Genomic DNA, 57,671 nt, shown 5'->3' with positions numbered 1-57,671 from the left:
GAATTCTTTGACTTGTTCCAGCGATTTGGCGACTTTAACGCCGCCGCCTTTACCACGGCCACCGGCGTGGATCTGTGCTTTTACAACCCAGACCGGGCCGCCCAAGGTTTCAGCAGCTTTGACTGCTTCTTCAACGGACATGCACGGAATACCGCGCGGAACCGTCACTCCGTATTTTCGGAGGATTTCTTTGCCTTGATACTCATGGATTTTCATGCTGGCTTCCCTTCTGATGCTGATGTGTAAAAATCGGTTGATACTGCGAAATGTGTGAATCTAGTAAGCAGAGATTGCTACGCGCCACCTGGTGCTGCTTTGGCCACCCAGCGCGGGTAAAACTGCGCCACTGCTCCGCCGTCGGTGCGCAGGGCATGGCATTTGTCGAGTTGAAACGGCTTCTGGCGCGGCACGCCTTCATTTTCGGTCGCCGCGTCGTTGGTCGACCAGACATCGTTGGCGAACGCCTGCACCGCGGCCGTGGGCAGGATCTGCGCCAGTTCGGTCAAATGGGTGCAGCCGGCGATGCCGGCCAGGCGTTGCTTGAGCTCGTGACGGAAACCCTTCATCAGGTTCAGGCCGACGAGCTGCTTTTTATAATCGGGGGCAATGGTGTCGCAATGGCCGGGATAAGGAACGGCATCGGATGCGACTTCGGCATCGACGATGTTCAGTTGCAGATCCACGGTCAGGCGCAGGTGCAGGTCATGCAGGGGAGTGCCGGCGGCGCGTGGACCCGAGGCCAGCACGGTGTCGATGGTTTTGATATCGGTGATATGGGCGTCGAGATCCCACAGCCCGTCATCGCGTGCGTACGCTTGGACGGCAATTGCGCGCGTGTGCCGGAGCGCACGTCGGTTAACTGGGGTTGACAGGGACATAAGACCGATGCCGCTCTCGCGACAGAAATTTAGTAAGCAGCCATGTGCTGATCGCACGTGTCCGCAGCTTCTACGGACAACTACCGCACCTGCGGCGCTGCAAAAACCCCAAAAGTGTAGCACATCAAGACCTCCAGTTGCGTCAGAACATATCTTTTGGAAGGAAAAATGGCCGTTTCGAGATCGTTTTTACAAGAAATTCACCAGTCTTATTTCAGTCATGGAAACATTGCATGGTGCGGCGCGGCAAGGTCTACCTGATCTGTCAATCGTCTTCCGGCGCGCCTTTCAGGGCGGTTTGCACGGCGCGCTGGGAAAATCCCCGTTGCAGCAGGAAGCGCATCTGCTTGTTGCGCTCCTGCGGATCGGCGGCCACGGTGCCGAACTTGCGGTTCCAGACGTCGACGCAGCGTTCGGTCTCGCCTTCGGCCAGGCCGGCCTTCAGTTCCTGCAGTTCCTCGCCCTTGATGCCGTGGCTTTGCAGCTCGGCGACGATGCGGCTGTTGCCGAAGCGGGCCGAGCGTCGGTGGATCAGCGCTTCGGAGAACCGCTCCTGCGACAGCCAGTTGTTCTTTTCCAGCAGGTCGAGCAGGGCTTCGACGTCGTCGCCCTCTTCCGCGTAGCGCGCCAGCTTGCGGGCCAGCTCCATGCGGCTGTGTTCGCGCATCGACAGATAGCGCAGGGCGCGGCCCTTCAGGCTAAGTTGCGGTGCTGCCATAAAAAAACCTCTGCACAATGAGAAAACCACCGGCTGAGTGAACAGCGCGGTGGTTCGGGATAAGGCGGACGCTGATTACGCGGCGTCGGCCTTGTCGCCTTTGTCTGCTTTATCAGCCTTGTCGGCCTTGTCGACCGATTTCAGCTTGACCACGGTGCTGTCGACGGCCAGCGGCGGCAGTACGCGCACGCCCAGCGATTCGCGGACCTTGTTTTCGATTTCCCACGCCAGCTCAGGGCGCTCTTGCAGGAAGATGCGGGCGTTGTCCTTGCCCTGGCCGACGCGCTCGCCGTTGTAGCTGTACCAGGAACCGGACTTCTCGACGATCTTCGCTTCCACGCCCAGATCCAGAATCTCGCCTTCACGCGAGGTGCCGGCGCCGTACAGGATGTCGAAGTGCGCTTCCTTGAACGGCGGCGCGATCTTGTTCTTGACGACCTTGACCTTGGTTTCGTTGCCGATCACCTCGTCGCCCGATTTGATCGAGCCGGTGCGGCGGATGTCCAGGCGCACGGAGGCGTAGAACTTCAGCGCGTTACCACCGGTGGTGGTTTCCGGGCTGCCGAACATGACGCCGATCTTCATGCGGATCTGGTTGATGAAGATGACCAGGGTGTTGGTGCGGTTGATCGAACCGGTCAGCTTGCGCAGCGCCTGGGACATCAGGCGGGCTTGCAGGCCCGGCAGCGAATCGCCCATGTCGCCTTCGATCTCGGCGCGTGGCGTCAGCGCGGCGACCGAGTCGATGACCACCAGGTCGACCGAACCGGAGCGCACCAGCGCGTCGCAGATTTCCAGCGCTTGTTCGCCGGTGTCCGGCTGCGAGATCAGCAGCTCGTGCAGGTTGACGCCCAGTTTCTGTGCGTAGCCGACGTCCAGCGCGTGTTCGGCGTCGATGAAGGCGCAGGTGCCGCCCAGCTTTTGCATTTCAGCAATAGTTTGCAGGGTCAGCGTGGTTTTACCCGACGACTCAGGACCGTAGATCTCCACCACGCGGCCGCGCGGCAAGCCGCCGACGCCCAGTGCGATATCCAGGCCGAGCGAACCGGTCGACACGACCTGTACGTCCTCGATCGGCGCGTTGGCGTCCATGCGCATTACGGAGCCTTTGCCGAATTGCTTCTCAATTTGGGCCAGCGCGGCAGCCAGCGCCTTGGCCTTTTCTGATGCAGGTACAACAGCTTTTTTATCGTCCATAATGTTCTTTCAACCAGTAGGTGGGTGCAAATTCGTCGGTACAGGCAGCACTGTATAAAAAAACAGTGCTTAATGCAAGCACGATTTTTAAACAATTTTGAGATTGCACAAAAACTCGCCACCTTGCGCGAAATGAAACACAATAGAATCTTCTGCAGCCGGAGTGTTGGAGTGTCTACATTATGCGAATTTTACTTGCCGAGGACGACAGCGTGCTGGCCGACGGCCTGACCCGCTCGCTGCGCCAGTCCGGCTACGCCATCGATTGCGTCAGCAACGGCCAGGAAGCCGACACCGCCCTCTCGACCCAGGAGTTCGACCTGCTGATCCTCGACCTGGGCCTGCCCAAGCTGTCCGGGCTGGAAGTGCTGCGCCGCCTGCGCGCGCGCGCCTCGCTGCTGCCGGTGCTGATCTTGACGGCGGCCGACTCGATCGAGCAGCGCGTCAACGGCCTCGACCTGGGCGCCGACGACTACATGGCCAAGCCCTTCGCGCTGTCCGAGCTGGAGGCGCGGGTGCGGGCGCTGACCCGGCGCGGCGCCGGCGGCGGCGCCACCGTGGTCAGGCACGGACCGCTGAGCTATGACCAGGTCGGCCGCAGCGCCTACATCAACGAGCAGATGCTGGACCTGTCGGCGCGCGAACTGGGCTTGCTGGAAATCCTGCTGGCGCGCAGCGGCCGGCTGGTGTCCAAGGAACAGCTGGTCGACCACCTGTGCGAATGGGGCGAGGAAGTGAGCAACAACGCCATCGAAGTCTATGTGCACCGGCTGCGCAAGAAGATCGAGATCGGCGGCATCCGCATCGCCACCGTGCGCGGCCTCGGCTACTGTCTCGAAAAATATTCGGACGCACCCAAGTGACGCCGCCGGCCGCACCGCATGTGCAGCCGGATCTGGCGAAGGATCTGGAGTATCAGCCGCCGGCGCCCGAGGCGGACGAAGGCATCCAGCACTCGCTGTTCGGCGAGATCCTGGACTGGATGCTGGCGCCGCTGCTGCTGTTGTGGCCGATGAGCATCGCGATCACCTATCTGGTGGCCAAATCCATCGCCAACCAGCCGTTCGACCATGCGCTGGAAGACAGCGTCACCGTGCTGGCGCAGCAGGTGCGCGCGGTGGACGGCAAGGTCATCAAGAGCCTGTCCGGTCCGGCCCGCGACATCCTGCGCGCCGACGACATCGACAACGTCTATTTCCAGATCCAGGGCCCGCGCGGCGAACACGTCGACGGCGACCGCGACCTGCCGCCGCCGGTGATCGACGAGGACGACAAGCCGCGCGGCAGCGTGCGCTTCCGCAACGACAGCATGCACGGCACGCCGGTGCGCGTGGCCTACGCCTACGTGCGGCTGGAGCACAACGGCGGCGACGAACCGCAACTGGCGCTGGTGCAGGTGGCCGAAACGCTGGAAAAACGCGGCCAGCTGGCCAACGCCATCATCAAGGGCGTGATCCTGCCGCAGTTCATCATCCTGCCGATCGTGCTGGCCCTGGTGTGGTTTGCGCTGTCGCGCGGGCTGTCGCCGCTGGCGCAGTTGCAGGAGCGGATACGCGCGCGCAGCTCGGACGACCTGAGCCCGATCGCCTCCAACCAGGTACCGGAGGAAATCTCGCCGCTGGTCAATTCACTGAACGACATGCTGGCGCGGCTGTCGCTGTCGATCGAGATGCAGAAGCGCTTCATCGCCGACGCCGCGCACCAGATGCGCACGCCGCTGGCGGGCATGCGCATGCAGTCCGAACTGGCGCTGCGCCAGACCGACAGCGGCGAAATCCACCGCTCGCTGGAACAGCTGGCCAAGAGCTCGGAAGCGGCCACCCGCCTGGTCAATCAATTGCTGGCCCTGGCCCGCGCCGAAAACCAGCCGCAGGCCGGCACCGCCCTGCTGCCGCTGGAATTGTCGGAGCTGGCGCGCAGCGCGGTGCAGGACTGGGTGCCGGCCTCGTTCGCGCAGCGCATCGACCTGGGCTACGAAGCGCCGGCCGAGCCGGTGCAGATCGTCGGCAACCCGACCATGCTGCGCGAGCTGCTGTCCAACCTGATCGACAACGCGCTGCGCTACACGCCGGCCGGCGGCAGCGTCACCGTGCGGGTGCGCCGCGACGAGGAGCGTGGTTACCTGGAAGTCGAGGACACCGGGCCGGGCATCGCCCAGGCCGAACGGACGCGGGTGTTCGAGCGCTTCTACCGCATCCTCGGCAACACGGCCGAGGGCAGCGGCCTGGGCCTGGCTATCGTGCGCGAAATCGCCCAGCAGCACGGCGCCGAAGTCGATATCTACAACAACCCGCGCGCGCAGCAGGCCAAGCTGCCGGGTGCGTTGTTCCGGCTGACCTTCCCGCTGCCGCCGCGCCCGCCCGAACCAGACGATGAGCAACCGTACTATGGATAACAATGGATAAACCCGCCGCCCCGCTCAGCCGCGAGCAGCACTGGCGCAAGACGCGCCGCCTGTCCGCCATCCTGCTGCTGGTCTGGCTGGCGACCGGTTTCTGCGCCGCCTGGTTCGCGCGCGAACTGGCCGGGCTGAGCGTGTTCGGCTGGCCGCTGTCGTTCTACCTGGCGGCGCAGGGCGCGTCGCTGGTCTATCTTGCCATCCTGGCCGTCTACGCCTGGCGCATGCGCAAGCTGGACCGCGCCGCCGCCACGGAGCACGGCGCATGAAGGCAAGCCGCAGCTTCTTCCAGCGCCTGCGCGGCTACTACCTGCTGTTCACGGCCGGCTTCGCCTGCTTCCTGGTCGCGCTGTCGGTGCTGGAGCAGGAAGGCATGTCGCGCACCTGGATCGGCTACCTGTTCATGTTCGCCACCATCGTGCTGTACGCGTCGATCGGCGTGCTCAGCCGCACCTCCAACGTGCTCGAATACTATGTGGCCGGGCGGCGCGTGCCGGCCATGTTCAACGGCATGGCCACCGCCGCCGACTGGATCTCCGCCGCCAGCTTCATCAGCCTGGCCGGCGGCCTGTACCTGCACGGCTTCGACGGCCTGGCCTACATCATGGGCTGGACCGGCGGCTACTGCCTGGTGGCGCTGCTGATCGCGCCCTATCTGCGCAAGTTCAGCCAGTACACCATTCCCGATTTCCTGGCCGCCCGCTACGGCGGCGGCGACGGCGATGGCCGCGGCGGCCGCGCGGTGCGCATCCTGGCGGTGGTGGCCACCATCATCGTTTCCTTCACCTACGTGGTGGCGCAGATCTACGCGGTCGGGCTGATCGCCTCGCGCTTCACCGGCGTCGATTTCTCGGTCGGCATCTTCCTCGGCCTGGCCAGTATTTTGGTGTGCTCCTTCCTCGGCGGCATGCGCGCCATCACCTGGACCCAGGTGGCGCAATACATCATCATCCTGGTGGCCTTTTTGATGCCGGCGGTCTGGCTGTCCGGCAAGCACACCGACAATCCGATACCGCAGGTGGCCTACGGCAAGCTGCTGCCCAAGCTGAGCGCGCGCGAAAGCGTGCTGCAAAACGATCCGAAAGAGGCCGAGGTGCGCGCCATCTTCCGCCAGCGCGCCGACGATTTCGACGCCCGCATCCGCACCCTGCCGGCGTCGTGGGAGGCCGGCCGCGCCGAGGTCCAGCGCGCGCTGGACCGCGTCAAGCTGCGCAACGCTTCGCTGCTGGAAATCCGCAGCGCCGAGCGGACGCTGATCGCCTATCCGAAAAGCGCCGACGAAGCCGCGCGCACCTGGACCGAGGCGCGCGCGCAGAACCTGGCCCGCGCCGAACCGATCACGCCGCACGCCACGCCCTATCCCGGCGATCCAGAAAGCTCGGACATCAAGCGCAACAACTTCCTGGCGCTGGTGTTCTGCCTGATGCTGGGCACGGCCGCGCTGCCGCACATCCTGATGCGCTCCTACACCACGCCATCGGTGCACGAGACCCGCGTGTCGGTGTTCTGGACGCTGTTCTTCATCCTGCTGATCTACCTGACCATTCCGGCGCTGGCGGTGCTGGTCAAGTACGACATCTACAGCGCGCTGGTCGGCAGCGACTATGCGCACTTGCCCAACTGGGTGTCGTACTGGGCCAATGTGGACAAGGCCAGTCCGCTGTTCAGCATCAGCGACATCAACCACGACGGCATCGTGCAGCTGGCCGAGATCACCATCGACGCCGACGTGCTGGTGCTGGCCACGCCGGAAATCGCCGGCCTGCCCTACGTGGTGTCCGGCCTGGTGGCGGCGGGCGGGCTGGCCGCCGCGCTGTCGACCGCCGACGGCCTGCTGCTGGCGATCTCCAACGCGCTGTCGCACGACATCTACTACAAGCTGGTCGACCGCAGCGCCTCGACCCAGAAGCGGGTCACCATCTCCAAGCTGCTGCTGCTGGGGGTGGCCTTCATCGCCGCCTACGCCGCCTCGCAAAAGCCGGGCGACATCCTGTCGCTGGTGGGCGCGGCCTTCTCGCTGGCGGCCTCGGCGCTGTTCCCGGCGCTGGTGCTGGGGGTGTTCTGGAAACGCGCCAACTACCAGGGCGCGGTGGCCGGCATGGCGACCGGCTTCGCGGTCTGCCTGTACTACATGCTGCACGCCAATCCCATCCTGGGCGGCAGCGCGGCCGGCCAGTGGTTCCATATCGCGCCTATCTCGGCCGGCATCTTCGGCGTGCCGGCCGGGCTGCTGACGATGCTCGCGGTCAGCCTGCTGACGCCGGCGCCGGAGCGCCAGACCGGCGCGCTGGTCGACTACATCCGGGCGCCGGAACTTTAAGATACACAGCCCATGTGGCGGATTTGATAACTTGGTGCTATTGTGCCGGCACAGCCTATTTCGAGACCGCCTATGAAACTTCGCATCATCCTGCTGCTGGCCTGCGCCATCGGCCAGTCCTTCCACGCCGTCCAGGCCGCCGACGCGCCGCCGCCCCGCCCAACGGTCGAAGATTTTTTCGGCAATCCCGAATTCAGCGACGCGCTGCTCTCGCCCAGCGGCAAATACCTGGCCGTCAAGGTCGGCTCCAAGGACAAGCGCGACCTGCTGGCGGTGGTGGAGCTGGGCACGAACACCGTCAAGGTGGTGGGCAACTTCAGCGACGCCGACATCGGCAGGTTCCAGTGGATTAACGACGAGCGCCTGGCCTTCACCGCCGCCGACCATCTGCTGGCCCAGGGCGACCAGCGCTACGCGCCCGGCCTGTACGCGATCAACCGCGACGGCACCGCCTTCCGCCAGCTGGCCATGCGTAGCGGCCTGCCCTTCGTCAGCAGCGGCTCCGGCAGCATGCAGACGCGCGAGCTGCTGCCCTGGCACACCTACATGCTGGACCAGGACGGCCCGCAGGATTCCGAATACATGTACGTGCTCAACAGCACCATCAGCGGCCCCGGCCAAGTGGACCGCATCGATCTGCAGCGCGTCAACACCCTCACCGGCCGCGTGGCCGCCACCATCGCCCGTCCCGGCGACAGCATGGGCTGGCTGCTCGACAACAAGGGCGAACCGCGCCTGACGCAAACCAGCAAGGACCGCAGCAGCGAGATCTGGTACCGCGATCCGGCCAACAACGAATGGCGCAAGCTGACCGGCTTCGACAGCTACACCGGCGGCAACGGCGCCTTCACGCCGCTGGCGTTCGGGCCGGACGGCACGCTGTACGTGATCTCCAACAGGAACAGCGACCTGGCGTCGGTGCACAGCTACGACCTCGCCACCAACAAGGTCTCCGAGCAGCCCATCGTCAAGCTGGACGGCTACGACTTCAACGGCCATCTGATCATGGACCAGCACAAGATGCTGGGCGTGCGCTACCTGACCGATGCGCGCGGTACGGTGTGGTTCGATCCGGCCATGAAGGCGATGCAGGAATCCATCGACGCCATGCTGCCCAACACCATCAACCTGCTGACACCGCCGACGCGGCCGCAGGCGCCATGGGTGCTGGTCACCTCCTTCAGCGATGTGTGGCCGTCGCGCACCTTCCTGTACAACCGCGACAGCAAGCAGCTGAATTCGGTCGGCTCCAGCTACCCGGCCATCAAGCCGACCCAGATGGCGCACAAGATCCTGGTGCACTACAAGGCGCGCGACGGGCTGGACATTCCGGCCTGGCTGACCGTGCCGCAAGGCAGCGGCAAAAACCTGCCCATGGTGGTGCTGGTGCATGGCGGCCCGTATGTACGGGGCGGCAACCTGGCGTGGGAGCCCGAGGCCCAGTTCCTCGCCTCGCGCGGCTACGCCGTGCTGGAGCCGGAATACCGTGGCAGCCGCGGCTTCGGCGCGCGCCACTATCACGCCGGCTGGAAGCAATGGGGCTTGAAGATGCAGGACGATATCGCCGACGGCGCGCGCTGGGCCATCGCCCAGGGCACCGTCGATCCCAAGCGCATCTGCATCGCCGGCGCCAGCTACGGCGGCTACGCCACCTTGATGGGCCTGATCAACGATCCGGGGCTGTTCCAATGCGGCGTCGACTGGCTGGGCGTCACCGACATCAACCTGATGCGCGACGGCCACTGGGCCTATGTGTCGGACTTTTCGGACGTCTGGCGGCAGTACGGCATGGCCGAGCTGGTGGGCGACCCGGTCAAGGACGCCGAGCAACTGAAGGCCACCTCGCCGCTGCTGCAGGCGGCGCGCATCAAGCAGCCGCTGCTGCTGGCCTACGGCGGCGCCGACATGCGCGTGCCGCTGCCGCATGGCACCAAGTTTTACAACGCGGTCAAGCAGACCAACCCCGACGTCGAATGGGTCGAATACCCGGACGAAGGCCACGGCTGGGCGCTGCCGAAAACCCGCTTCGACTTCTGGAAGCGGGTCGAGAAATTCCTCGACAAGCATATCGGACCGGGAGCCGCGCAATGAGGCCGCTGCGCCAACTGATGCTGGCCGCGCTGGCCCTGGCGGCCGCCTGCCACGCGCAGGCCGAGGCGCCGCCGGTGGCCAGCTTCTTCAACAATCCCGCCTTCAATGGCGCCATGCTGTCGCCCAACGGCCGCTACCTGGCCGCCTTTGTCGGCGCCGGCGGCCAGCGCGACGGCCTGGCCGTGGTGGACCTGTCCGACATGAGCGCGCATATGGTGGCGCAGTTCCGCGACACCGACATCGGCCGCGCGCAATGGGTCAACAACGAGCGCCTGCTGTTCAGCACGGTCGACAAGAGCGTGGCCCGGCGCGACGTGCGCTTCGGGCCCGGCCTGTTCGCGGTCGACCGCGACGGCAAGCGCTTCCGTCAGCTGGCCAGGCGCAATACCCCCTTCATCCAGAGCGGCGACAGCGGCCGCGACATGCTGCCCTGGCACACCTTCATGCTGGACCAGGCCGGCGCGCAGGACAGCGAGGAAGTCTACGTCAGCGACGCCGGCATCGAAGGCGCCGGCATCCTGGTGTCGTCCGACCTGCTGCGGCTGAACACGCGCACCAGCATCACCCATACGGTCGGGCATCCTGGCGTGGCGCGCGGCTGGCTGCTGGACCAGCACGGCCGGCCGCGCCTGGTCGAGACGCTGGACAAGAATATCGAGTCCATCCACTACCTGGACCCGGCCACCGAGCAGTGGCGCACGCTGGCCAGCTTCGACGCCTACACCGGCGGCGGCGGATTCGAGCCGCTGGCGTTCGGCCCGGACGGCACGCTGTACGTGACCAGCCGCGCCGGCCGCGACCGCAGCGCGCTGTACCGCTACGACCTGGTGCACGGCAAGCTGGCCGACAAACCGATGGTGGAGCTGGAAGGTTTCGACTTCAGCGGCCACCTGGTCATCAGCAACAACCGCCTGCTGGGCGTGCGGGTGCATGGCGACGCCGAAGGCACGGCCTGGTTCGACGCCGACATGAAGGCGCTGCAAGCGACGGTGGACACCCTCCTGCCCGGCACCATCAACCTGATCACCCCGCCCAGCCGGCCGGAAACGCCGTGGGTGCTGGTGCTGTCCTATTCGGACAAGCAGCCGCAGCGCACCATGGTGTTCAACACCGAGACCAAACGCATGAGCGAAGTCGGCAACGTGGCGCCGCAGATCAAGCCGGCCGACATGGGTAGCCGCGAGCTGGTGCACTACACCGCGCGCGACGGCCTCGACATCCCGGCCTGGCTGACCCTGCCGCCAGGCGGCAAGGACAAGAACCTGCCGATGGTGGTGCTGGTGCATGGCGGTCCGTTCATGCGCGGCGGCAGCTGGAACTGGAACGCCGACGCCCAGTTCCTGGCCACGCGCGGCTACGCGGTGCTGGAGCCGGAGTTCCGCGGCAGCGTGGGCTTCGGCGACGCCCACTTCCGCGCCGGCTGGAAGCAATGGGGCTTGAAGATGCAGGACGATGTCGCCGACGGCACGCGCTGGGCCATCGCCCAGGGCACGGCCGACGCCAAGCGCATCTGCATCGCCGGCGCCAGCTACGGCGGCTACGCCACCTTGATGGGCCTGATCAACGATCCCGATCTGTACCGCTGCGGCGTCGACTGGGTGGGCGTGACCGACATCGACCTGCTGTACGACAGCGGCTGGCGCTACGCCTCGGACCTGCCGCAGGGCTGGAAGCAGTACGGCATGCCGGCGCTGATCGGCGACCGCGTCAAGGATGCGGTGCAGTTGCAGGCCACCTCGCCGCTGCGGCAGGCGGCGCGCGTGACACAGCCGCTGCTGCTGGCCTACGGCGGCGCCGACGTACGGGTGCCGATCACGCACGGCTTGAAGTTCTACGACGCGGTCAAGGCCGGCAATCCCAACGTCGAGTGGATCGAATATCCGGAGGAAGGCCACGGCTGGGCGCTGCCGAAGAACCGCATCGATTTCTGGACCCGGGTCGAGCATTTCCTCGACAAGAATATCGGCGCGCACTGAAAGTCGCGCTATAGTCTCGTTGCAGCAAACCTGTTCAACGTCTACGGAGGAGCGCGCATGTCGTCGGGAAAAATTTTGGTCGCACAGGGAGGCGGGCCGACCGCCGTCATCAACCAGTCGCTGGCGGGGGTGGTGCTGGAGGCGCGCCGCTTCCGCGACGTCACCCGCGTGTACGGCGCGCTGCATGGCGTGCGCGGCATCATCAACGAAGACCTGGTCGACCTGACCCGCGAGACCAGCCACAACCTGGAGCTGGTGGCGGCCACGCCGTCGTCGGCGCTGGGCTCGACCCGCGACAAGCCGGACCTGGCCTATTGCGAGGAAATCTTCAAGGTCTTGCGCGCGCACGAGATCGAGCAGTTCTACTACATCGGCGGCAACGATTCGTCCGACACGGTGCGCATCGTCAGCGAGCAGGCGCAGAAAGCCGGCTATCCGCTGCGCAGCATCCACATTCCCAAGACCATAGACAACGACCTGGTCGGCAGCGACCACACGCCGGGCTTCCCGTCGGCGGCGCGCTTTGTCGCGCAAGCCTTCGCCGGCGCCAACCTGGACAACGCCGCGCTGCCGGGCGTGTACGTGGGGGTGGTGATGGGCCGCCATGCCGGCTTTTTGACCGCCGCCTCGGCGTTGGGCAAGAAGTTCCCGGACGACGGCCCGCACCTGATCTACCTGCCGGAGCGGGTGTTCTCGCTGGAACAGTTCCTGGCCGACGTCAAAGCCACGTACGCGCGTTATGGCCGCTGCGTGATCGCCGTGTCCGAGGGCATCCACGATGCGTCCGGCGAGGCGATCGCCAGCCTGCTGGCCAAGGAAGTCGAGCGCGACGCGCACGGCAACGTACAGCTGTCGGGCACCGGCGCGCTGGCCGATCTGCTGTGCGACGAGATCAAGGCCAAGCTGGGCATCAAGCGCGTGCGCGGCGATACCTTCGGCTATCTGCAACGGTCCTTCATCGGCTGCGTGTCGGACGTGGACCAGCGCGAAGCGCGCGAGGTCGGCGAGAAGGCGGTTCAGTTCGCCATGTGGGGCGGGCGCGACGGCTCGGTGGCGATCAAGCGCACCGGCTTCTACTCGGTGGACTACGAGCTGATGGCGCTGTCCGACGTGGCCGGCAAGACGCGGGTGATGGAGGACGAGTTCATCAGCGCCAGCGGCACCGACGTGACCGACGCCTTCCGCCTGTACCTGCGGCCGCTGCTGGGCTCCGGCATGCCGGACGCGTTCCGCCTGCGGCCGGCGCCGGTGGAAAAAATTCTGAAGAAATAGGAGACGACGATGGGCATATTCAAACGCGGCATGCTGCTGGCCATGCTGGCCGGCGCGGCACTGAGCGCCGCAGCGCAAAACGCCAACCAGCCGCCACCGCCGGAGCCGCGCAAGTAGGAAATTTAGCTCAGATGCTCACGCCGCGTCTGCCCGGACGGGAAAAACGAAAGGTCGAACCGTAGCGGTATCGACCTTTTTTCTTGCCTGCATCACATCATGCGCAGCCTGCATGTCCATCCATGACATGGCCGATCGATCGAACGCCAGTTCGAGCCGAACTGCCATTTCCGCCGTCAGTTCGATTTCTTCAGCAAGCAAGCCTTCCACTACCTGCAACGGCAGTCCCAACCGGTCAGCCAACTCTTCGTGACTAATTTTGTACGGTTCGACATAGGACAGAAAAAGATATTCGCCGGGGTGCATAGTGATCATGTTCGCCTCCAATACCAGTCGGATCCTGATTTTTCATGGTAGGAGCAAAGCCGTAAGCCGTCAACCGCGCCGAGGGTACTGTCATGAGTTTTCAGGCCAAAGAAATCCGGCATAAAGGTTTGCAACGTTTTTGGAATTCAGCGGGAAAAGATACGAGCGGCATTTCCGCGTCGAAGGCAAAAGTCACGCGTGCCATTCTGGTACATCTGCACACGGCGCGCAGTCTTGATGACCTTCGTGGCGGTCTTGGCGTATCAAAAAACTTCAAGCAATTAAGCGGCCACGCCTGCCGATACAGCATAGAGGTCAATGCCAACTGGCGCATTACCTTTGATTGCGCCGATCCACACAGCGGCGAGCTGACCAATATCGACTTGGAAGATCTTCACCGTCGCGGTGGCGCGAAACGTCACTAAGATTCGGTGCGGCGAGGACCACATCGCCCTCACGCTCATAGCCGCTCCTGCTGTCGGTGTCTGGCTGCTGCTTACACTATGGCGCCAGCGCCGGCAGCAGCGGCGTGATGTCGCCGTCGGACGGCAGCGGCTCCAGGTTCAGCAAGCGCATCAGCAGCGGATAGACGTCCACATTGTCGAACGCCGGCAGCACCACGCCCGGCTTGAAGGCCGGGCCGGTGGCGATGAAGATCGCCCCCATCTCCGGCGCCACGTTGTCGTAACCATGCGCGCCGCCCTTGCCCAGCGCCTTGTCGTTGAACGTCAGCATCCAACCGGTGTCGGCCAGGCAGATGAAGGCTGGCACGCGCGCGTTGTGGCCATACGCCAGCCGCGCCGGCAGCTCGCCCTTGCGCCAGCATTGCATATGGTCCTGCGGCTTGAGCAGCGCGGCGGCCAGTTGATCCTCGCGGCCGGGCATCGCTTCCATGCCGGCATATGGACCGCTGACCACCTTGCGGTAGCTGCCCTCCGGCAGCAGCCGGTCCATGCGCACCACGCGCTCGGCGCTCACCGGCGCCATGCCGTGATCGGAGACGATGACGATGTTGGCGCCCAGGTGGCGCTTGGCCAGCCCGTCAATCAACTGGCCAATGGCCTGGTCGATGCGCGCCACCGCCCGCGTGGTCTGGCCGGAGTCGGGGCCGAAGGTGTGGCCGGCGTGGTCGACGTCGTCGAGGTACAGGGTGGCGAAGCCCAGCGGCTCCACGTTCGCGCGCCCCAGCCACGACAGCAGCCGGTCGACCCGCACCACGGCCGGGTGCTTGCTGTCGAACGGCGGCGCCACCGTCGGCCGCACGCCGTGGATCGCCGCTTCCGATCCGGGCCAGAACAGGGTGCCGGAGCGGATGCCGTGCAGCTCGGCCGTCACCCATACCGGCTCGGCCTGGTCCCACCAGCGGCGGTCGGTGACGGCCGCCGGGTTGTCCATGCTGAAGCGCACGCCGGGGATCTCCGCGTCGTCCATATTGTTGTCGACCACGCCGTGATGGTCGGGCCGCAGGCCGGTCACCAGCGTGTAGTGATTCGGGAAGGTGATCGAGGGGAACGACGGCCGCATCGCCACCGCGCGCGCGCCGCCGGCGGCCAGTCGGTTCAGGTTGGGCGTAACGCCGCGTTCCAGGTAATCGGGGCGCATGCCGTCGATCGACACCAGGATCGTCAACGGCGTGGCGTGCGCCGTGGCGCAGCAGCTCACGGCCAGCAGCACCAGGCCGGCCAGTTTTTTCAACATTGGTTTCATGGTTCAGGGTCCAGGCATAAAAAAAGCGGACGACGCCGGGGCGTGGTCCGCTTTCAGGAAAGAGGCTATCGCTTAAACAACGATGGTCTGGTGTTCGTCGCCAACGCGGGCACGGATCGCGCCGATGGTGTAGACGGTCTCGCCGGCCGCTTCCAGCTGGGCGATGGCGGCGGCGGCGTTTTCTTTCGAAACGATGACGGTCATGCCGATGCCGCAGTTGAACACGCGGTGCATTTCAGCGTCGGCGACGCCGCCGTGCTGTTGCAGCCAGGTGAACAGCGGAGGCATGGTCCACGATTTGCCGTTCAGCTCGGCCACCAGGCCAGGCTGCAGCACGCGCGGGATGTTCTCGACCAGGCCGCCGCCGGTAATGTGCACCATGCCCTTGACTTCCATCGAGGCCATCAGCGCCAGCAGCGGCTTGACGTAGATGCGGGTCGGCTGCATCAGCACGTCGGCCAGCTTGCGGCCGTGGAAGTCGCCTTCCAGGTCCGGCTTGGCCACTTCGATGATCTTGCGCACCAGCGAATAACCGTTGGAGTGCACGCCCGACGAGGCCAGGCCCAGGATGACGTCGCCCGGAGCGATCTTGGTGCCGTCGATGATGGCCGATTTTTCCACCGCGCCGACCGCGAAACCGGCCAGGTCGTATTCACCGGCTGGATACATGGATGGCATTTCCGCCGTTTCGCCGCCGATCAGCGCGCAACCGGCTTGTTCGCAACCCTGGGCGATGCCCTTGATGACGTCGGTCGCGATGGCCACATCCAGCTTGCCGCAGGCGAAGTAGTCGAGGAAGAACAGCGGCTCGGCGCCCTGCACCAGGATGTCGTTGACGCTCATCGCGACCAGGTCGATGCCGACCGTGTCGTGGCGGTTCAGCTCGAACGCCAGTTTCAGCTTGGTGCCCACGCCGTCGGTACCGGAGACCAGGACCGGCTCCTTGTACTTCTTGCTGATCTCGAACATGGCGCCGAAACCGCCCAAGCCGCCCATCACGCCTTCGCGCATGGTGCGCTTGGCAAAAGGCTTGATCGCTTCGACTAAAGCGTCGCCTGCGTCGATATCGACGCCGGCGTCACGGTAGGACAGGGAAACATTAGAAGTTTGGCTCATGGTGTATTTCGCAGCGGAGGCGGTAAAATAGAAGGCGGAGACCTGTTTCGTAGTAAAAAGCTACGAAAATGCGCAAAAAGCTGCACAACAACCCGGTCAATCCGCTATTTTATCAAAATGCCCCGTCCAACAGCCGTTTTTAACCATCTAAATCACTTTCCATGCCATTTCCCCTCTCGGTAGAGCAAAAGCAAACGGCATTCTGGGTAGCGGTTTGGGCAGCATTCTTCCTGTTGCTGGTCACGTTGGGACCGGTGCTGACGCCCTTCCTGGCCGCCGCCATCCTGGCTTATGCGCTCAATCCGGGCGTCGATTTCCTCGACCATCTGCGCCTCGGCCGCCTGAAGATGCGGGTGCCGCGCGCGCTGGCCGTGCTGATCGTGGTGGTGCTGTTCTTCGCCGCCATCGCCGCCCTGGTCCTGATCGTGGTGCCGGTGCTGCAAAAGGAAATCCCCCTGCTGCAGGCGCAAATCCCCGCCTTCCTGGCCAAGGCCAACGACCTGCTGGGTCCCAAATTGCAGGAAATGGGCATCAAGGTGCGCCTCGACAGCGCCGGCATCAAGAAGCTGGTGTCGCAGCAGATGGCCACCAGCGGCGACGAAATCTGGACCGCCGTGCTCAATTCGGCGCGCGTGGGCGGCACCGCGGTGCTGGGCTGGATCGCCACGCTGGTGCTGATCCCGGTGGTGTTGTTCTACCTGCTGCTGGACTGGCACCCGATGCTGGCCCGTATCGCCGGCTGCGTGCCGCGCCGCTGGATAGGCGCCACCATGAGCATGGCCGAGGAAGTCGACACCCTGCTGGCCCAGTACCTGCGCGGCCAGCTGCTGGTGATGTTCGTGCTGGCGGTGTACTACTCGGTGGCGCTGGCGATCGCCGGCTTCGACGTCGCGCTGCCGGTCGGCATCATCACCGGCCTGCTGGTGTTCATCCCCTACCTGGGCTTCGGCCTGGGCCTGGTGCTGGCGCTGATTTCGGCGGTGCTGCAGTTTTCCGACTGGAGCGGCGTGATCGCGGTGGCCGGCATCTACGGCGCCGGCCAGGTGCTGGAAGGCTTTTTCCTCACGCCGCGCCTGGTGGGCGAGCGCATCGGCCTCAATCCGCTGGCGGTGATTTTCGCCTTGTTGGCCTTCGGCCAGCTGTTCGGCTTCGTCGGCGTGCTGCTGGCATTGCCCGCTTCGGCGGTGCTGATGGTGGCATTTAAGCATCTCCGCCGCCACTACCTGAGCAGCAGCTTCTATAATGCGTGACGTGGAACAGAAAAACGTTATGCAAAAGATCACAAACAGGCGAACGCCATGAAACAGCTGGTGCTCGATTTAGGCGCAGACCAGGCGCACAGCCTCGCATCGTTCGAGGTGGGACAGAATGCCGAAGCGGCAGCGCTGATGGCGCAGTTCGCCGACCGCACGTCGCGCGAGCACTTTGCCTACCTGTGGGGCGCGGGCGGCGTCGGCAAGACCCACCTGCTGAAAGCTTTGGCCAGCGCCGGCGGCGAAGCCGAGCAGCTGCGCGCGCGCTATATCTCGCCGTTTTCCATCGAGTCCGAATTCGTCTACTCGCCGGAGGTGGACCTGTACCTGCTGGACGACTGCGAAAAGCTGTCGCCGCTGGCGCAGATCGACGCCTTCGCCCTGTTCAATGAAATCCGCGCCAACCATGCTTTCATGGTCTGCAGCGGCGCGGTGGCGCCGGCGGTGCTGCCGGTGCGCGAGGACCTGCGCACCCGCATGGGCTGGGGCCTGATCTACCAGATCCACGGCCTGACCGACGACGAGAAAGTGGCCGCGCTGACCGCCGCCGCCACCGCCCGCGGCTTGACGCTGTCGCCCGGCGTGATACCCTACTTGCTGTCCCATTTTCAGCGCGACATGCGGTCGCTGTCGACCATGCTGGACTCGCTGGACCAATATTCCCTCGAAACCCAACGCCCGATCACCTTGCCGCTGTTGCGCGAGTGGTTGCAGGCGGAAGCTAAAGAATGACGAATCCTGCATGAACTTAGCCTTATTTGACCTCGACCACACGCTGCTGCCGATCGACTCCGACTACGAGTGGGGGCAGTTCCTGGTGCGCATCGGCGCCGTGGACGCCGCCGAATTCGCCCGCCGCAACGATGAATTCTTCGCCCAGTACCAGGCCGGCACGCTGGACCCGGTGGAATACCTGGAGTTCTCGCTCGGCACCCTGGCCTCCTTCCCGCGCGAGCGCCTGCAGGCCATGCAGCAGCAGTACATGGCCGAAGTGGTGCTGCCGGCGATCCGCCCTTCGGCGCGCGCGCTGCTGCAAAAGCATATCGACGCCGGCGACCTGGTGGCCATCGTCACCGCCACCAACCACTTCGTCACCGCGCCGATCGCCAAGGCGCTGGGCGTGGAGCACCTGATCGCGGCCATGCCGGAAGTGGACGCCGACGGCAAGCTGACCGGCAAGCTGCTCGGCACGCCGACCCAGGGCGCGGGCAAGGTCACGCACACCAAGGCCTGGCTGGCGAAGATGGACAAGAAGCTGGAAGACTTCGGCACCGTCCATTTCTACAGCGATTCGCACAACGACCTGCCGCTGATGTCCATCGTCAGCCACCCGGTGGCGACCAACCCCAACGCCGCACTGAAAACGCATGCCACAGCCCAAGGCTGGCCATTAATTGACCTATTCAATGATTAAGAAACTGATCCGCAAAATCCTCGGCACCAAGAGCAAGGCACGCGACACCAGCACGCCGGTGATACTGGGCCCTGAAGCCCACGGCATCGATCCGCGCCTGCTGTCGTCGAACGCGGTGCGCGTCACCAGCACGTTGCAGGAAGCGGGCTACGAAGCCTTCGTGGTCGGCGGCGCCGTGCGCGACCTGCTGCTGGGCGTGAAGCCGAAAGACTTCGACATCGCCACCAACGCCACGCCGGAGCAGGTCAAGCGCCTGTTCCGCCGCGCCTTCATCATCGGCAAGCGGTTCCAGATCGTGCACGTGATGTTCGGCCAGGATTTGCTGGAGGTGACCACCTTCCGCGGCACCACGCTGGACAACGCGCCTAAGGATGAACATGGCCGCGTCCTGCGCGACAACACCTTCGGCTCGCAGGCGGAGGACGCGGTGCGGCGCGACTTCACCATCAACGCCATGTACTACAACCCGGCCAACCAGCAGGTGCTGGACTACCACGGCGGCGTGGAAGACATCCGCGCCAAGACGCTGCGCATCATCGGCCAGCCGGAAGCGCGCTACCGCGAAGACCCGGTGCGTATGCTGCGCGTGGTGCGCTTCGCCGCCAAGCTCAAATTCACCATCGAACCGAATACCGGTGCGCCGATCCCGGTCATGGCTTCGCTGATCGACAACGTGCCTGCGGCGCGCGTGTTCGACGAAATGCTCAAGCTCCTGATGAGCGGCCAGGCGCTGGCCTGCCTGCAGCAGCTGCGCAAGGAAGGCCTGCATCACGGCCTGCTGCCGCTGCTGGACGTGGTGCTGGAGCAGCCGCTGGGCTTCAAGTTCGTGACCTTGGCGCTCGATTCGACCGACGCCCGCATCCACGCCGGCAAGACGGTGTCGCCGGGCTTCCTGTTTGCGTCGCTGCTGTGGCACCAGGTGCTAGAGAAGTGGACCGCCTACCGCGCCGCCGGCGAGCAGACCATCCCCGCCCTGCACCTGGCAGCCGACGACGTGCTCGATTCGCAGACCGAGAAGCTGGCCTTGCAACGCAAGATCGGCTCCGACATGCGCGACATCTGGTCGATGCAGCCGCGCTTCGAGCGCCGCAGCGGCAAGTCGCCGCACAAGCTGCTGGAACACCTGCGCTTCCGCGCCGGCTACGACTTCCTGCTACTGCGCTGCGCCTCCGGCGAGATCGACGCCGAGTTGGGCGAATGGTGGACCGCGTTCTATGAAGGCGACGACGCCACCCGCGAAGACCTGATCGCAACCGCCAACCAGCCTGCGGGCGCCGGCGGCGCCAAGCGCAAGCGCGCACCGCGTCGCGGTGGCCGCAGCAAGGGCGGCGCTGAAGGCGGCAATGCCGGCGGCGCCGGTGGTTCCGGCGACGGCGGCCAGGGCAGCGGCGACTGAGCTGCGCCATCGCATCATGAACAACACCAGCACCACCGGCAGCCCTTCGGCCGCGTTCAGCGCGCAGCCGGATGACGGCGCGCCGTTCGCCTTCACCATCGCCTACATCGGCATCGGCGCCAACCTGGGCGACGCGCGCGGCAACGTGGCTGACGCGCTGGAGCGCCTGCAACGCCTGTCCGGCTGCACGCTGATGGCGGCGTCTGGCCTGTACCGCACTGCGCCGATCGACTCCAGCGGCGACGACTACATCAACGCCGTAGCCCGCATCGCCACCACGCTGGACGCCGAAGCGCTGCTGCAGGCGCTGCACGGCATCGAGCAGGCGCACGGCCGCGAGCGCCCCTACCGCAACGCCCCGCGCACGCTGGACCTGGACCTGCTGCTGTACGGCGACCAGCAGATCGCCAGCGCCACGCTGACGGTGCCGCATCCGCGCATGACGGAACGCGCCTTCGTGCTGGTGCCGCTGCTGGAACTGGCGCCGGCCATCCACATTCCCGGCAAGGGTGCGGCGCAGGATTATGCCGCTGCGGTAGCCGATCAGGGTATCAGCCCCATTATTTGACTCCCCTGCACGCGATAGGATTCAGGACTACACTATCGCCGTGTCATCACATCTTTAAAGGATTTCCCATGTCTGGTTATTTGCAAGGAAACGAAATGGCCGCGAGCCAAAAGCCTGCCGCCACCACCGCACCTGCACCGGCCAAAGCGGTCGCCAACAAGGCAGTCACCATACCCACGCTGGCGAACCTGCGCGCGGCCGGTGAAAAGATCACCATGCTGACCTGCTACGACGCCAGCTTCGCCTCACTGATGGACCGCTGCGGCGTCGAGATCCTGTTGATCGGCGATTCGCTGGGCATGGTCTGCAACGGCCACCAGTCGACGCTGCCGGTGACGGTGGCCGAGGTGGCCTACCATACCGCCGCCGTCGCGCGCGGCAGCAAATCGGCGATGATCGTCGCCGACCTGCCGTTCGGCGCCTACGCCACGCCGGAGAGCGCCTTCAACAACGCCGTGCAGCTGATCCAGGCCGGCGCCCACATGGTCAAGCTGGAAGGCGGCGCCTGGCTGGCGGACACGGTGCGTTTCCTGACCGAGCGCTCGGTGCCGGTCTGCGCGCACCTCGGCCTGACGCCGCAATCGGTGCATCAGCTGGGCGGCTACAAGGTGCAGGGCAAGACCACCGAAAGCGCCGACCTGCTGAAAGCGGACGCGCTGAAACTGCAAGCAGCCGGCGCCTCGCTGCTGGTGCTTGAAGCGATTCCCACGCAGCTGGGCAAGGAAGTGACGGAGCTGCTGGCGATACCGACGATCGGCATCGGCGCGGGTCCTGATTGTTCGGGCCAGGTGCTGGTGATGCACGATCTGCTGGGCGTATTCCCGGGCCGCAAAGCGCGCTTCGTGAAGAACTTCATGGAAGGCCAGACCAGCATCGACGCCGCCGTCACCGCCTACGTCACCGCCGTCAAGGACGGCAGCTTCCCGGCGCTGGAGCACTGCTTCTAAGCGACGTAAAAAAGGCGCAGCCTTGAAGCTGCGCCCGATTCATCACTAGTAGTGAAACCGACAGCCCACAACGTGTATCGTATCGTCCATCACCGCGTAAACCAGACGGTGTTCAAGGTCGATACGGCGCGACCATAAGCCCGTCAAATTCCCCTTTAGAGGTTCCGGCTTACCAATTCCCTTGAAAGGGTCAGCCAGGCACGCGTCTATCAGTTCGTTGATTCTTTGAGCCAGCTTGGGCTCCTCTTTCTGCATGTACAGATAGTCCTCCCAACCACTATCCGTAAACGCCACGACACTTTGCCTAGCTTGTTTCTTGTTGCTTGTTTTTTTGTTCGTCATGACGGATAAGTTCCCTGGCCTTGGACTTACCAGCCTTCAGCTGCTCGAACGACGCCATCAACCGGCTGGCGTTTTTCGGAGAACCGAGGAGGTACAGCGTTTCCTCGATACTGTTGAAATCGGCCAGCGACATCATCACCACAGGTTCGCCGCCTTGGCGCGTAATGACTGTCGGAGTGTGGTCGGTGCAAACGTCGTCCATCGCAGCTTTCAGCCCGGCACGTGCCTCGCTAAAAGTTAAGATGTTCATATTGAGAAATCCTGAGAGTAGAAAACTGAGGTACAAAATCATTGTACAAGTATTGGCTTTATAGATCAATCATTGTACAAGTATTGGTTTTTTCTAGAAATGTAATCAACTAAACAACAATTCCAAAACGCACGCTTCGAATGCAGAAATCAGGCGTACCACATCATCTTCAGCGGTTTCGGGGCAAACCAACAACATGTTGTGGAACGGTGTGATCAACAGGCCGCGGTTGAGCAGGTAGAGGTGGATGATCTGCTCCAGATCGCTGTCCAGTATCGCTTGCGCTTGCGTGCCGTTTTGCGGCGCGGTTGGCGTGAACTGGAATTCGGTACGGACGCCGATCTGGGTCACGCACCACGGCAGCTTGTGGCGCGCGATCACGGTGCGCAAGCCTTCCGCCAACTGGGCCGCCAGCGCGAACATATGCTGGTAGGCCTGTTCCGTCATCACCTGCTCCAGATTGGCGCGCATCGCGGCCATCGCGAACATGTTGGCGCTTAGCGTGGTGCCGACGCCGGAATGGCCGGGTGGCGCGTCGTGCTTGGCCTTCTCCACCCGTCGCGCCAGTTCCTCGGTAAATCCATAGACCGCACACGGGATGCCGCCGCCGATTGGCTTGCCGACCACCAGCGCGTCCGGCTGCATGCCGTGCGCTTGCGCGTAGCCTCCGGGGCCGCTGCTGATGGTGTGGGTTTCGTCGATCACCAGCAGGCTGCCGTGATGCTTGATGAGCTGCTGCGCAGCCTCCCAGTAGCCCGGCTGCGGCAGCACCATGCCGATGTTGGTCATCACAGGTTCGGCCAGCACGCAGGCGATGTCGTCGTGCTTGAGCGCCGCTTCCAGCGCAGGCAGGTCGTTGAACTCCACCACCACCGTATGCTCCGTAAGCTTGTGCACTTGCCCCAGCAGGCTATCGCGCTGGGTCGGCACGCCGTCGACCAGATCGACGAACACGTCATCCACTGTGCCGTGGTAGCAGCCATTGAAGACCAGCACCTTGCTGCGGCCCGTCGCGGCGCGCAGCCAGCGCAGCACGAAGCGATTGGCGTCCGATGCGGACAGGGCGAACTGCCAGTACGGCAGGCCGAAACGCCGCGCCAGCTCCGCCGCCACCGGCGCGGCATCTTCCGACGGCAGCATGGCGGTATAGCCGCGCGCAGCCTGGCGCGCTATCGCCTGCGCCACCGATGGCGGCGCGTGGCCGAACATGGCGCCGGTGTCGCCGAGGCAGAAGTCGATGTATTCGTGGCCGTCTACGTCGCGGAAGCGGGCACCGGAGGCTTCGCGCACCGTCAGCGCGAACGGCGTGGACCAGTCGTTCATCCAGTGCATCGGCACGCCGAACAGCAAGTGCTGCGCGGCCTGCCCCGCCAATCGCGCCGATTCGGGATTGCGCGCGATGTAGCTGGCGCGTTCGGCGGCGGCCAGCGCTTGCGCGCGGGGCCAGTTCAATCCGTCGCGGGTACCGGCCATGCTCACACCAGCAGCATCAAGTGCTCGCGCTCCCAGGAGCTGATCACGCGGCTGTAGGTGGCGAATTCAAGTTCCTTCACTTCGCAGAAGGCCTGCACGAACAACTCGCCCAGGATCTCGCTCAGCGGCTGGCATTCGCGCAGGCGCAGAATGGCGTCCTCCAGGTTGCGCGGCAGCTGGTCGTGCACATGTTCAGCACTGTCGGCGGTTGGCGGCGATGGCGTCAAACCTTGTGTCATGCCGAGATAGCCGCAGGCCAGCGTGGCGGCCATCGCCAGATAGGGATTGACGTCCACGCCCGGCACGCGGTTCTCCACGCGACGGTTGACGGGTGCGGAGTTCGGAATGCGGATGCCGCAGGTGCGATTGTCGTAACCCCAATGCACGTTGGTCGGCGCCGACATGAAGCGCGACAGCCGCCGATACGAATTGACGTGCGGCGCAAACAGCAACGTGGCCGCCGCCGCGTACTGCTCCAGTCCCGCGATATAGTTGAAGAACAAATCGCTGGCCTCACCGTCGGCACGGCTGAAGATGTTGGCGCCGGTCGCCGCATCCAATATGCTCTGATGGATATGCATTGCGCTTCCGGGCTCCGTCTCCATCGGCTTGGCCATGAAGGTGGCGAAGATCCCATGGCGCAGCGCCGTCTCCCGCACCGCGCGCTTGAACAGGAACACACGGTCGGCCAATTCCAGCGCCTCGCCGTGCGTGAAGTTGATCTCCATCTGCCCGGCGCCCGCTTCGTGGATCAGCGTCTCCACGCCCAGCTCGTGCTGCTTGCAGAAGGTGGATAGCTCAAGGAAGAAGGGATCGAAATCGTTGACGGCGTCGATCGAATACGACTGGCGGCCCGATTCCGTCTTGCCGCTGCGGCCCAGCGGTGGCGTCAGCGGCTCGTGAGGATTGCTGCTGCGCGCGACCAGGTAGAACTCCATCTCCGGCGCCACCACCGGCTGCCAGCCGCGTTCCGCATACAGCTTGAGCACCTTGCGCAGCACCGCGCGCGGCGACAGGCCGACCGGCGAACCATCGAAGTTCTGGCAGTCGTGGATCACCAGCGCGACGTTCTCCGCCGCCCACGGCACCTGCCGCAGCGTGGCCAGGTCCGGCACGCAGATCATGTCGGGATCGGTGGCGCCGGTGTAGGGCAGATTGTTGGGCTGCTCGCCGTTGACGGTGTTGAGCAATACGCTCTTGGGCAGGCGCATCTCGCCTTCGCTGAGGAACAGGTCCTTGGGCAGGATCTTGCCGCGAGCGATGCCGGTCATGTCGGCGATCACGCACTCCACTTCGTGAATATTGCGGTCACGTAGAAAGTCCTTCATGGCCTGGCTCATCGCTTGCTCCTAGAAGCGGTCGATATAGCGCTTGGTTTCCCAGGCGCTGACGTGTTGGCTGTATTCGATCCATTCGGCGCTCTTCAGCGCCACAAACTCGTTGACGATCTCCGCGCCCAGCGCATCGGCCAGCACGGTGTCGGCCTTCAGCGCGGCGGCGGCTACACCCAGATTCTGCGGCAGCAACTTCAGTCCCAGCTCCGCACGCGCAGCGTCGGACATTTCGTACACATCCTGATTGACCGGCTCCATGGCTTCCAGCGCCCGGTCGATGCCGTCCAGCCCTGCTGCGATCACGCCCGCCAGCGCCAGATAGGGATTGGCCGAGCTATCGGGCAGGCGCCATTCGATGCGCTGGTAGACCGCCCGCGCAACCGTGGTGCGGTTGTTGTTGCCGTAGCCGATGAAGGCCGGCGCCCAGCTGGTGCCGGACAGCGACTGCCCGCACATTAATCGTTTATACGAATTGACGGTCGGTGCGCACAATGCGGTCAGCGCCGGCGCGTGATGCAGCAAACCGGCCATGAAATGATAGGCCAACGACGACAGGCCGAGATCGCGCCCGCCCTGCTCCTTCTCTTCGCCCAACGCGAACAAAGGCTTGCCGGCGACATTCGCCAGCGACAAATGGAAATGCAGCCCGCTGCCGGGGCGCTCTGCGAACGGCTTGGGCATCATCGAGAACAGCAGGCCCTCCTCCTCGGCGATATGCTGCGCCGCCATTTTGAAGAGCATGAAGTTATCGGCCGCCTTGAGCGCGTCGGCGTATTTGTAGTTGACTTCGAACTGGCCGGTCGCATCCTCGTGGTCGATCTGGAAAACGCCGAGTCCACACTGATCCAACGACGTTGTCAATTTCTCGATGAAGCCTCGGCGGCGCAGCAAACTCTTGGTGTCGTAGGATGGCTTTTCCAGCGTATCGGCGGCTTCGGCATCGTAGCCGTTGGCACCTTGTTGCAGCAGGAAGAACTCCGGCTCCAGCCCTGCGTTCAAGGTCCAGCCGCGCTGCGCAAGCCGCTCGACCTGCTTGCGCAATACCTGGCGCGGACAGGCGTCGAAAGGCTCGCCCGCCACATGACCGTCCAGCGCCACGCGCGCGTAGCCGGGCAGCCAGGGCATGACCTTCAGCGTGGAGAGGTCGGCGCGGCCATAGTATTCCGAACGCGGACCGGTGCGCGGCAAGCCCGTGCCCCAGATCGACGGTCCGGAGAATCCCGCGCCCGGCGAAACGATATCGTCCAGATTCGCCAGCGGTATCAGCTTGCCCTTGGCCGCGCCGTGGATGTCCGTGAACTGCGCGAACACGAAGCGCACGCCTTTCGCGGCCAGCTCGCGCTGCAATTCCTCCGTCGAGCGGGCCGCCGTGCTGTCTAGCCGATTTGTATCCATGTGGTTTTCAGCTCGGTGTATTTGTCGAAAGCGTGGAGTGACTTGTCGCGGCCATTGCCGGACTGTTTGTAGCCGCCGAACGGCACGGTGATGTCGTCGCCGTCGTACTGGTTGACGTGCACGGTGCCGGCGCGCAGCGCACGCGCGGTCTGGATCGCCTTGCTGATATCGGCCGTCCACACTGCGGCCTGCAAGCCGTAGGGCGTGGCGTTGGCCTGCTTGACCGCGTCCTTCACGTCGGTAAAGCTCAGCACAGACAGCACCGGCCCGAAGATCTCCTCGCGCGCGATGGTCATGCTGCTGTCAACCTGGTCGAACAGCGTCGGTTCGACGTAGTAGCCGCCGGTGTCGGTGCGCGCCTGGCGTCCGCCGGACAGCAATTTGGCGCCGCCCGACTGGCCGGCTTCGATGTAGCCCATCACCGTCTTCAGTTGCGTCGCATCGACGATGGCGCCCATGACGGTGTTCTCGTCGAGCGGATCGCCAGGCTGGAAGCTTGGCATCATCGCCATCGCTTTTTCGAGGAACTGCTCCTTGATCGACGCTTCCACAAACAGGCGCGAAGGCGCGTTGCAGCTCTCGCCCTGGTTGAAGTAGATGGAGCCGATGGCCGCTTCCACCGCCTTGTCCAGGTCCGGGCAATCGGCGCAAACGATATTGGCCGACTTGCCGCCCAACTCAGTCCAGGCCCGCTTCAGATTGGACTGCCCGGCCATCTGCAAAATCTGCTTGCCGACGCGGGTGGAGCCGGTGAAGCCGATGCAGTCCACGTCCATGTGCAGGCCAAGCGCGGCGCCGGCCTCGTGGCCGTAGCCCGGCAGTACATTGAACACGCCCGGAGGAATGCCCGCCTCCAGCGCGATCTCCGCCAGCCGCAATGCGGTCAGCGGCGACTTCTCGGACGGCTTGAGCACCACGCTGTTACCGGCGGCCAGCGCCGGCGCGATCTTCCATGCAGCCATGATCATCGGATAATTCCACGGCACGATGGCCGCCACCACGCCGACCGGCTCGCGCGTAATCAGCGCCAGGCTGTTGGCTGCTGTCGGTGCGATCTCGTCGTAAATCTTGTCGATCGCCTCGCCGTACCAGCGCAGACAATTGGCGGTCGCGCCCACGTCCACGCTCTGGCTATATTTGATCGGTTTGCCCATATCCAGCGTTTCAAGCAGCGCCAGTTCCTGGCCGTGCTTCTGCACCAGGTCCGCAAACTTGATCAGCGTGCGCTTGCGCTGCGCCGGCGATTTTCCTGCCCAGCGACGGTCTTCGAATGCAGCGCGTGCCGCAGCCACCGCCAGGTCGACGTCAGCGCCATCGCAGCGCGCCACCATGCCTAGCTTGCGGCCGTCGATCGGCGACAGGTTTTCAAACTGCTGTCCGGATTTGGCCCATACGCGCTCGCCACCGATGAAGGCGCGGCCGTCGATTTGCAGGCTGCTCGCCCGCTCGTGCCAGGATGTTGTCGTCATATTCGTCTCCACTTCAGGATTTACAGCCAGCCGCGCTGCTGGAGGTCGGCGTAGGTCAGGTCGAGGCAGTGGCGGATCAAGGCCACCATCTCGTCGATCTGCGCACAGCTCATCACCAGCGGCGGCGCGATGATCATGCGGTCGCCGACGGCGCGCATGATCATGCCATTGTTGAACATGTAGCCACGGCAGACCATGCCCACGGCCAGCTCCTCGTCGAACGGCACGTTCTCGTGCACGGTCGCGCCCTTGACGCGTACCAGGTTCAGGCCCGCGACGAAGCCGCAACTATCAGCATAGCCAACCAGCGGATGATTCGCCAGCTCGGCAAAACGCTTTTTCAGATACGGCCCGGTCTCGTTGCCGACGCGCTCGACCAGCTTCTCGTCCTCGAGGATGCGGATATTCTCCAGCGCCGCCGCACACGCGACCGGATGGCCGGAGTAGGTGAAGCCGTGATTGAATTCGCCGCCCTGCTCGATAAGCACATTGGCCACGCGGTCGCCAACCAGCACACCGCCCAGCGGCACATAGCCGGAGGTGACGCCCTTGGCGAAAGTGATCAGGTCCGGCTTGATGCCGAACAGCTCGGACGCGAACCACTTGCCCAACCGGCCGAAGCCGCAGATCACCTCATCAGCGATCAGCAGGATGCCGTATTTGTCGCAGATGCGCTGGATCTCCGGCCAATAGGTGGCCGGCGGGATCACCACGCCGCCCGCGCCCTGTATCGGCTCGCCGATGAAGGCCGCGACCTTGTCGGGACCAACCTCCAGGATTTTCTTCTCCAGCCACGACGCGGCTTCGACGCCGAATTCGTCCTCCGTCATGCCGCGCCCGGATTCCAGGTAGTTCGGCTGACCGATATGCACGATGCCGGGAATCGGCAAGCCGCCCTGCGCGTGCATGCCATCCATGCCGCCCAACGACGCGCCGGCCACGGTGCTGCCGTGATAGGCGTTGTGGCGGCTGATGATGGTGTGGCGCTCCTTGTAGCCCAACACGTCCCAATAGCGGCGCACCATGCGCAGATTGGTGTCGTTGCCTTCCGAGCCGGAGCCGGTGAAGTAGACGTGGTTGAACTGCGGCGGCGATATCTTCACCAGCTTGGCCGCCAGCTCCACCGCCGGGATATTGGTGGTGTTGAAGAAGCTGTTATAGAACGGCAGCGTCTCCATCTGCTTGTACACCGCTTCCGAGATGCTGGTGCGGCCGTAGCCGACATTGACGCACCACAGGCCGGACATGCCGTCCAATACCTTCTTGCCCTGCGAGTCCCACAGATAGATGCCCTCGCCGCGCACCATCACGCGCGCGCCCTTTTCGCCGAGCGCCTTGTGGTCGGTGAAGGGGTGCATATAGTGGGCCGTGTCCAGCTTCTGGATGGCGGCGGTGTCATACACTTCCGGGCGCGCAGCGGCCTTGACCGACGCGACCAATGCGGCGCTTGGCGCCAATGAATTGTTCGACATGATGGCTCCTATCTCAAAATGATCAGACGTGCAGCAGCAGGTGCTCGCGCTCCCACGGGCTGATGACGGTCATGAATTCCTGGTGCTCCAGATCCTTGATCGCTGAATAGACGTCGATGAAGCGGTCACCCAGCACGCTGCGCAGCTTGTCCTCGCCGCGCAGCAGTTGCAGCGCTTCCGGCAAGCCTTGCGGCAGTTCGACCATCAGATCATAGGCACTGCCGACGGTCATCGGCGTCGGCTCCAGTTGCTCGGTCATGCCGAGGTAGCCGCAAGCCAGCGTGACCGCCAGCGCCAGGTAGGGATTGGCGTCCGCGCCGATGATGCGGTTCTCCACGCGGCGATCCTGCACGCCCGATTCCGGCACGCGGAAACCGACGGTGCGGTTGTCCATGCCCCACTGGATATTGATCGGCGCCGCCGTGTGGCGCACGATGCGGCGATACGAATTGACGTAAGGCGCGACGATCGCCATCGCCGACGGCATGTAGCGTTGCAGGCCGCCGATGTAGTGCTTGAAGATCGGCGCGGCCGAACCGTCTTCGGCACTGAAGATGTTCTTGCCGGTCTTGGCATCGACCACGCTCTGGTGCACGTGCATCGCGGAACCCGGCTCGCCAGCCATCGGCTTGGCCATGAAGGTCGCGTACATATCGTGCTTAAGCGCCGCTTCGCGCAAGGTGCGCTTGAAGAAGAACACCTTGTCGGCCAGGCCGAGCGGATCGCCGTGCAGGAAGTTGATCTCCATCTGGCCGGCGCCGATTTCGTGAATCAGCGTGTCGACGTCGAGGTTCATCAGGTCGCAGTAGTCGTAGATGTCTTCGAACAGCGGATCGAACTCGTTCACCGCGTCGATGCTGTAGACCTGGCGGCTGGTCTCCGCGCGGCCGCTGCGGCCGATAGGCGGCTTCAAAGGCAGATCGGGATCGCTGTTCTTGGCTGTCAGGTAGAACTCCAGTTCCGGCGCCACCACTGGCTTCCAGCCCTTGTCGGCGTACAGCTTCAGTACGCGGCGCAGCACTGAGCGCGGCGCGAAATCGACCAGGCGGCCGTCGGAGAAGTAGCAGTCGTGGATGACCTGCGCGGTCGGGTCGGTGGCCCACGGCACCATGGTGATGGTGGTCGGATCGGCCTTCAATATCATGTCGCGGTCGGTGGTGGAGATGGCGCGGTCGTAGCCTGCGTCTTCCACCGGGCAGTTGCCGGTCACGGTCATGCCCAGCACCGCTTCGGGGATGCGCATGCCGCGCTCCTGGGTGAACTTACCGCGCGGGAGGATCTTCCCGCGTGCTACGCCGGTCAAGTCGGGGACCAGGCATTCGATTTCGGTGACGTGCTTCTCGTTGAGCCACAGGTCCATGTCGGTATAAGTAAAATTTTCGCGGATTGCCATGGTTTTCTCTCTTTGTTTTCTAGCGTTGATTTTTATAGTTGCGGCAGGCCTCGCCGAAGGCCTTGAATAATTTGACGGAATCTGGATTCTCCGCCAGGCGCCACTCTGGATGCCACTGTACCGCGAGCGCGAAACTGCTGGCGTTTGCTACGCGGTAGGCTTCCACCAGGCCGTCGTCGGCGCGTGCTTCCGCGACCAGCGATGGCGCCAGTTGGGCGATGCCCTGGCCGTGCAGCGAATTGACCATGATGTCGGACGCGCCTCCCAATATGCGCGCCAATTGCCCGCCAGGCTCCAATCGCACGCGGTGCGAGGCAGCGTATTGCTGCTCCAGCGGCTGGTCCTTGCGCTCGCGGTGGTCGGCCATGCCGGCCACGTTGTGCACCGCCTGGTGCAGCGTGCCACCCAGCGCCACGTTCACCTCCTGGAAGCCGCGGCATATCGCCAGCAGCGGTATGCCGCGCTTGAGCGCCGCCCGGATGAAAGGCAGCGTGGTGGCGTCGCGCGCCGCGTCCTGCGGCAGCGTGGGGTCCAGCACTTCATGCCCATACAGGCTGGCATGCACGTTGGACGGGGAACCGGTCAACATGACGCCGTCGGCCAGCGCCAGCAGCGTCTCAAAATCGGTGGACGCGCCCAGGGCAGGCATGATGAGCGGCGTGCAGCCCGCCCCATCGGCCACTGCGGCGACATATTTGAATTGGGCTGTGTGATTGGCATGGGCGCCGATCTGGTTCACACAGGCGGGAACGATGACAATTGGGCTATGCATGGCTTCATCATATGCCTATTTTGGTATCATTGTGAGTGCCACTTGTTTAAAATTGATGGAACCACTTTGAATCCCATGCCGCATCCGCCCTCCCCAACTTCCGATCTGCTAGCCCAGACATTGGCGCAATCCGGCTTCCATCCGCGCCTGCCGCAGCAGCGCCGTTTGTATGAAGCGGCCAAGAGCGCGATCCACCGTCAGTTGCTGGGTGCGGGCAGCAAACTGCCGTCCAGCCGCGACCTGGCGCGCGACCTGGGCATCTCGCGCAACACGGTGATCGCCGCGTTCGAGCAGTTGGCGGCCGAGGGCTACGTCACCAGCCAACTGGGGAGCGGCACCTATGTGGCGGACTTGCAGGCGCAACGCGCCAGCATGCGCGGCTCCGGCCCGGCGCCGCGCGGATCTCCGCAAGGCCGTCCGGCGCGGCTGTCCCGGCGGGGCCGCGAACTGACCAGCTTTGCGGCCGGTCCGCGCTTCGAGATCCAGCCTTTCGCACCGGGCGAGGATGATTTCTCGTCCTTCCCTTTCAAGCTTTGGCAGCGGCTGCAAAACCGCATCTGGCGCGAGGCCCGCACCGAACTGCTGGACTACGGCCAGTCCGGCGGCCACCTGCCGCTGCGCCAGGCCATCACCGAGTACCTGCGCCTGTCGCGCTCCGTGAAGGTGACGGTGGACCAGGTGATGATCACGGCCGGCACGCAGCAATCGCTGGACCTGTGCGCGCAGCTGCTGGCCGACGCCGGTGACACCGCCTGGGTCGAGGACCCCGGCTACTGGGGGGCGCGCCGCATATTCCAGTCGCGCGAACTGAAGCTGCACCCGATCGCGGTCGACGACGACGGCATGGTGCTGAAGGAGTCGGACCTGGCCACCAAGCCGCGCCTGATCTACGCCACGCCGTCGCACCAATATCCAACCGGCTCCGTCATGAGCCTGGCCCGCCGGCGCGAGCTGCTCAACATCGCCGTACGCAAGGATGCATGGATACTGGAGGACGACTACGACAGCGAATTCCGCTACACCGGCCGCCCGCTGGCGGCGCTACAAGGGCTGGACATCGACGACCGCGTGCTCTACATGGGCACCTTCTCCAAGGTGCTCTACCCCGGCATCAAGGTCGGCTACCTGGTGGTGCCGCCGGCGCTGGTCGATGGCTTCAAGAGCGCGCTGTACGATCTTCAGCGACCTGGCCAACTGACGGTGCAGGCAGTGCTTGCGGACTTTATCGCGCTGGGCCACTTCACCACCCACATCCGCAAGATACGCCAGACCTACGGCGCCCGCCGCGAGCTGCTGCGCCGCACGCTGGTGCAGCAGCTCGCGCCCCGGCTGCGCGGCAAGGTGACCATCTCCAGCGAGGAATCCGGCCTGCATCTGGTGGTGCAGCTGCCCGACGACGCCGACGATGTGGCGCTGGAAGCGGCAGCCGCCGCGTTGGACATCCGCGTCAAGGCGCTCTCCACCTACTACCTCGCGCAGCCGACCAGGCGCGGGCTGCTGGTCGGCTACGCCTACTGCACACCGGAGAAGATCAGCCACTATGGCCGCATCCTGGCGGATCTGATCGAGACGGGAGTGCCAGCATGAAGAACATGCCATGGCGGGACTTCTGTGCGCTGGTCAGCAGCATCGGCGTGGTCGGCCTGGGACTGGGCGCCACCATTCCACTGACGGCGCTGCGGCTGGACCAGCGCGGCATCGGCACCGACATCATCGGCATCATCACCGCCGCCAGCGCCTTCGGTATCCTGGCGGCGACGCCCTTCGTCTCGCGCTGGGTGGCCCGCCACGGACCGCGCGGCTGCATGACCGCCGCCATCGCTATCGGTGCGCTGTCCACCGGCTTGATGGAAGCGACCGACAACGTGCTGCTGTGGGGTGTGCTGCGATTTGTGTTCGGCGCCTGCATGGGCGTGCTGTTCACCATCGGCGAGGCATGGGTCAACCATCTTGCGCCGGTCAATTCGCGCGGCCGCGTGGTGGCCATGTACACCACCGCGTTCACGCTGTTCCAGTTGATAGGCCCTGCGCTGGTGGCCGGATTGGAAGGCAAGGTAGCGTGGCCGTTCGCCGCCTGCGGCGCGCTGTTCCTGCTCGCCCTGCCCGGCATGGCGTTGATCTCCAACGACGGCCAGGTCGAGGAAGACGAGCCGCACGTCTCCTGGCGCGCGGTGCTGCCGCGCATGCCGATGATCGCCGTCGGTGCGGCCTTCTTCGCGCTGTTCGATACGCTGGCATTGAGCCTGCTGCCCTTGTACGCGATCCGCCAGGGCATGCTCACCGAACTGGCGCTGCTGTCGGCCACCGTGGTGCTGGTCGGCGACACCGCGTTGCAATTCGCCTTCGGCTGGCTGGCCGACCACGTGGGCCGCCGGCGCGTGCACACCGGCTGCGGCATAGCGGTGTGCGTGCTGCTGCCGCTACTGCCTTTCGCGGCGGGCACGCCTTGGCTGTGGTGGATACTGCTGCTGATGCTGGGGGCTGTGGCGGGAGCGATCTACATGCTGTCGCTGGTGGCGTGCGGCGCGCGCTTCCAGGGACAATCGCTGGTCGCGGCCAGCGCCGTGGTCAATGCCAGCTGGGGAATCACCAGCAGCGGCGGGCCACTGGTAACAGGTCTGCTGATGCAGACCGCCGGCATCAATGCGCTACCGGCGGTGCTGTGGTGCGGCGCGGCGATTTTCGTCGCCTGCGCCTGGTGGGAATATAAACAGGGCTACGTCGATTAACCCTTGGCTGCGGCGGCGACCTGCTTCTGGCGCAGGCGTTCGCTGCGGGCCATATACAGGCTCGATGCGATTACGCCGATCGACACCACGAGGATGGTCAGCGCCGCCACCGCGTTCACGCGCGGGTCCAGGCCCAGGCGCGCGCGCGAGAAGATCACGATAGGCATGGTCGACGAGCCGGGGCCGGACAGGAAGGCCGACAGCACCACGTCGTCCAGCGACAGCGTGAACGTCAGCAGCCACGCGGAACCCAGCGCCTGCGTGATGTTCGGCAGCGTCACCAGGAAGAACACCTGGTACGGACGGCAACCGAGATCCATCGCCGCTTCTTCCAGCGACTTGTTCATCTCCTGGAGGCGCGACTGCACCACCACCGCCGCATAGGCCATGCCCAGCAGGGTGTGGCCCAGCCAGATCGTCACCAGGCCGCGCTCCGGGAAACCGAAGGCCTTCTGCACCGACACCAGCATCAGCAGCAGCGACAGGCCGATGATTACCTCCGGCATCACCAGCGGCGCGCTGACCATGCCCGAGAACAGCGTGCGGCCGGCGAAGCGCTGGTAGCGGTTCAACACAAACGCCGCGAACGTCCCCAGCACCACCGAGCTGCAAGCCGTCAGCAGCGCGATGCGCAACGACAGGCCAAACCCGCTGATGATCTCCGTATCCTCCATCAGCGCCGCATACCACTGCGTCGAGAAGCCGCTCCACACCATGTCCTGGCGCGAGCTGTTAAACGAGAACACCACCAGCACCACGATGGGCAGGTAGAGGAACAGATAGCCCAGCGACAGCCAGCCGCGCCCGAACCAGCGCTGCACGAAATTGGAATGTCCTTTCATGGGCGGTCCTCCTCTGCCTTGTATTTATTGAAGATCGCCATCGGCACCAGGATCAGCAGGATCACCACCACCGTCACCGAGGACGCCAGCGGCCAGTCGTTATTGGTGAAGAACTCGTCCCACAGCTGGCGGCCGATCATCAGCGTTTCCGGGCCGCCCAGCAGTTCCGGGATCACGTACTCGCCCACCGCCGGGATAAACACCAGCATGGTGCCGGCGATGATGCCGGACTTCGACAGCGGCACCGTGATGCGCCAGAACGCCTGCAACGGCGTCGCGCCCAGGTCGGCCGCCGCCTCCAGGAAGCGCAGGTCCATCTTCACCAGGTTGGCGTACAGCGGCAGGATCATGAACGGCAGGTAGGCATAGACCATGCCGATGATGAGCGAGAACTGCGTGTTCATCAGATGCAGCGGCTCGGTGATGAAGCCCATGCTGATCAGGAAGTGGTTCAGGATGCCGTTGTTGGCCAGGATGCCCTTCCATGCGTAGATGCGCAGCAGGAAGGAGGTCCAGAACGGCATCATCACCAGCATCAGCAGCACCGGGCGCACGGTCGGCTTGGCGCGCGCCATGAAGTAGGCGAACGGGTAGCCGATGATGAGACACAGCGTGGCCGTGATGGCGGCGAACTTGATCGAGTTCAGGTAGGTCAGCGCATACAGGTCGTCCTGCGCGATGAACAGGTAGTTGGAGATCTTGACCTTGAGCGTGATGACGCCGTCGGCCATCGTCATCAAGGTGCCGAATGGATTGCCGCCGGTGTCCGCCTCGGTGAAGCTGATGCGCATCACGATCAGGAACGGCACCAGGAAGGCGACCGTCAGCCACAGGAAAGGCACGCCGATCACCAGGTTGCGGCCGGTGATCCAGCGCCCGGTCAACAGGTTCTTGAGAAATTTCATGGCTGCGCTCCGCCTTAGCTGGTCAGCACGACGACGTCGGCGCCGTCCCACCAGGCGTAGACGCGCTGGTCGCGCTTGAGCGCCGAGTCGTCATGGCGGGCCGCGTTGGTGCGCGAGACTTTCATCTCCATGCCGCTGTCGAGGCGCACGTGGTACAGCGTCTCGTTGCCGAAGTAGGCCATCGCCGTGATCACGCCCTGCACGCAGTTGTAGCCGTCCTCGCTGGCGTTGGCGCGCTGCGCCGCGGTCGGCGCTTCGGCCTGCACGGCGATTTTCTCGGGACGCACCGCCACCGACACCGGCATGCCCACCGTGCCGGTAATGCCGTGGGTGACGTAGTGGCGGCCTTCCGGCGTTTCGACGATGACGTGGTCCGGCTCATCGACCGTCACGCTGCCGTTGAACATATTGACGCTGCCGATGAAGTCCGCGACGAAGCGGCAGTTCGGCGTTTCGTAGATTTCGCCCGGCGCGCCCACCTGCAGGATGCGGCCTTCGCTCATCACGGCGATGCGGGTCGCCATGCTCATGGCTTCGTCCTGGTCGTGGGTGACCATCACGCAGGTCACGCCCACTTCCTCGATGATGCCGACCAGCTCCATCTGCGTGCGTTCGCGCAGTTTCTTGTCCAGGGCGCCCAGCGGCTCGTCCAGCAGCAGCAACTGCGGACGCTTGGCCAGGCTGCGCGCCAGCGCCACGCGCTGCTGCTGGCCGCCGGACAGCTGGTGCGGCTTGCGCTTGCCGTAGGCGGTCAGCTGCACCAGCGCCAGCATCTGCTCCACGCGGGCGGCGATTTCGTCCTTCGGCAGGCCGTCGCGGCGCAGGCCGAAGGCGATGTTGTCCCACACCGTCAGGTGCGGGAACAGCGCATAGGATTGGAACATCATGTTGATCGGGCGCTCGTACGGCGGCACGCTGACGATGTCCTTGCCGGCCAGCGTGATCTGGCCCTGGGTCGGCGTCTCGAAACCGGCCAGCATGCGCAGCAGCGTGGACTTGCCGCAGCCGGAACTCCCCAGCAGCGCAAAGATCTCGCCCTTGTTGATCGCCACCGACACATCGTTGACGGCGCGGACGCCGTCGAATTCCTTAACCAGGTTGCGGATCAGCAGGAAGGGTTCTCGCTCTTGGGTCATGTTATTAAAATATAAATGATATTAATAATACACGGGAAAACCCGTGAAAGTAGGCCGACCGCAGGCCGCGTGCTTTGTCGAACCCGTGATTATAAATGACGAAATCACACATGCAACAGCAGGTGCTCCCGCTCCCACGGGCTGATGACGGTCATGAACTCTTGGTGCTCCAGTTCCTTGATCGCCGTGTAGACGTCGATGAAGCGCTCGCCCAGCACATCGCGCAGCCGGTCCTCGCGCCGCAGCAGCTCCAGCGCCTGCGGCAGCCCTTGCGGCAGTTCGAACAGATGGTCGTAGGCGCTGGCGGTGGTCATCGGCGTAGGCTCCAGCTGGTCCACCAAGCCGAGGTAGCCGCAAGCCAGCGTCACCGCCATCGCCAGGTAGGGATTGGCGTCGGCGCCGATGATGCGGTTCTCCACCCGGCGCTGCTCCACGCCGGAGATCGGAATGCGGAAGCCCACGGTGCGGTTGTCGATGCCCCACTGGATGTTGATCGGCGCGGCCGTGTGGCGCACGATGCGGCGGTAGGAGTTCACATACGGCGCCATGATCGCCATCACCGACGGCGTGTAGCGCTGCAAACCGCCGATGTAGTGGCGGAAGTGGGCCGATGGCGAACCGTCCGCCGCGCTGAAGATATTGCGGCCGGTGGCGGCGTCGCTCACGCTCTGGTGCACATGCATCGCCGATCCGGGCTCGCCCGCCATCGGCTTGGCCATGAAGGTGGCGTACATATCGTGCTTGAGCGCCGCCTCGCGCAAGGTGCGCTTGAAGTAGAAGACGTTATCCGCCAGCGCCAGCGCGTCGCCGTGCTGGAAGTTGAGGCCCATCTGGCCGGCGCCGGTTTCGTGGATCAACGTGTCGACGTCGAGATTCATCAGCGCACAGTAGTCGTAGATGTCCTCGAACAGCGGATCGAATTCGTTGACGGCGTCGATGCTATAGACCTGGCGGCTGGTTTCGGCGCGGCCGCTGCGCCCCACCGGCGCCTTCAGTGGCAGGTCGGGATCGATATTCTTCTCGGTGAGGTAGAACTCCAGCTCCGGCCCCACCACCGGCGTCCAGCCTTTGTCGGCATACAGCTTGAGCACGCGCCGCAGCACCGAGCGCGGGGCGAAATCGACCAGCGTGCCGTCGGCGAAGTAGCAGTCGTGGATCACCTGCGCGGTTGGGTCGATGGCCCAGGGGACGGTGGTGATGCTGCCGGGGTCCGCGCGCAGGATCATGTCGCGGTCGGTGGAGGAGATGGCGCGGTCGTAGGCCGCGTTCTCGGTCGGGTAGTTGCCGGTGACGGTCATGCCCAGCACCGCCTCGGGGATGCGCATGCCGCGCTCCTGGGTGAATTTGGCACGCGGCAGGATCTTCCCACGCGCCACACCCGTCAAATCGGGCACCAGGCATTCGATTTCAGTGACTCGGTTCTCGTTGAGCCACTGGTCCATATCGGCATCGGAGAAATTTTCACGGATAGACATGTTCGCTCTCGATGGTCATGATCAAGCGATCGATATGTCTAATTTACCATGTTTACAACCTTTCTTCCTCTGCCTCCACGCGGGTTTGCACAAGAATCTTTTTGATCTCCGGCACGCAGGAGCCGCAATTGCCACCCGCTTTCAGGCAGGCCGTCACTTCGGGTACCGTTTTCAGGTCCTTTTCGATGATGGCGTTGCAGATCGTGTTGCGGCCCACGCCGAAGCAGGAGCACACGGTAGGACCGGTATCGGCGCCCTTCTCGACCGGCATGCCGACCAGCAGGCCGACACGGTCGATCTCACTGAGCAGATCCTTGACGAACAGACTGGCCAGCCAGGCGCGCGACGGCATGTCCTGGCGCGGCGACAGGAAGATGCATTGTTCGATGCGGTCGTTCACCACATGCACGGCGCGGTACACGCCGGCGGTGCGGTCTTCGTATTCGAGCCAGTCGGCGTCCAGGTCGGCGACACCCAGCAGCTCGCGCGCCCAGCCGCCGAAGTCTTTGATCGTATTGCGGCCGGCCAGCTCGTAGCGGGCGAATTCGCGGCCCTGGATGCGCGTCCAGTGGGCCACGCTGTCGAGGTTCATTTCGGTGCGGCTCAGGATAAAGCCATGCCAGTTCACGCGGAACTGCTCGATGCGCACCGGCGTGTGCTTGAATTCCGGCTCGCCGGACACCGGGTCGACCACCGGATTGACCAGCGCGCCAACGCGCGCATCCGACGAAGTCTGGCCCGACCAGTGGATGGGAATAAACACGCTGCCGCGCGGGATGCCGCCGCCGTGCTGCACGCGCGCCACCATCGCGCCCCATGCGGAGCTGACACGCGCCAGTTCGCCCTCGCGCACGCCGTGCAGCAATGCGTCCTGCGGGTGGATGTCGACGAAGGATTCGGCGATGTGATCGGCCAGCGTGGCCGATTTTCCGGTGCGCGTCATGGTATGCCATTGGTCGCGCACGCGGCCGGTGTTGAGCGTCAGCGGGAAGTCTTCGCAAATGGCGTTGGCCGGCGCGCGCGTGGCGGTGGCGATGAAGCGCGCCTTGCCGTCTCCGTGGGCAAAGACGTTGTCCTTGAACAGTCGGGCCTCGACTTGCAGCTCACCCGATGCGGTGCGGCGCACCGGCCACTGGGTCGGTTCCAACTCGTCGTATTCGCGTTGATTGAGGCCGGACAGGCCGGACATGTCGAAGGCGCGCGGCACGTCGCCGACGGCGTTGCGGAAGCCGCTCAGGCGCGCATGCTCGTCGAACACGCCTTGAGGACCGCAGAAATCGAAGCCGCCGAAACCCATGCGCTGCGCGAACAGCGACAGGATCTTCCAGTCCGGCAGCGCTTCACCCGGCGCCTGCAGGAAGGCGCGCTGGCGCGACACGCGGCGCTCGGAATTGGTGACCGTGCCGTCCTTCTCGCCCCAGCCCAGCGCCGGCAGCAGCACGTCGGCGTAGGCGTTGGTGTCGGTGTTCTGCATGATGTCGGTGGCGACCACCAGTTCGCACTTCTCCAGCGCGCGCCGCACCTGGTCCGCATCAGGCATGCTGACCAACGGATTGGTGGCGATCACCCACACCGCTTTGACCTTGCCCGCTTCAATCGCCTGGAACAGGTCGACCGCTTTCAGGCCAGGCTTGGCGGCGATTGCCGGCGAGTCCCAGAAGGTCTGCACCACGTCGCGGTGGTCGGCGCGGTCCAGGTCCATGTGAGCGGCCAGCATGTTGGCCAGGCCGCCCACTTCGCGGCCGCCCATCGCGTTCGGCTGGCCGGTGATCGAGAACGGCCCCATGCCCGGCTTGCCAATACGGCCGCCGATCAGGTGGCAGTTGATGATGGCGTTGACCTTGTCGGTACCGGCCGACGATTGATTGACACCCATCGAGAACGCGGTAATGGTCTTGCGCGTGGCGGCGAACGATTCGTAAAACTCCATCAGCACCGGCAGTTCGATGCGGCAGATCTTCGCCACGGCGGCGGGATCGCTGCAATCGACATTGGCCGTTTCCAGCGCCGCATCCAGTCCGTTGGTGTGGTGACCGACAAACGCCGGATCGACCGCGCCGATGCGCGCCAGGTAGCTCAGCAAGCCGTTGAACAGCCACACGTCGGTGCCCGCCTTGACCGGCAGGTGCAGGTCGGCCAGCTCGCAGGTGGCGGTGCGGCGCGGATCGATGACCACGATCTTCATCTCCGGCCGGCTTTCCTTGGCCTTGAGGATGCGCTGGAACAGAATCGGATGGCACCACGCGGTGTTGGAGCCGACCAGCACCACCATGTCGGCCAGTTCCAGGTCGTCGTAGCACAGCGGCACCAGGTCCTCGCCGAAGGCGCGCTTATAGCCGGCCACCGCCGACGACATGCACAGGCGCGAATTGGTGTCGATGTTGGCGCTGCCTATGTAACCCTTCATTAGCTTGTTGGCGACGTAGTAGTCCTCGGTCAGCAGCTGGCCGGAGACGTACAGCGCCACCGCGTCAGGGCCATGCTCGGCGATGATGGCGCGCCAGCCGTCGGCGACTTTATCCAAGGCGGCATCCCACGATACGCGGCGCAAGCCGTCCGCGTCGCGTACCTGCGGATACAGCAGGCGGCCTTCGAGACCAGTCGTCTCGCCCAGTGCCGAACCCTTGACGCACAGGCGGCCCTTGTTCGCAGGATGCAGCTTGTCGCCGGCGATGGCGATCGTGCCGTCGGCCTTGGGCGTGGCCTGCACACCGCAACCGACGCCGCAATAGGCGCAGGTGGTGCGTACTGCAAGATGGTCAGTGGACAGGTTCAAGATGCTTCTCGCTCAAATCATGCGGCGCGCGCGGAAAGCGCTTCGCCAAACAACAGGTTTTGCCGGATCGGCGTAATGTCGGTGCGGTTTTGAATCAGGTTGAAGTACCACGGGCCATCCTTGACATCGCCATACAGCACGGCGCCGGTCACGCGCCCGTCCCTCAACACCAGCCGCTTGTAGACGCCGCGCCGCGCGTCGCGCAGCACCAGGTCCTCGCTGCCTTCGCCGCCGATGAAATCGCCGACCGAGTACAGATCCACGCCGGTCACTTTCAAACGGGTCGGCGATGTCTGCTGCACGTAGCGGCGCACGCCGGCGCCGGCCAGATGGGCGCCGCAGACGCGTGCCTGGTCCCAGATCGGCGCCACCAGGCCGAAGGTCGCGCTGCGGTGCTGTACGCACTCGCCCACCGCGTACACGCGCGGATCGTAGGTTTGCAGCGTGTCGTCGACCACGATGGCGCGTTCGCAATGCAAGCCGGCCGATTTGGCCAGGTCGATGTTTGGGCGTACGCCGGCGGTCATCACCACCAGGTCGGCCGGGATCTCGCTGCCATCCTTGAAGCGTACCGCGCGCACGCGATCCGGGCCGACGATTTCGGCGGTCTGCGCGTTCATCATGAACTTCAGGCCCTTGGCTTCCAGCGCCTTTTGCAGCAGTAGCGCGGCAGGCTTGTCGAGCTGCTGGTTCATCAGCGCGTCGGTCACGTGGACCACGGTGACGGACATGCCTTGCCGTTGCAGGCCATTGGCCGCCTCAAGTCCCAGCAACCCGCCGCCGATCACCACCGCGTGACGGTGATTGCGCGCCATCGCCAGCATGGTCTCCACGTCCTGGATATCGCGGAAGGCCAGCACGCCGGGCAGTTGGTGGCCAGGCACAGGAATGATGAAAGGCTTGGAACCGGTGGCGATCAACAAGCGGTCGTAACGCACTTCCAGGCCGGAACGCGCACGCACGATGCGCTTGCGGCGGTCGATATGCTCGACCGGATCGCCCGCATGCAGCGTGATGCCATGCTGGACGTACCATTCGCGCGTGTTGAGCATGATGTCTTCCATGCTCTTTTCGCCCGCCAGTACAGGCGACAGCAGGATGCGATTGTAGTTACCGTGCGGCTCGGCGCCGAACACGGTGATGTCGTACATGTCCGGCGCCAGCTCGTACAGCTCCTCGACCGTACGCATGCCAGCCATGCCGTTGCCGATCACGACCAGCGAGGGTTTCACAGGCCTACCCAGACTTTGCCGCCGTCGATGCGAGCGGGATAGATGCCGACCGAATGCTCGGGCGCTTCCAGGCACTCGCCGGTTTGCAGGTCGAAGTGCTGCTTGTAGATCGGCGAGGCGACCACGATGCGTTCGCCCAGGCTACCCACCAGGCCACGCGACAACACGGACGCCTCGGAATTCGGATCGTAGTTATCGATGGCGAACACGCGCGCGCTGCCGTCGTCTACATGGAACACGGCGACCTGCTGCTGGTTCAACAAGGCGCACACGCCGGTGTTGGGCACGATCTCGTCCAGGTTGCAGACGGCGATCCAGTTATCGGTTTGAATATCGCGATGCATAAAGTTCTCCTCAAGCTGCCTTGACTGCGATCGGAATCACGCGCTTGCGTTCTTCCACGGTGGCCGGACGAATCTGTCCGCGTTCTTCCATGAACAACACGTTCTCGTCGCCCTTTTCGCTGTTGACGAAGTGGCGGAAGCGCTTGCGGGTTTCCGGATTCTCGACGGCTTCCTTCCACTCGCATGCATAGGTGTCGACCACGTGCTGCATATCGGCTTCCAGCTCGGCGGCTATGCCCAGCTTGTCGTTGACGACGACCTGCTTCAGGTAATCCAGACCGCCTTCCAGGTTCTCGCGCCAGGTGCTGGTGCGTTGCAGGCGGTCGCCGGTGCGGGTGTAGAACATCAGGAAGCGGTCGATGTACTGGACCAGCGTGGCCTTGTCCAGGTCCGTCGCCAGCAGCTCGGCGTGGCGCGGCTTCATGCCGCCGTTGCCGCACACGTACAGGTTCCAGCCTTTTTCGGTGGCGATTACGCCGACGTCCTTGCCCTGCGCCTCGGCGCACTCGCGGGTGCAGCCGGATACGCCGAACTTGATCTTGTGCGGCGTGCGCAGGCCCTTGTAGCGGTTTTCCAGCTCGATCGCCAGGCCGATGGAATCGTCGACGCCATAACGGCACCAGGTCGAACCGACGCAGGATTTCACCGTGCGCAGCGACTTGCCGTAGGCATGGCCGGATTCGAACCCTGCCGCGATCAGCTCTTCCCAGATCAGCGGCAGCTGCTCGACGCGGGCGCCGAACATGTCGACGCGGGCGCCGCCGGTGATCTTGGTGTACAGGCCGTACTTCTTGGCCACCGTGCCGACCGCGATCAGGCCATCGGCCGTAACTTCGCCGCCCGGCATGCGCGGCACCACCGAGTAGGTGCCGTCCTTCTGGATATTGCCGAGGAAGTAGTCGTTGGTGTCTTGCAGGCTGGCGTGTTCCTTCTTCAGCACGAAGTCGTTCCACACCGACGCCAAGATGCTGGCCGCCAGCGGTTTGCAGACGTCGCAACCGAGGCCCTTGCCGTGCTTGGACAGCAGGTCGCCGAAGCTCTTGATCTGGCCGACTTTAATCAGGTGGAACAGCTCCTGGCGCGAGTAGGCGAAGTGTTCGCAGACGTGGTTGTTGACGGCCATGCCGAGCTTTTTCATCTCGGCCTTCATCACCTGCGTCACCAGTGGCACGCAGCCGCCGCAGGAGGTTCCGGCGTTGGTGCAGCTCTTCAATTCGCCGATGGTGGTGGCGCCGCCGGCCACCGCTGCGCACAGCGCGCCTTTCGACACGTCGTTGCAGGAGCAGATCTGCGCGCCTTCCGGCAGCGCGTCCACGCCCAGACCTGGCTTGGCTGCGCCATCCGATTGCGGCAGGATCAGGAACTCCGGGGATTCCGGCAGTTCGATTTTGTTCAACATCATTTGCAGCAGCGTGCCGTATTCGCTGGCGTCGCCCACCATCACGCCGCCCAGCAGATACTTGCCGCAGTCGGAGACGACGATCTTCTTGTAGATCTGTTTGCGCTCGTCGGTGAACTGGTAGGAGCGGCTGCCTTCGACCTTGCCGTGCGGGTCGCCGATGCTGGCCACGTCCACGCCCATCAGTTTCAGTTTGGTGCTCATGTCGGCGCCGGCGAATTCCGCCGCTTCACCCAGCATGTGCTTGGCCGCGACGCGCGCCATCTCGTAGCCCGGCGCCACCAGGCCGAAGATCAAGCCGCCCCACAGCGCGCATTCGCCGATGGCGTAGACGTCCGGGTCGGAGGTGACGCAGTTGTTGTTGATCTCGATGCCGCCGCGTGGGCCGATGGTCAGGCCGCTCTCGCGCGCCAGCATGTCGCGCGGGCGGATACCGGCGGAGAAGACGATCATGTCCGCATCCAGGTGGCCGCCGTCGGCGAACTCCATGCGGTGCGTACCATCGACGCCGTCGACGATGGCGGTGGTGTTCTTACCCGTGTGGACGGTCACGCCCAGCTCTTCGATTTTCCGGCGCAGCACGCGCGCGCCCCCGTCGTCCACCTGCACCGCCATCAGGCGCGGCGAGAATTCGACCACGTGGGTTTCCAGCTTCATGTCGCGCAGCGCCTTGGCGCATTCGAGGCCCAGCAGGCCGCCGCCGATAACGACGCCGGTCTTGGAACGCTGGCCGCATTCGAGCATCGCTTCCAGGTCTTCGATAGTGCGGTAGACGAAGCAGTCCTTGCGCTCCTTGCCCGGCAGTGGCGGCACGAACGGGAACGAACCGGTGGCGATCACCAGCTTGTCGTAGTCCAGCACATTGCCGTCGGCAGTGGTGACGGTCTTGCCGGCGGTGTCGATCTGGGTGGCGCGGGTGTTCAGGCGCAGCACCATGTCGTCGCGGTCGAAGAAGCCAGGCTTCACCAGCGACAGGTCTTCCGCCGATTTACCGGAGAAGAACTCGGACAGGTGCACGCGGTCATACGCTGGACGCGGCTCTTCGCACAGCACCGTCACTTGCAAATTGACCGCGCCGCTGTTGGCCAGGCTCTCCAGGAATTTGTGGCCAACCATGCCGTGGCCGATAACGATAATCTTCATGATGTCCTCTTAGGCTGCCAGCTTGGCGGCGGTTGCGGTTTCTTCGACGGCGCTGCTGCTGAAGCGGGCCGCCAGTGCGCACAGCGCGGATGCGGCGACGACGATGCCGAGAATGCTCAAGGTTTGCTGCACGTTGCCCAGGCCTTTCATCAGGAAGCCCGCAGCCACGGCGCCTACGTTGCCGCCCGCGCCGATGATGCCGGCCACCCCGCCCAGGGCGCGCTTGTCGACGAAAGGCACGATGGCGTAGGTCGCACCGCAGGCCATGTGGGTGAACAGGCCGAATACCAGCATGGCGCCGATAGCCAGTGCGGCGGTGCCGGCGTTGGCGAACAACAGCAGGCCGGCGCCTTCGCCCAGCATCAGCACGAACAGCAGCGTGACGCGGTTATTCAGGTTGCCAGCGGCGGCGAATTTGTCCGACACCCAGCCGCCCAGGGCACGGGCGAACAATGCCAGCAGGCCGAAGCTGCCCGCCGCCATGCCGGCTTGGGCCAGCGTCAGTTTGAAGTGATCGACGTAGTAGATCGCGGCGATGTTGTGGATGAAGATCTCGATGCCGAAACAGGCGCCGTAGGTGATGAAGAGCATCCATACACGGTAGTTGGCGGAGGCCAGCTTGAAGCTCTCCCAGCCGCCTTTCTTTGCACCGCCGTCGATGGCGATGCCCGCTGCGCGCAGTTCGCTGAAGTTCCCTTGCGGGCAGTCCTGCGTAAAGCGGTAGTAGACGCCGGCCATGACGATCATCAGCACGCCCGGCACCAGCAGCGCGGCGCGCCAGCCGTAGGTTTCGCTCACGCCCAGCATGACCATGGCGGTCATCAGCAGCGGCATCACTGCTTGCGCCACGCCGCCGCCGGCATTGCCCCAGCCAGCGGCTGCGGCGTTGGCGGTGCCCACCACCTTAGGCCCGAACATCACCGAGGTGTGGTACTGCGTGATGACGAAACTGGCGCCGGCCGCGCCGATACCGAGGCGGAACAGCAGGAAGCTCTCGTAGCTCTGCGCGAAGGCGACGCCGATCACCGGGATGGAACCCAGCAGCAGCAAGCCCGTATAGGTTTTGCGCGGACCGAAATGGTCGCACAGGGGGCCGACCACCAGCCGCACGAGGATGGTGATGGCCACGGCGGCGATGTTGATATTGGCGATCTGCGCGACGCTCAGGCCGAATTCACCTTTAATCACCGGCATCAGCGGTGCGCAGGCAAACCAGGCGAAGAAGCAGACGAAGAACGCCATCCAGGTCAAGTGGAACGCCCGCATCTGAGGCGTTGAAATCGAAAAGAGCTTGATGCTGGTAGCTTTGGTGGCCATTTATTATCCCGTTCAGAAAACAAAAAGGCGCCCGCGCAACCAAGGTCACCTAAGACCAGGTTGGGCGGACGCCGTTGTCCTGCCGCCCCGTCTTTGGGCCGGCGGTTGTATTCGGGGGGATCGCCGTTGATCCCTTAGCCTTTGTATTGCAAGAGGTGTGCCAGACCCTGGAAGGCCTGTTTGCAGGGGGAGAAGGCCGCCGAGGAGCTGGTTTGCACTGGCTCCGTGCTATGTTGCGGTGCACGATGCACGCTATCGGTGCGCTGATGGTGCATGGCGGCGGTGCGCGCCGGTAGTGGTCAAGCGCTGGCGCGAACCGGTTCGATGATGGACGGCCAGTTATCCGCGCAGCGCACCACGTCGCCGACGACGATGATGCTTGGGCTGCCAAGGCCGCTGTCGCGCAGGGCTTGTGGCAGTTGGCTCAATGTTGTCAGTAACTGGCGCTGATTGTCGCGCGTGGCCGATTGCACCACCGCCACCGGCGTATCCGCCACCGCGCCGCCGGCCAGCAGGCCGGCCTGGATCGCATCCACGCGCGCCACGCCCATGTAGATCACCAGCGTCAGGCCGCTCTGCGCCAGCGCTTTCCATTCGGGTTCCGATTCCGCATCCTTGCCATGGCCGGTGACGAAGGTCACGCCCTGGCTCCACGAGCGGTGCGTCAGCGGTACGCCGATGCTGGTCGGCGCGGCTAGGCCGCTGCTGATGCCCGGCACCACGTCGACCTCGATGCCGTGCGCGCGCAAGGATGCGCGCTCTTCGCCGCCACGGCCGAACATATAAGGATCGCCACCTTTGAGCCGCACCACGCGATGCCCCGCGCGCGCTTCGGCGATCATCAGCCGCTCGATGAATTCCTGCGGCGTGGATGCGCAGCCGCCACGCTTGCCGACCTGGATCACGCGCGCCGTCGCAGGCGCGAAGCTGAGTATCTCCGGGTTGACCAGGTCATCGATCAGTACCACGTCGGCACGCTCGATGGCGCGGACGGCCTTTAACGTCAACAGTTCCGGATCGCCGGGGCCGGCGCCTACCAGGGTTACGCTGCTCATCATGTTCTCCTTATCCTGCGGCGGCCAGCGCTGCGCTGACCATTTCATCGATCTCGCCAGTGATGTTGGACAGTACGCCCGCCACCACCGAGAACTCCTTGCCGGCGTGCCCCGCCCGCGCCGCGACGATGCGCGCATTGAAGGCCACCATCCGCGCCTGGCGGTTGATCGTATCGATATCGGTGATCACACCGCGCAGCTGCTTGCGCACCAGGCGCGCGTTCAGCTTGGCCTGCTCTTCGTAGATGCTGGTGATCGTGTTGAGGATCGCCAGCGTCGGCGTGGTGATGCCCACCAGCTCCGCCAGCAGCTCAGTGCTTTGCGAGGAGCCTTGTGCGATCGCCTTCAAGGTGCGCTCGCCCAGATCCGCAAAATGCGTGATCTGGCGGTCCCCATCCAGCTTGCCGAAATAGGCCTCGTGCAGCTCAGGACAAAACACGCCCGGCAAACCATCCTTCTCCGCCAGCAGGGACTTGTGAGCACCACGGAACAACGCCAGTGCCTCCTGCGCGGTGGCCGCGCCATCCGCATGCCCTTGCGACGCCAGCAGCGCATACAGCACGATGCGCTGCGACGTGAAGCGGCGGCGGCCCGACAGATTGATCAAGGCGCCGAACACTTCGCCGGTCAGCGCCTTCTTGGCGGCGCCTTCCGGCGCCATGGGGGGCGTGGTCATATCCATCAAGCGGCTTCCTTGGCTGGATGCGCCTGTTTGCGGTACAAGAACTCCAGCACCGCCGTGCGGTACCCGGTGTAGCGCGCATCCTGTGCCAGCGCCACGCGGTCGCGCGGGCGTTCCAGCTGCACGTCGACGATCTCGCCGATGGTGGCTGCCGGGCCGTTGCTCATCATGACGATGCGGTCCGACAGCAGCACCGCCTCATCCACATCGTGCGTCACCATCACCACCGTCGACTTGGTGGCGGCGACGATCTTCAGCAGCTCGTCCTGCAAGTGCGCGCGGGTCAGCGCATCGAGCGCGCCGAAGGGTTCGTCCATCAGCAGAACCTTAGGCTCCATCGCCAGCGCGCGGGCGATGCCGACGCGCTGCTTCATGCCGCCCGAGATTTCATGCGGACGCTTGGACTCCGCAGCCGTCAGGCCGACCAGCGCCAGCGCCTGCATGGTGCGCTCGCGCAGCTGGTTGCGCGTTTCCGTCTTGCCGAACACACGCTCCACGCCGAGGTAGATGTTTTCGTAGCAGGTCAGCCAGGGCAGCAGCGAATGGTTCTGGAACACCACCGAGCGCTCCGGCGACGGCCCGGCGATCTCGCGGTTGGCGCACAACAGCACGCCGTCCGTGGGCTTGAGCAGGCCGGCGATCAGGTTCAGCAAGGTCGATTTGCCGCAACCCGAGTGGCCGATCAGCGTGATGAATTCGCCCTTGCGCACCGTCAGGTCGATCTCGCGCAGCGCGTGGAACACGCCCTTCCGGGTATGGAAAACCATCTCCACGCCTTCGATGTCGATGAATTTTGGCTCGTCCATGATCGTGGTCCTTTAGTTGGATACTTGTTCGTAGGTGAAGGCGCGGGCCAGCGCCATCAGCGCCTGCTCCAGCATCAGGCCGACCACGCCGATGGCGACGATGGCGATGATGATGTGCGGGACATTCAGGTTGTTCCACTCATCCCACACCCAGAAGCCGATGCCCACGCCGCCGGTCAGCATTTCCGCCGCGACGATCACCAGCCACGCGGTGCCGATCGACAGCCGCACGCCGGTGAGGATGTAGGGCAGCGCGGATGGCAGCAGGATCTTGGTCAGCACCTTCCACTCCGACAGGTTCAGCACGCGCGCCACGTTCATGTAATCCTGCGGCACGCGCTGCACGCCGACGGCGGTGTTGATGATCATCGGCCAGATCGAGCAGATGAAGATCGACCAGATGGCGGCAGGATTGGCGGACTTGAACACCAGCAGGCCGATAGGCAGCCAGGCCAGCGGTGACACCGGCTTGAGCAGGCTGATAATCGGACCGAACATGCTGCCGATGAACTGCACGCGGCCGATCAGGAAGCCCAGCGGTATCCCCACCAGCGCCGCCAGGCCGAAGCCCACCGCCACCCGCTGCAGGGACGCCAGGATATTCCAGCCTATGCCCTGGTCGTTCGGGCTTTTGCTGTAGAACGGATCGGAGAACAGCTTGACCGCTTCCTGCAAGGTCGCCAGCGGCGTCGGGAAGGCGCTGTTCTTGATGGTGATGATCTGCCAGACCAGCACCAGCAGCGCGGCGCCCAGCAACGGCGCGACGACCTTCATCGCAGTGGCGGACATCTGCTGCCGCGTGCGCACCGACGAATTGGCGGCCAGCGGGCGACGTGGGCGGCGGATCGGCGCCGCTGCTACCGGTTCGGCGCTATCGGGTTTGAGCATGGCGTTCATGGCATTCCCCTATCAGGCTTTGATTTTGAACGAGGCGGCGAACGCTTTCGGGTTCTTGCCGTCCCATACGGAACCATCCATCATCTTCGAGGTGCGCAGCGGGCTTTTCGGCACCGGCGTCTTGGTCATCGCTGCCGCGTCCTTGTACAAATCGATCTGGTTGACCGAGGTGGCCACGGCCAGGTAATCCGGATCGTCCTTCAGCAGGCCCCAGCGGCGGTGCTGCGTCATGAACCACATGCCGTCCGACAGGTACGGGAAGTTGACCGCGCCGTCGTTGTAGAACTTCATGTAGTTCTGGTCGTCCCAGGTCTTGCCCAGGCCATTCTGGTAGCGGCCCATGATGCGCTGGTCGATCGCATCCTTGCTGGTGTTGACGTAGGATTTGTCGGCGATGACTTCGGCCATCTTGTTCTTGTTGGCCAGCGAGGCGTCGATCCATTTGCCGGCATCGAGGATGGCGGCCATCATCGCGCGGCAGGTGTTCGGGTTCTTCTTCGCGAATTCCAGCGTCGAGCCGAGCACCTTTTCCGGGTGGTCCTTCCAGATGTCCTGGGTGGTGGTGGCGGTGATGCCCACGCCGTCCATGATGGCGCGGTGGCCCCACGGTTCGCCCACGCAGAAGCCGTCCATATTCCCGACCCGCATATTGGCCACCATCTGCGGCGGTGGCACGGTGATGACCTTGGCGTCCTTCATCGGGTTGATGCCGTTGGCGGCCAGCCAGTAGTAGAGCCACATCGCGTGGGTGCCGGTCGGGAAGGTCTGGGCGAAGGTGTATTCGCGCTTGTCGGTCTGCATCAGCTTGGCCAGCGACGGGCCGTCGACCGCGCCCTTGTCGGCCAGCTTCTTCGACAGCGTGATGGCCTGGCCGTTGTTGTTGAGGCCCATGAGCACCGCCATGTCTTTCTTCTGGCCGCCGATGCCCATCTGCACACCGTAAAGCAAGCCATACAGCACATGGGCTGCGTCGAGATCGCCGTTGGCCAGCTTGTCGCGCACGCCGGCCCAGGAAGCCTCTTTGCTCAACACGAATTTGACGCCGTATTTTTTATCGAAGCCCAGCACCGAGGCCATCACCACCGACGCGCAGTCGGTCAGCGGAATGAAGCCGATCTTGATTTCTTCCTTCTCCGGCTTGTCCGAACCCGCCGCCCATACGCCACCCGTTGCCAATCCCAACATGCTTCCCCCCGCTACCAGGCCTGCGCCATGAATGATTTGCCGACGCTTGGTGTTCACAGTTTCGGATGGCAGGTCCGTGCCTGCTTGTGGCTCTTCATATTCCATCGCAAATCCCTCATGTAGTCAGCAAGACAAAACGGCAAAAAAAAAGTCTACCCAACATGAACGGATTCATGAGTGTAGACGTCGTTGTCTGGTGGACCTCACCGCCGTTGGCGAGGTACAGCAAGCGCATCGTTGCGCTTGCCTACAGGCTATGCAATGTCTGTGCCAGCAAGTTTTGAGAGGGAAACGAGGGAAATCAGGCGGATGGCAGCGCCATGCGATGGCGCAGAAAACGCACTGCTATTGCGCAGTGCATCATTTTGGACGGGATTTAGCCGAGCAGATCTTCGACATCGAGGATGCGTTGCGCCACCTCGGACAGCTTGAGGTTTTTGCTCATCGCCATGCTGCGCAGCTTTTGAAACGCTTGCTCTTCGGTGAAACGTTGGCGCTCCATTAACAGGCCCTTGGCGCGTTCGATGATCTTGCGTTCGGCCAGCTTGCTCTTGGTATCGGACAGCTCGTCCAGCAGCTTCTGCTCGCGCTTGAAGCGCGCCAGCGCCACCTGCAGCACCGGCTTGATACGGTCGCTCTGCAGGCCGGCCACGATATAGGCCGACACGCCGGCCGCCATGGCGGCCTCCATGCTCTCGGTGTCGTCACTCTCGGTGAACATGACGATGGGACGCCGCTCGTCGCGGGTGGCGATGACGATGTGCTCCAGCACGTCGCGGGCGTCGGATTCGGCGTCGACGATGATCATGTCCGGCTGCAGCTGGGCGATGCGCTCGGGCAGGTACATGTCCGGCGGCAGCGAGGCGATGATGTCATAGCCCGCTTCGAGCAGGCCGATGCGCAGCGCGCGCGCCCGTTCGGCCTGCGCGCGCAGGGATTCGTCATCCTCGTCGCCGGCGTGGATGATGGTGTTGACGACTACAATGCGTAAATGTTTCATGACTCTACTGCAAGCAAGAATCAATCCATTCTACGGCACAAAGCCCGAGTCCTGCCGGGTGAGCATATTTTCGGGTGGCCGAAAAACGACGCTTCCTGCCCTAGAACGGCGCGTCGCCTTCGATGGTGGTGCGATACAGCTTGCGGCGCAGATGGTCGGGCGTGCCGCCGGCGAGGTGCATCAGCGAGCGGTTATCCCAGAACACCAGGTCGTGCGCCTCCCAGCGATGGCGGTAGATATGCTCCGGCAGCACGCTGTGCGCAAACAGTTCGGCCAGCAGCGCACTGCTTTCATCGGCCGGCATGCCGACGATGCGGGTGGTGAAATGCTCGCTGACGAACAGCGCCTTGCGGCCCGTCTCCGGGTGCGTGCGCACCACCGGATGCACGACCGGCCGCACCTCGGCGATCTGCGCCGGCGTCAGTGGCGGGCGATAGGGATTGCGGCGGCGTAGCTCTTCATACTGCGCCAGGTAGCTGTGCTCCGCGCGCGCGCCCTGCACCGCGAAGCGCAAGGCCGCAGGCAAGGTGTCGAACGCCAGGTGCATATTGGCGAACAGGGTATCGCCGCCTTCGGCCGGCAGCTCTTGCGCGTGCAGCATCGAGCCCAGGCTGGGCGTCTCCTTGTACAACAGGTCGGAATGCCAGAAATGGCCGGCGTCGCCCAGGCCGATAGGCTTGCCGTCTTCGATGATGTTGGAGATGATCAGCACCTCCGGCGTGGAAGGCAGCTGGAAATTGCGCAGCACATGGATTTGCAGCGGGCCGAATCGGCGACTGAAATCCACCTGCTGCTGCGGCGTGATGCGCTGGTCGCGGAACACCAGCAGGTGGTGCTCCAGGTGCGCCTGGTGGATGCGCTGGAAGGCGCGCGGGGACAACGGATGGTTCAGGTCCAGGCCGAGGATCTCCGCGCCGAGCGGCGCATCGAGCAGTTCGATGTCAAAAGCGGGTTGGAGAACGGCAGACATGGCGCGCGCCCAGTGAATGAGTAGGCGCCTAGTCTATGCCGCTTCCTTTATTTAGAAAACGAAGCTTATCTGCTATCGATATGCAGAATCTTTATCAGCCCAGTTCCGAGTCGTACACGCTCAGACGCTTGGCCACGCGCGGCGCCAGTTCGTGGGCGGCGGTGACGGTCATTTCCAGATCGTGCAGCTTGCCGTCTTTCAGGCCGTAGACCCAGCCGTGCACCGTGACGTTCTGGCCGCGGTCCCATGCGTCCTGCACGATGGTGGTCTGGCAAACGTTGGACACCTGCTCGACCACGTTCAGCTCGCACATGCGTTCCGCGCGCAGCTTGCTGGTCAGCACATCGCCGAGGTAGCGCTCATGCTTCTGGTGCACGTCCTGCACGTGGCGCAGCCAGTTGTCGGCCAGGCCGACACGGGTGCCGGTCATTGCCGCGTGCACGCCCTTGCAGCCGTAGTGGCCGACGATGATCACGTGCTTGACCTTCAGCACATCGATCGCGAACTGCAGCACCGACAGCGCGTTCAAGTCCGAGTGCACCACCACGTTGGCGATGTTGCGATGGACGAAGACGTCGCCCGGCGCCAGGCCCAGCAGCTCGTTCGCCGGCACGCGGCTGTCCGAGCAGCCTATCCACAGGTATTCCGGCGAGGCTTGCTGCGCCAGGCGGTTGAAGAAGTCGGGGTCGCGCTCGACTTCCGATTCGGCCCAGCGGCGGTTGTTGTCCAGCAGGTCGCGCAACGGGGAATTGCTGTTGTCCAGATCACTCATGATGCTCCTCTCGTACATAAGAAGACCGCCGGTCCACCCGGAAAGGGTGGCGCGGCGGTCCGATATTACCAAGACTGCATGACATCGCAGTTACTCAAAAGCTTTACTCAAAAAAGTCCTTCACCTTGTCGCGCCAGGTCTTGCTTTGCGGGCTGTGCTTGGAGCCGCCTTCGGTGGTCAACTTTTCGAAATCGCGCAGCATGTCCTTCTGCTTCTCGGTCAGCTTGACCGGGGTCTCGACCGCCACGTGGCAGAACAAGTCGCCCGCGAAGCCGGAACGCACGCCCTTGATGCCCTTGCCCTTGAGGCGGAAGGTCTTGCCCGACTGGGTGCCTTCAGGGATCGTGAACGATACTTTACCAGACAATGTCGGAACCTCGATGTCGCCGCCCAAAGCCGCCTTGGCAAACGAGATCGGCATTTCGCAATGCAGGTCGTCGCCTTCGCGCTGGAACACCGAGTGCGGCTTGATGTGAATTTCCACATACAAGTCGCCCGACGGTCCGCCATTTGTGCCCGGTTCGCCGTTGCCGGACGAGCGGATACGCATGCCGTTGTCGATGCCGACCGGGATCTTCACTTCCAGCGTCTTGTTGCGCTTGATGCGGCCCTGGCCCGCGCAGGCAGCGCATGGCTCGGGGATGATCTTGCCGGTGCCGTGGCATTTCGGGCAGGTCTGCTGGATGCTGAAGAAGCCCTGCTGCATGCGCACCTGGCCGTGGCCGGCGCAGGTCGAGCACGTGACCGGCGAGGTGCCAGGCTTGGCGCCCGAACCGTGGCAGGTGTCGCACTTGTCCCAGGATGGTACACGAATTGTGGTGTCGAAACCGTGTGCGGCCTGCTCCAGCGTAATTTCGAGGTTATAGCGCAAATCAGCACCGCGATATACTTGCGGGCCCTGGCTGCGGCCGCGACCGCCACCAAAGATGTCGCCGAAGATGTCGCCGAAGGCATCACCGAAACCGCCGGCGCCGCCGCCGAAGCCACCGCCGCCACCCATGTTCGGATCGACGCCGGCGTGACCGTAACGGTCATACGCTTCGCGCTTCTCCGGATTGGTCAGCATCTCGTAGGCTTCTTTGACTTCCTTGAATTTTTCTTCCGACTCTTTGCTATCCGGATTGCGGTCCGGATGGTATTTCATCGCCAGTTTGCGATACGACTTCTTGATCTCGTCTTCCGACGCGTTTTTGGCGACACCAAGTGTCTCGTAGAAATCTCGCTTTGCCATATTGTCGGCACCTTGCTGTATTGAATACTGATGTACTGTTTATGCTAAAAAGCCGAGTCGGCGCCGTTTACACGGCCACACGACTCGGCGCTGTCATTCCCCGCACTGCGGGGAACGGCATGTCTTACTTGCTGTCTTTGACTTCTTTGAAGTCGGCGTCAACCACGTCGTCCTGCGGCTTGGCCTGCTCGGCGCCTGGCTGGGCGCCACCTTCAGCACCGCCGCCGGCGGCAGCTTGCTGCGCCTGCATGTCAGCGTACATCTTCTCGCCCAGCTTCTGCGAAGCGGTCGACAGCGATGCCACTTTGGCGTCGATCTCAGCCTTGTCGCCGCCTTTGATCGAACCTTCCAGGTCGGTGATCGCGGCTTCGATTTTTTCCTTCTCGCCGGCTTCCAGCTTGTCGCCGTATTCGGTCAGCGATTTGCGGGTCGAGTGCACCAGCGCGTCGGCCTGGTTGCGCGATTCGGCCAGCTCTTTCACTTTCTTGTCTTCTTCGGCGTTGACTTCAGCATCCTTCACCATCTTCTGGATCTCAGCTTCGGTCAGGCCGGAGTTGGCCTTGATCGTGATCTTGTTTTCTTTGCCGGTGGCCTTGTCTTTCGCGCCGACGTGCAGAATGCCGTTGGCGTCGATGTCGAAGGTCACTTCGATCTGTGGCGTGCCGCGCGATGCCGGCGGGATGCCTTCCAGATTGAATTCGCCCAGGCCCTTGTTGCCGGCCGCGATTTCACGCTCGCCCTGGTAGACCTTGATGGTCACCGCAGGCTGGTTGTCGTCGGCGGTCGAGAACACTTGCGAGAACTTGGTAGGAATCGTGGTGTTCTTGTGGATCATCTTGGTCATCACGCCGCCCAGGGTTTCGATACCCAGCGACAGAGGCGTCACGTCCAGCAGCAGCAAGTCCTTGCGCTCGCCCGACAGCACCGAGCCCTGGATCGCGGCGCCAACGGCGACGGCTTCATCCGGGTTCACGTCCTTGCGTGGGTCTTTGCCGAAGAACTCTTTAACTTTTTCCTGCACCTTAGGCATGCGGGTCATACCGCCGACCAGGATGATGTCGTCGATGTCCGAAACCTTGACGCCGGCATCCTTGATCGCGGTGCGGCATGGCTCCATGGTCGCGTTGATCAGTTCCTCGACCAGCGATTCCAGCTTGGCGCGGGTCATCTTCAGAGTCAGGTGGACCGGCGCGCCGTTCGCCATGGCGATGTACGGCTCGTTGATTTCGGTCTGCTGCGACGACGACAGTTCGATCTTCGCGCGCTCGGCCGAAGCCTTGATGCGCTGCAGGGCGATCGGATCTTTTTTCAGGTCCAGGCCGTTGATCTTCTTGAACTCTTCGATGATGTAATCGATGATGCGCTGGTCGAAGTCTTCGCCGCCCAGGAAGGTGTCGCCGTTGGTCGACAGCACTTCGAATTGTTTTTCGCCATCGACGTCGGCGATCTCGATGATCGACACGTCGAAGGTACCGCCGCCCAAGTCATACACGGCGATCTTGCGGTCGCCCTTTTCAGTCTTGTCCAGGCCGAAAGCCAGTGCGGCCGCGGTTGGTTCGTTGATGATGCGCTTGACGTCCAGGCCAGCGATACGGCCGGCATCCTTGGTCGCCTGGCGCTGCGAGTCGTTGAAGTACGCAGGCACGGTGATGACGGCTTCGGTGACTTCTTCACCGAGGTAGTCTTCTGCCGTTTTCTTCATCTTGCGCAGCACTTCAGCCGAGATTTGCGGCGGCGCCAGCTTCTTGTCGCGCACGCCGATCCATGCGTCGCCGTTGTCGGCTTTCATGATCGAGTAAGGCATCAGGCCGATGTCCTTCTGCACTTCTTTTTCGTCGAACTTGCGGCCGATCAGACGTTTGACGGCGAACAGCGTGTTCTTTGGATTGGTCACGGCCTGGCGTTTTGCCGGCGCGCCGACCAGAATTTCACCATCTTCTTGGTAAGCAATGATCGATGGCGTCGTGCGCGCGCCTTCGGCGTTTTCGATTACCTTTGGCTGACCGTTTTCCATGATGGAAACGCAGGAATTCGTGGTTCCCAGATCGATACCGATAATTCTACCCATGATTTTTCTTCCTTATTTGCTAAAGTTCAGATGGTACTAATATGTGGAAAAGCTGTATGTTTTCAAGTGCTTAGTTCGACGCGGAAGCAAAAATAATTTATTTCGCTTGCGCCGCGGTCACGATGGCGGGACG

General features: G+C 63.9%; 52 protein-coding genes (2 of these 52 only partly in view). 16 read left to right on the top strand and 36 right to left on the bottom strand.

All coding sequences use genetic code 11. The features are described from left to right. The 4 genes from sucC to recA all read right to left on the bottom strand — a co-directional run. Positions 1-216 carry the start of an ADP-forming succinate--CoA ligase subunit beta gene (gene sucC, locus D0T21_RS17820; RefSeq protein WP_116992123.1) on the bottom strand. 954 nt of this gene lie to the left of the window's left edge, so 216 of the gene's 1,170 nt are visible here — the first part of the coding sequence; its start codon is at positions 214-216; its stop codon lies beyond the left edge, outside the window. Between the two features lie 77 nt (positions 217-293). After that, positions 294-878 carry a DUF2889 domain-containing protein gene (locus D0T21_RS17815; protein WP_116992122.1) on the bottom strand — a complete coding sequence of 195 codons (585 nt, stop codon included), beginning with the start codon at positions 876-878 and terminating at the stop codon, positions 294-296. A 265-nt stretch (positions 879-1,143) separates the two neighbouring features. Next, positions 1,144-1,596, bottom strand: coding sequence for a recombination regulator RecX (gene recX / locus D0T21_RS17810; RefSeq protein ID WP_116992121.1), 453 nt, complete (start codon positions 1,594-1,596; stop codon positions 1,144-1,146). 75 nt (positions 1,597-1,671) lie between these two features. Next, positions 1,672-2,793, bottom strand: coding sequence for a recombinase RecA (gene recA / locus D0T21_RS17805; protein ID WP_116992120.1), 1,122 nt, complete (start codon positions 2,791-2,793; stop codon positions 1,672-1,674). 182 nt (positions 2,794-2,975) lie between these two features. On the opposite strand from recA, the gene D0T21_RS17800 reads away from it, so the two are divergent. The 7 genes from D0T21_RS17800 to D0T21_RS17770 all read left to right on the top strand — a co-directional run bounded on the left by D0T21_RS17800 (position 2,976) and on the right by D0T21_RS17770 (position 12,850). Continuing rightward, on the top strand, positions 2,976-3,656 hold the full coding sequence (locus tag D0T21_RS17800) for a response regulator transcription factor (protein WP_116992119.1): 681 nt from the start codon (positions 2,976-2,978) through the stop codon (positions 3,654-3,656). Beyond that, positions 3,653-5,188: a sensor histidine kinase gene (locus D0T21_RS17795; RefSeq protein ID WP_116992118.1), complete on the top strand. Its 1,536-nt coding sequence runs from the start codon at positions 3,653-3,655 to the stop codon at positions 5,186-5,188. The genes D0T21_RS17800 and D0T21_RS17795 overlap by 4 nt, the downstream gene beginning before the upstream one ends. 2 nt (positions 5,189-5,190) lie before the next feature. Continuing rightward, positions 5,191-5,460, top strand: a complete 270-nt coding sequence (locus D0T21_RS17790; protein WP_116992117.1) for a DUF4212 domain-containing protein — start codon at positions 5,191-5,193, stop codon at positions 5,458-5,460. Next, entirely contained in the window at positions 5,457-7,511 is a 2,055-nt protein-coding gene (locus tag D0T21_RS17785) for a sodium:solute symporter family protein (RefSeq protein WP_116992116.1), read from the top strand. Before D0T21_RS17790 ends, D0T21_RS17785 begins: the two co-directional genes overlap by 4 nt. A gap of 72 nt (positions 7,512-7,583) precedes the next feature. Next, positions 7,584-9,602 carry an alpha/beta fold hydrolase gene (locus tag D0T21_RS17780; protein WP_116994449.1) on the top strand — a complete coding sequence of 673 codons (2,019 nt, stop codon included), beginning with the start codon at positions 7,584-7,586 and terminating at the stop codon, positions 9,600-9,602. Beyond that, positions 9,599-11,578: a S9 family peptidase gene (locus D0T21_RS17775; RefSeq protein WP_199539639.1), complete on the top strand. Its 1,980-nt coding sequence runs from the start codon at positions 9,599-9,601 to the stop codon at positions 11,576-11,578. The genes D0T21_RS17780 and D0T21_RS17775 overlap by 4 nt, the downstream gene beginning before the upstream one ends. Before the next feature lie 57 nt (positions 11,579-11,635). Beyond that, entirely contained in the window at positions 11,636-12,850 is a 1,215-nt protein-coding gene (locus tag D0T21_RS17770) for a 6-phosphofructokinase (RefSeq protein ID WP_116992114.1), read from the top strand. A 135-nt stretch (positions 12,851-12,985) separates the two neighbouring features. On the opposite strand, the gene D0T21_RS17765 is transcribed toward D0T21_RS17770, so the two are convergent. After that, a complete protein-coding gene (locus D0T21_RS17765; RefSeq protein WP_147328125.1) occupies positions 12,986-13,282 on the bottom strand; it encodes a HigA family addiction module antitoxin in 297 nt (98 codons plus the stop codon). An 83-nt stretch (positions 13,283-13,365) separates the two neighbouring features. Between D0T21_RS17765 and D0T21_RS17760 the strand changes: the two genes are divergently transcribed. After that, positions 13,366-13,698, top strand: coding sequence for a type II toxin-antitoxin system RelE/ParE family toxin (locus tag D0T21_RS17760; RefSeq protein WP_116992112.1), 333 nt, complete (start codon positions 13,366-13,368; stop codon positions 13,696-13,698). 76 nt (positions 13,699-13,774) lie between these two features. Here the strand turns inward: D0T21_RS17760 and D0T21_RS17755 are convergent, their stop codons facing one another. Together D0T21_RS17755 and purM are read right to left on the bottom strand one after the other, a co-directional pair. Continuing rightward, positions 13,775-14,980, bottom strand: a complete 1,206-nt coding sequence (locus tag D0T21_RS17755) for an ectonucleotide pyrophosphatase/phosphodiesterase (protein ID WP_116992111.1) — start codon at positions 14,978-14,980, stop codon at positions 13,775-13,777. A gap of 72 nt (positions 14,981-15,052) precedes the next feature. Continuing rightward, on the bottom strand, positions 15,053-16,096 hold the full coding sequence (gene purM / locus D0T21_RS17750; protein WP_116992110.1) for a phosphoribosylformylglycinamidine cyclo-ligase: 1,044 nt from the start codon (positions 16,094-16,096) through the stop codon (positions 15,053-15,055). A gap of 161 nt (positions 16,097-16,257) precedes the next feature. On the opposite strand from purM, the gene D0T21_RS17745 reads away from it, so the two are divergent. The 6 genes from D0T21_RS17745 (at position 16,258) to panB (ending at position 21,674) form a co-directional block, all read left to right on the top strand. Beyond that, complete coding sequence (locus tag D0T21_RS17745; RefSeq protein WP_116992109.1) at positions 16,258-17,346, top strand: AI-2E family transporter; 1,089 nt, start codon at positions 16,258-16,260, stop codon at positions 17,344-17,346. Positions 17,347-17,394: 48 nt separating this feature from the next. Beyond that, the gene (gene hda, locus D0T21_RS17740; RefSeq protein WP_116992108.1) at positions 17,395-18,081 is read left to right on the top strand and encodes a DnaA regulatory inactivator Hda; all 687 of its coding nucleotides are present in this window, start codon (positions 17,395-17,397) and stop codon (positions 18,079-18,081) included. Between the two features lie 10 nt (positions 18,082-18,091). Next, positions 18,092-18,763: an HAD family phosphatase gene (locus D0T21_RS17735; RefSeq protein WP_116992107.1), complete on the top strand. Its 672-nt coding sequence runs from the start codon at positions 18,092-18,094 to the stop codon at positions 18,761-18,763. After that, positions 18,756-20,159: a polynucleotide adenylyltransferase PcnB gene (gene pcnB / locus D0T21_RS17730; RefSeq protein ID WP_116992106.1), complete on the top strand. Its 1,404-nt coding sequence runs from the start codon at positions 18,756-18,758 to the stop codon at positions 20,157-20,159. Before D0T21_RS17735 ends, pcnB begins: the two co-directional genes overlap by 8 nt. A 16-nt stretch (positions 20,160-20,175) precedes the next feature. Further along, on the top strand, positions 20,176-20,727 hold the full coding sequence (folK, locus tag D0T21_RS17725) for a 2-amino-4-hydroxy-6-hydroxymethyldihydropteridine diphosphokinase (RefSeq protein ID WP_229211532.1): 552 nt from the start codon (positions 20,176-20,178) through the stop codon (positions 20,725-20,727). Positions 20,728-20,822: 95 nt separating this feature from the next. Further along, positions 20,823-21,674 (top strand): 3-methyl-2-oxobutanoate hydroxymethyltransferase, encoded by an 852-nt coding sequence (gene panB / locus D0T21_RS17720; RefSeq protein ID WP_116992104.1) that lies wholly within the window; start codon positions 20,823-20,825, stop codon positions 21,672-21,674. Positions 21,675-21,719: 45 nt separating this feature from the next. Here the strand turns inward: panB and D0T21_RS17715 are convergent, their stop codons facing one another. The 9 genes from D0T21_RS17715 to D0T21_RS17675 all read right to left on the bottom strand — a co-directional run bounded on the left by D0T21_RS17715 (position 21,720) and on the right by D0T21_RS17675 (position 31,574). Then, entirely contained in the window at positions 21,720-22,016 is a 297-nt protein-coding gene (locus tag D0T21_RS17715) for a Txe/YoeB family addiction module toxin (protein ID WP_116992103.1), read from the bottom strand. Beyond that, positions 21,979-22,266, bottom strand: a complete 288-nt coding sequence (locus tag D0T21_RS17710; RefSeq protein ID WP_116992210.1) for a type II toxin-antitoxin system Phd/YefM family antitoxin — start codon at positions 22,264-22,266, stop codon at positions 21,979-21,981. The genes D0T21_RS17715 and D0T21_RS17710 overlap by 38 nt, the downstream gene beginning before the upstream one ends. Positions 22,267-22,371: 105 nt before the next feature. Then, positions 22,372-23,739, bottom strand: a complete 1,368-nt coding sequence (locus tag D0T21_RS17705) for an aspartate aminotransferase family protein (RefSeq protein WP_116992102.1) — start codon at positions 23,737-23,739, stop codon at positions 22,372-22,374. Positions 23,740-23,741: 2 nt separating this feature from the next. Next, on the bottom strand, positions 23,742-25,079 hold the full coding sequence (locus D0T21_RS17700; protein WP_116992101.1) for a glutamine synthetase family protein: 1,338 nt from the start codon (positions 25,077-25,079) through the stop codon (positions 23,742-23,744). Between the two features lie 9 nt (positions 25,080-25,088). After that, positions 25,089-26,468 (bottom strand): type III glutamate--ammonia ligase, encoded by a 1,380-nt coding sequence (gene glnT, locus D0T21_RS17695; protein ID WP_116992100.1) that lies wholly within the window; start codon positions 26,466-26,468, stop codon positions 25,089-25,091. Further along, complete coding sequence (locus D0T21_RS17690; RefSeq protein ID WP_116992099.1) at positions 26,450-27,937, bottom strand: aldehyde dehydrogenase; 1,488 nt, start codon at positions 27,935-27,937, stop codon at positions 26,450-26,452. Before D0T21_RS17690 ends, glnT begins: the two co-directional genes overlap by 19 nt. A gap of 20 nt (positions 27,938-27,957) precedes the next feature. After that, positions 27,958-29,409: an aspartate aminotransferase family protein gene (locus tag D0T21_RS17685; RefSeq protein ID WP_116992098.1), complete on the bottom strand. Its 1,452-nt coding sequence runs from the start codon at positions 29,407-29,409 to the stop codon at positions 27,958-27,960. Positions 29,410-29,431: 22 nt separating this feature from the next. Beyond that, the gene (locus D0T21_RS17680) at positions 29,432-30,802 is read right to left on the bottom strand and encodes a glutamine synthetase family protein (protein ID WP_116992097.1); all 1,371 of its coding nucleotides are present in this window, start codon (positions 30,800-30,802) and stop codon (positions 29,432-29,434) included. Between the two features lie 19 nt (positions 30,803-30,821). Beyond that, entirely contained in the window at positions 30,822-31,574 is a 753-nt protein-coding gene (locus D0T21_RS17675; RefSeq protein ID WP_116992096.1) for a gamma-glutamyl-gamma-aminobutyrate hydrolase family protein, read from the bottom strand. 75 nt (positions 31,575-31,649) lie between these two features. Here D0T21_RS17675 and D0T21_RS17670 point away from each other — a divergent pair, with 75 nt between their 5' ends. After that, on the top strand, positions 31,650-33,161 hold the full coding sequence (locus D0T21_RS17670; protein ID WP_116992209.1) for a PLP-dependent aminotransferase family protein: 1,512 nt from the start codon (positions 31,650-31,652) through the stop codon (positions 33,159-33,161). Continuing rightward, complete coding sequence (locus D0T21_RS17665) at positions 33,158-34,303, top strand: MFS transporter (RefSeq protein WP_116992095.1); 1,146 nt, start codon at positions 33,158-33,160, stop codon at positions 34,301-34,303. Before D0T21_RS17670 ends, D0T21_RS17665 begins: the two co-directional genes overlap by 4 nt. Here the strand turns inward: D0T21_RS17665 and D0T21_RS17660 are convergent. From D0T21_RS17660 to grpE, 20 genes are all read right to left on the bottom strand, one after another. Continuing rightward, a complete protein-coding gene (locus tag D0T21_RS17660) occupies positions 34,300-35,145 on the bottom strand; it encodes an ABC transporter permease (protein WP_116992094.1) in 846 nt (281 codons plus the stop codon). The genes D0T21_RS17665 and D0T21_RS17660 overlap by 4 nt on opposite strands. Then, positions 35,142-36,050 (bottom strand): ABC transporter permease subunit, encoded by a 909-nt coding sequence (locus D0T21_RS17655; protein ID WP_116992093.1) that lies wholly within the window; start codon positions 36,048-36,050, stop codon positions 35,142-35,144. The genes D0T21_RS17660 and D0T21_RS17655 overlap by 4 nt, the downstream gene beginning before the upstream one ends. Positions 36,051-36,064: 14 nt before the next feature. Beyond that, positions 36,065-37,186 carry an ABC transporter ATP-binding protein gene (locus D0T21_RS17650; protein WP_116992092.1) on the bottom strand — a complete coding sequence of 374 codons (1,122 nt, stop codon included), beginning with the start codon at positions 37,184-37,186 and terminating at the stop codon, positions 36,065-36,067. A gap of 104 nt (positions 37,187-37,290) precedes the next feature. Continuing rightward, positions 37,291-38,661 carry a glutamine synthetase family protein gene (locus D0T21_RS17645; protein WP_116992091.1) on the bottom strand — a complete coding sequence of 457 codons (1,371 nt, stop codon included), beginning with the start codon at positions 38,659-38,661 and terminating at the stop codon, positions 37,291-37,293. Positions 38,662-38,713: 52 nt separating this feature from the next. Next, complete coding sequence (locus tag D0T21_RS17640; RefSeq protein WP_116992090.1) at positions 38,714-41,437, bottom strand: nitrate reductase; 2,724 nt, start codon at positions 41,435-41,437, stop codon at positions 38,714-38,716. 17 nt (positions 41,438-41,454) lie between these two features. Next, a complete protein-coding gene (locus D0T21_RS17635) occupies positions 41,455-42,669 on the bottom strand; it encodes an NAD(P)/FAD-dependent oxidoreductase (RefSeq protein ID WP_116992089.1) in 1,215 nt (404 codons plus the stop codon). Continuing rightward, positions 42,666-43,013 (bottom strand): nitrite reductase small subunit NirD, encoded by a 348-nt coding sequence (gene nirD / locus D0T21_RS17630; protein WP_116992088.1) that lies wholly within the window; start codon positions 43,011-43,013, stop codon positions 42,666-42,668. The genes D0T21_RS17635 and nirD overlap by 4 nt, the downstream gene beginning before the upstream one ends. A gap of 10 nt (positions 43,014-43,023) precedes the next feature. Beyond that, positions 43,024-45,555, bottom strand: a complete 2,532-nt coding sequence (nirB, locus tag D0T21_RS17625) for a nitrite reductase large subunit NirB (protein WP_116992087.1) — start codon at positions 45,553-45,555, stop codon at positions 43,024-43,026. Positions 45,556-45,564: 9 nt separating this feature from the next. Then, entirely contained in the window at positions 45,565-46,872 is a 1,308-nt protein-coding gene (locus tag D0T21_RS17620; RefSeq protein WP_116992086.1) for an MFS transporter, read from the bottom strand. 299 nt (positions 46,873-47,171) lie between these two features. After that, on the bottom strand, positions 47,172-47,927 hold the full coding sequence (cobA, locus tag D0T21_RS17615; protein ID WP_199538558.1) for a uroporphyrinogen-III C-methyltransferase: 756 nt from the start codon (positions 47,925-47,927) through the stop codon (positions 47,172-47,174). 10 nt (positions 47,928-47,937) lie between these two features. Then, entirely contained in the window at positions 47,938-48,609 is a 672-nt protein-coding gene (locus tag D0T21_RS17610) for a methyl-accepting chemotaxis protein (protein ID WP_116992085.1), read from the bottom strand. Continuing rightward, positions 48,609-49,415: an ABC transporter ATP-binding protein gene (locus D0T21_RS17605; RefSeq protein WP_116992084.1), complete on the bottom strand. Its 807-nt coding sequence runs from the start codon at positions 49,413-49,415 to the stop codon at positions 48,609-48,611. The genes D0T21_RS17610 and D0T21_RS17605 overlap by 1 nt, the downstream gene beginning before the upstream one ends. Positions 49,416-49,427: 12 nt before the next feature. Continuing rightward, positions 49,428-50,312: a nitrate ABC transporter permease gene (gene ntrB, locus D0T21_RS17600; protein WP_116992083.1), complete on the bottom strand. Its 885-nt coding sequence runs from the start codon at positions 50,310-50,312 to the stop codon at positions 49,428-49,430. 12 nt (positions 50,313-50,324) lie between these two features. Beyond that, the gene (locus tag D0T21_RS17595) at positions 50,325-51,602 is read right to left on the bottom strand and encodes a CmpA/NrtA family ABC transporter substrate-binding protein (protein WP_116992082.1); all 1,278 of its coding nucleotides are present in this window, start codon (positions 51,600-51,602) and stop codon (positions 50,325-50,327) included. A gap of 271 nt (positions 51,603-51,873) precedes the next feature. Continuing rightward, positions 51,874-52,497 (bottom strand): ANTAR domain-containing response regulator, encoded by a 624-nt coding sequence (locus D0T21_RS17590; protein ID WP_116992081.1) that lies wholly within the window; start codon positions 52,495-52,497, stop codon positions 51,874-51,876. 100 nt (positions 52,498-52,597) lie between these two features. Then, the gene (locus tag D0T21_RS17585; protein ID WP_116994448.1) at positions 52,598-53,467 is read right to left on the bottom strand and encodes a TauD/TfdA family dioxygenase; all 870 of its coding nucleotides are present in this window, start codon (positions 53,465-53,467) and stop codon (positions 52,598-52,600) included. 94 nt (positions 53,468-53,561) lie between these two features. Next, a complete protein-coding gene (gene can / locus D0T21_RS17580; RefSeq protein WP_116992080.1) occupies positions 53,562-54,239 on the bottom strand; it encodes a carbonate dehydratase in 678 nt (225 codons plus the stop codon). Between the two features lie 103 nt (positions 54,240-54,342). Beyond that, positions 54,343-55,470, bottom strand: coding sequence for a molecular chaperone DnaJ (dnaJ, locus tag D0T21_RS17575; protein WP_116992079.1), 1,128 nt, complete (start codon positions 55,468-55,470; stop codon positions 54,343-54,345). Positions 55,471-55,594: 124 nt separating this feature from the next. Next, a complete protein-coding gene (gene dnaK / locus D0T21_RS17570) occupies positions 55,595-57,538 on the bottom strand; it encodes a molecular chaperone DnaK (RefSeq protein ID WP_116992078.1) in 1,944 nt (647 codons plus the stop codon). A 97-nt stretch (positions 57,539-57,635) separates the two neighbouring features. Next, positions 57,636-57,671: the 3' portion of a nucleotide exchange factor GrpE gene (grpE, locus tag D0T21_RS17565; RefSeq protein WP_116992077.1), read on the bottom strand. Its footprint extends 507 nt past the window's final position; the window shows 36 of its 543 coding nt (coding positions 508-543); its start codon lies off the right edge, out of view; its stop codon occupies positions 57,636-57,638.

This window comes from Duganella sp. BJB476, assembly GCF_003416895.1.
Classification (GTDB): Bacteria; Pseudomonadota; Gammaproteobacteria; order Burkholderiales; family Burkholderiaceae_D; genus Rugamonas.
The sequence above is the reverse complement of the archived record's forward strand: the minus strand, read 5'-3'. Positions and strand labels throughout refer to the sequence as shown.

Coding starts and splice junctions, on each gene's coding strand:
- D0T21_RS17610 (WP_116992085.1), bottom strand. CDS start 48,609: ATGGATATGACCACGCCCCCCATGGCGCCGGAAGGCGCCGCCAAGAAG.
- D0T21_RS17680 (WP_116992097.1), bottom strand. CDS start 30,802: ATGGCAATCCGCGAAAATTTTACTTATACCGACATGGACCTGTGGCTC.
- D0T21_RS17660 (WP_116992094.1), bottom strand. CDS start 35,145: ATGAAAGGACATTCCAATTTCGTGCAGCGCTGGTTCGGGCGCGGCTGG.
- D0T21_RS17815 (WP_116992122.1), bottom strand. CDS start 878: ATGTCCCTGTCAACCCCAGTTAACCGACGTGCGCTCCGGCACACGCGC.
- panB (WP_116992104.1), top strand. CDS start 20,823: ATGGCCGCGAGCCAAAAGCCTGCCGCCACCACCGCACCTGCACCGGCC.
- D0T21_RS17800 (WP_116992119.1), top strand. CDS start 2,976: ATGCGAATTTTACTTGCCGAGGACGACAGCGTGCTGGCCGACGGCCTG.
- pcnB (WP_116992106.1), top strand. CDS start 18,756: ATGATTAAGAAACTGATCCGCAAAATCCTCGGCACCAAGAGCAAGGCA.
- glnT (WP_116992100.1), bottom strand. CDS start 26,468: ATGGATACAAATCGGCTAGACAGCACGGCGGCCCGCTCGACGGAGGAA.
- D0T21_RS17775 (WP_199539639.1), top strand. CDS start 9,599: ATGAGGCCGCTGCGCCAACTGATGCTGGCCGCGCTGGCCCTGGCGGCC.
- D0T21_RS17710 (WP_116992210.1), bottom strand. CDS start 22,266: ATGAACATCTTAACTTTTAGCGAGGCACGTGCCGGGCTGAAAGCTGCG.
- purM (WP_116992110.1), bottom strand. CDS start 16,096: ATGAGCCAAACTTCTAATGTTTCCCTGTCCTACCGTGACGCCGGCGTC.
- nirB (WP_116992087.1), bottom strand. CDS start 45,555: ATGAAGATTATCGTTATCGGCCACGGCATGGTTGGCCACAAATTCCTG.
- recA (WP_116992120.1), bottom strand. CDS start 2,793: ATGGACGATAAAAAAGCTGTTGTACCTGCATCAGAAAAGGCCAAGGCG.
- cobA (WP_199538558.1), bottom strand. CDS start 47,927: ATGAGCAGCGTAACCCTGGTAGGCGCCGGCCCCGGCGATCCGGAACTG.
- D0T21_RS17685 (WP_116992098.1), bottom strand. CDS start 29,409: ATGTCGAACAATTCATTGGCGCCAAGCGCCGCATTGGTCGCGTCGGTC.
- can (WP_116992080.1), bottom strand. CDS start 54,239: ATGAGTGATCTGGACAACAGCAATTCCCCGTTGCGCGACCTGCTGGAC.
- D0T21_RS17675 (WP_116992096.1), bottom strand. CDS start 31,574: ATGCATAGCCCAATTGTCATCGTTCCCGCCTGTGTGAACCAGATCGGC.
- D0T21_RS17655 (WP_116992093.1), bottom strand. CDS start 36,050: ATGAAATTTCTCAAGAACCTGTTGACCGGGCGCTGGATCACCGGCCGC.
- D0T21_RS17620 (WP_116992086.1), bottom strand. CDS start 46,872: ATGGCCACCAAAGCTACCAGCATCAAGCTCTTTTCGATTTCAACGCCT.
- ntrB (WP_116992083.1), bottom strand. CDS start 50,312: ATGAACGCCATGCTCAAACCCGATAGCGCCGAACCGGTAGCAGCGGCG.
- D0T21_RS17780 (WP_116994449.1), top strand. CDS start 7,584: ATGAAACTTCGCATCATCCTGCTGCTGGCCTGCGCCATCGGCCAGTCC.
- D0T21_RS17735 (WP_116992107.1), top strand. CDS start 18,092: ATGAACTTAGCCTTATTTGACCTCGACCACACGCTGCTGCCGATCGAC.
- D0T21_RS17760 (WP_116992112.1), top strand. CDS start 13,366: ATGAGTTTTCAGGCCAAAGAAATCCGGCATAAAGGTTTGCAACGTTTT.
- dnaJ (WP_116992079.1), bottom strand. CDS start 55,470: ATGGCAAAGCGAGATTTCTACGAGACACTTGGTGTCGCCAAAAACGCG.
- recX (WP_116992121.1), bottom strand. CDS start 1,596: ATGGCAGCACCGCAACTTAGCCTGAAGGGCCGCGCCCTGCGCTATCTG.
- hda (WP_116992108.1), top strand. CDS start 17,395: ATGAAACAGCTGGTGCTCGATTTAGGCGCAGACCAGGCGCACAGCCTC.
- D0T21_RS17690 (WP_116992099.1), bottom strand. CDS start 27,937: ATGACGACAACATCCTGGCACGAGCGGGCGAGCAGCCTGCAAATCGAC.
- nirD (WP_116992088.1), bottom strand. CDS start 43,013: ATGCATCGCGATATTCAAACCGATAACTGGATCGCCGTCTGCAACCTG.
- D0T21_RS17785 (WP_116992116.1), top strand. CDS start 5,457: ATGAAGGCAAGCCGCAGCTTCTTCCAGCGCCTGCGCGGCTACTACCTG.
- dnaK (WP_116992078.1), bottom strand. CDS start 57,538: ATGGGTAGAATTATCGGTATCGATCTGGGAACCACGAATTCCTGCGTT.
- D0T21_RS17590 (WP_116992081.1), bottom strand. CDS start 52,497: ATGAAACATTTACGCATTGTAGTCGTCAACACCATCATCCACGCCGGC.
- D0T21_RS17595 (WP_116992082.1), bottom strand. CDS start 51,602: ATGGAATATGAAGAGCCACAAGCAGGCACGGACCTGCCATCCGAAACT.
- folK (WP_229211532.1), top strand. CDS start 20,176: ATGAACAACACCAGCACCACCGGCAGCCCTTCGGCCGCGTTCAGCGCG.
- D0T21_RS17715 (WP_116992103.1), bottom strand. CDS start 22,016: ATGACGAACAAAAAAACAAGCAACAAGAAACAAGCTAGGCAAAGTGTC.
- D0T21_RS17790 (WP_116992117.1), top strand. CDS start 5,191: ATGGATAAACCCGCCGCCCCGCTCAGCCGCGAGCAGCACTGGCGCAAG.
- D0T21_RS17770 (WP_116992114.1), top strand. CDS start 11,636: ATGTCGTCGGGAAAAATTTTGGTCGCACAGGGAGGCGGGCCGACCGCC.
- D0T21_RS17665 (WP_116992095.1), top strand. CDS start 33,158: ATGAAGAACATGCCATGGCGGGACTTCTGTGCGCTGGTCAGCAGCATC.
- D0T21_RS17645 (WP_116992091.1), bottom strand. CDS start 38,661: ATGTCTATCCGTGAAAATTTCTCCGATGCCGATATGGACCAGTGGCTC.
- D0T21_RS17605 (WP_116992084.1), bottom strand. CDS start 49,415: ATGGACGAGCCAAAATTCATCGACATCGAAGGCGTGGAGATGGTTTTC.
- D0T21_RS17765 (WP_147328125.1), bottom strand. CDS start 13,282: ATGATCACTATGCACCCCGGCGAATATCTTTTTCTGTCCTATGTCGAA.
- D0T21_RS17650 (WP_116992092.1), bottom strand. CDS start 37,186: ATGACCCAAGAGCGAGAACCCTTCCTGCTGATCCGCAACCTGGTTAAG.
- D0T21_RS17705 (WP_116992102.1), bottom strand. CDS start 23,739: ATGGCCGGTACCCGCGACGGATTGAACTGGCCCCGCGCGCAAGCGCTG.
- D0T21_RS17745 (WP_116992109.1), top strand. CDS start 16,258: ATGCCATTTCCCCTCTCGGTAGAGCAAAAGCAAACGGCATTCTGGGTA.
- D0T21_RS17755 (WP_116992111.1), bottom strand. CDS start 14,980: ATGAAACCAATGTTGAAAAAACTGGCCGGCCTGGTGCTGCTGGCCGTG.
- D0T21_RS17585 (WP_116994448.1), bottom strand. CDS start 53,467: ATGTCTGCCGTTCTCCAACCCGCTTTTGACATCGAACTGCTCGATGCG.
- D0T21_RS17670 (WP_116992209.1), top strand. CDS start 31,650: ATGCCGCATCCGCCCTCCCCAACTTCCGATCTGCTAGCCCAGACATTG.
- D0T21_RS17700 (WP_116992101.1), bottom strand. CDS start 25,079: ATGAGCCAGGCCATGAAGGACTTTCTACGTGACCGCAATATTCACGAA.